Raw genomic sequence first — 56,093 nt, 5'->3', positions numbered from 1 at the left:
CTGGTGCATGACCATGCGGCCCTCTCCTTAGAACGACGCGTCGCCGACGTCCACGGCGCGCGGCCGCCGGGCCCAGGGGGACGCCGCGGCGGATCGCGCTCTTACAGGATGTCGCGCGCGCCTACGCACACGCGCCGTCACCCCGGCGCGGCGCAGGCGAGCGCGCCCACCTGGCGGAGCGCCTCGTACAGGACGATGGACACCGCGTTGGCCAGGTTGAGGGAGCGCACGGGACCCAGCGTGGGAATGCCGAAGACGTCGTCCGGCATCCGCGCGAGGAGCTCGGGGTCGAGGCCCACGCTCTCCTTGCCGAACACCAGCGCGTCGCCCGGCCGGAAGTCCGCGTCGAGGTAGCTCCGCGGAGCCACCGCGCTGAAGAGGCGGAGCCGCGCGTTCGGGTGATGGTGGCGAAAGTGGGCGATGTCGAGCTGCTGCTCGAGCGTGACCAGGTGCCAGTAGTCAAGCCCCGCGCGGCGGACGCTCCGCTCGTCGATGCGGAACCCCAGCCTCCCGAGCAGATGCAAGGGGCTCTGCGTCGCCGCGGCGAGCCGCGCGATGTTGCCTGTGTTCTGCGGGATCTCCGGCTCCACCAGCACGATCCGGAACGGCGGATCGAGCGGCGCCGCACGGAGCCGGGGGCGACCATCGTTGAGCACGCCCTCTCTTTCCGCGACGCGACCGCGCGCCGCAACCCCCGAGCGAGGGATCGCGCGCGCCGCCTGGCTCGCCAGCGCCGCCTCGACAGATAGCCGGCCCACGCGGTCGCGCGGAAAACGCGGACCGAACGGACGGAGGCCCCTCTGTTCGCTTGACGGCTGTACGAGCGGACACGTAGCCTCCCGCCTCGGAGACACGGAATGCGCGCATCGTGCTGGATCGCTTCGGCTATTGCCCTCGCAGGAGTGGCGTCGTCCTCGCTCGCGGCCGCCGACGTCATGGATCCGGCGCTCGCGCGGCTCGTGCGCGACCCGGAGCCGAGCCTCGGCGGCGCCGCCGTACCCTGCCGCATCACGGGGCCGGACGGTGGCCTCTACTACAACCCCGCTTCCCGTTATCAACGCTGCCTGACCGACGACGCCGCGTTCGCCAAGCTCATCGCGCAGTACGGCTTCGCGGTGGCGCCGTCGGCGATGCACTCGGCGCGGACCACGGGCTACGGCGGGTTCGAGATCGGCATCGAGGCCAACTACACGAAGATTGACAGCGACGCCGAGTATTGGAAGCAGGGCACGCAGGGGCCGCAGGATCCGACCAGCAAGAATTTCTCCATCGAGAACCGGAGCCCGGACTCCTTCCTGCAGCACTACTCCCTCAAGGTCCGCAAGGGTTTTCCGTTCGGGTTCGAGCTCACCGGCGCCGTCGGGTTCCTCGCCAACACCAGCCTCGTGAGCGCGGGCGCCGACGTGCGCTGGTCGCTGTTCGAGGGGTTCCGCCGAGGGCTCCCCGCGATCCTCCCTGAGCTCGCCGTCGGCGGCAGCGTCCGGAGCGTCACCGGCACCGAGGAGTTCCAGCTGACCGTGGCCGGCGCCGACGCAGTGATCTCGAAGCCCCTGCCGATCGCCGGCACGGTCGTGATCACCCCCTACGCCGGCTACCAGTGGCTCCGGATCTTCGGAGACTCGGGGCTCATCGATCTCACCCCGAACACCGACGCCGTGAACTTCTGCAACTTCCGAGGGGTGAACTCGCCTGCCAACCCGGTGCAGGGGCAGGACGGCAACCCGCTCCCGCACGACGGCCAGCCGGTGTGCGACGGCGGCTCCCAGGCCGACTTCAACAACACCGTGGTCTTCGACGCCGTGCGCATGAACCGCCACCGGCTCCATTTCGGCGCGCAGCTGCGGTTCCAGATGGTCAAGCTCGGCGCGCACTTCATCACCGACATCGTGAGCCCCGAGGACGCGAACCAGGGCGCGGCGAACGAGATCGACGGCGAGAACAAGTTCGCCGGGCTCGGGTCGCAGTGGACCCTCGGCATCGATCTCGGCGCGATGTTCTGAGACTGGCTGCGCCGGGGACGCTCGCCACGGGCCCCCGGCGCAGACCCGCTTCGAGCGGGCGCGGCTCGCTGCGCTCCTCAGCGCTTCGAGCTCAGATCGGGCAGCGCGTAGCCGAGCTCGGTGATGAGCGCACGGAATGCGCGGTCCTCGTTCCGCGCCACGGTGAGGTGCTCCATGAACTTCTTGAAGTTGCCCTGAGCCGCCGCTTCGGCGGCGCGCTCGCTGTTCGCGAGCACGAGCAGGAGGTGCGGGTGCGCCTTGGAGACGGAGCTAGGGCACTCCATCTTGCGCGCCACCAGGGCGCGCGCTTCCGCGAGCGCATGCACCACCATGACGAGCTCCTTGTCATGGGTCCGCGGCAGGAGCATGTCGCCCTCCCTGCGCGCCTCGTCGAGCAGCAGGCTCGCCCTGTCCAGGTAGCTCCCGGCCCAGGCCGGCAGCGCGACGAAGAGCGAGCAGAGCGCGATGGTGAAAGCAAGCATCAGGTGACGGATCATCGACTGGGTCCTCGGTCGTTCACGGTTTGCTCGGAGGACGCCTCGCCGGATGGCGGGCCCCCCCTGCCCTCGGGCGCACCTCGCAGGGCCTCGGCGGCTGCCCGTCCATCGGATGCGGCGGCCGCGGGCTCCGGCGCGGCGCAGGAGAGGAGCGCCGCGCGCGCGGCCGCCTGCTCCGCGAGCTTCTTCGATCGGCCCCGGCCGGTGCCGATGACCTGGCCGTCGACCTCGACGGCGACGAGGAACGCGCGGTCGTGGTCGGGCCCCTCCGTGCCCATCAGGCGGTAGCGCGGCGACGCAGCGCCGCGCGCCTGCACGCGCTCCTGCAGCTCGCTCTTCGCGTCACGCCCGAGCAGGCTGCCGCTCGCGAGCTGCGCGAGCGGGCTCGCGGCGATCTTCCGGCTCAGCGCCCGCGCGCTCTCGAAGCCGCGATCGAGGTACAGGGCCGCGACGAGCGCCTCGGTGGCGTCGGCGAGCACGTTCGTCTGGTCGCGCTCACCGGCGACCTCCGCGCCGCGCCCGACCCGGAGCGCGGCGCCGAGCTCGATCCCTCGCGCCCACGCCGCCAGCGCGTCCGTGTTGACCAGGGCCGAGCGCATCATCGAGAGCTCCCCCTCCCTCGCCCCCGGGAAGCGCTCCATGAGGAGCTCCGTCACGCACAGGCCGAGCACGGCGTCCCCCAGGAACTCGAGGCGCTGGTTGTCCACGCGCCGGCCGCCTCGCTGCTCGTTCGAGAAGCTCGGATGCGTCAGCGCCTCCTCGAGGTGCGGCAGGTCCCCCTCCAGCCCCAGATCCAGACGTTGCAGCAGCTCGCTCGGGAGCATCCCCTGCACCTTGCCCACGCGCAGCGTCAGCCCGCGCTCAAGCGGTCGGTCAGCTCGGCCAGCTCCAGGTCGAGCGCGGTCAGACCGCCAGCGTCATGCGTGGACCACGCGACCCGCACCTTGCCCCACGACAGCGCGATCTCCGGGTGATGATCGCGCCGCTCGGCCAGGAGGGCGATCTGCATCACGAAGCCTACGCCGGTCCCGTAATCCGGAAACGAGTAGCTCCGCTCGATCTGCTCGCCCGCTCGCACCCAGCCCGGGTGAGCAGCGACGAACCCGGCGATCTCATCGTCCGAGAGCCGATCACGCTTGCCCATGGGACGCAACTATGGGCTAAGCCCCGCCCCGGTGGAACCCCGGAATGCGGCCCCCGCCCCGCGCGGCGTCCGCCGCGCCGTTCGCCGTGCGCTATCCTCCCGCCTCGATGACCGGGCTTCACGCCTGCCCCTTCTGCCGGGAGATGTTCGAGGCGAAAGAGGCGTCCACGTGCCCCGCCTGCGGCCTCCGGCTGGAGGCGCTCGCGAAGCTTCCGCCCTCGTACGACGCGCTCCAGGAAGAGCCTGACGAGCCGCTCCCGCCGCACATGGAACCGCTCCCGTGGACCTACGCCGGGCGCGGCCGGGGCGCCCTGCTCGCGCTCGCGCTCCTCGGCCTCGCGGCGTTCTTCGCGCCGTGGATCCACGAGACGGCCCCCGAGCTCCGCGACCTCAGCGGCTTCGGGCTCGCGCGACGGCTCGGCTGGATGTGGGCCCCGGCGGTCGCGTTCTTCGTGATGATCCCGCTCGCGCTGACCCGGAGGTCGATCCACAAGATGCGCGGCGCCCGCGTGGCCGTCGCTTTCCTCGCCGCGGTCGCCCTCGTCACCGTCGCGATGCGCCTGACGTTCACGCCGGGCAGCACGCTGCTCCGTCCCGTCCGCTTCACGTGGGGCTACGGGCTCTACGCGACCGGGGCGATCGCGCTGCTCGCGCTGTTCACCGCCGCGTTCTTCGGAGGAAGGATCGACGACCTCCCGACGGGGCAGCGGCGGCGGGGCGACGAGGTGCTGCACTGAGGCACTGAAGAGCGCGTGGCCGGTGGCATCTCGGGTCGACAGGCTCGCCCGTGCGACGTAACCTTGATGGGAGTGGCCTTTGTCCGCTGCTCGAAGGTGCGCAATGGCCAAGCGATCTGCCAGCGTACGCCGTGAGCTCTCGCGGGACGACGAGACGTTCGATGTCCCCGCGGCGGTGCTCTGCGCGTGCTGTGGACAGCCCGACTGCGCCGGGTGCTCCGCGGCGAGCGACGAGGGCTCGGGGGTCGTCGCGATCGTCCCGTGGGAGCGCCCGATCGGCGGGGTCTGGTCGCGGCTCTGGGCCACCTCGAGGGCGACCACGCTGGGAGCCGAGACGTTCTTCGCCACGATCCCCGACGGCGCGCTCCCCGCGGCCATGCGCTTCGCCCTGCTGGCGGAGACGCTCGCGATCCTGTCGATGATCGCCGCGCTCCTGCCCCTCATCGCGCTGGCGCTGCCGAGCCTTACGCTGGAGCTGGCTCGCAACCCGGCCGCACGCGCGAGCGCCCTCCAGTGGCTCGCGATCGGCGTTCCGGTGGTCACCGTGTGGATGGTGCTCGCGCACACCTTGCACGGCGCCGCGCTCGACCTCGGGGCACGGCGCCAGGGCGCGCGGCCAGAGCGCCGGCGCGCGCTCCGCTTCGGGCTCTACGCGTGCGGCTGGGATCTCATGGCCGGCCCGCTCGGCGCGCTGGCCATGCTCATCACGGGCGGCACCAAGGGAGCCGAGCAGGTCCTCTCGGCCTCGCTCCGGGTACCGGGCAAGGCGTCCATGGCGCTGCTCCTGGGCGTCTACGCGCTCCACCCCGACGCGGCGGAGCGCGCTCGACGCGCCGGGAGCATCGCCGCGCTCGTGCTCACCATCGCCTCCGGCTTCGCCGCCATCGCGCTCGCCATCGCCTTGAGCTGACGCGCCGTTCAGCGCCCTCGGGGGTGTCGCCCTCGGCGGCGCTGCCGCCGAGGGTGGCGAGCGCCCATCCGTGCGCGCCGGCCGAGTCAGCGCATGTCGTGACGCGGCACGGGCGAGGGCGGAGGCGCGCCCGGACGCCGGCCGCTCGCGAGGGTGCCCGGGCGCCTCTTCGGCTGCAGATCCCCCGTCGAGGTGATGTCGATGAGGTCCACGAGCTCGGGGGCGTGACCGGAGACGTCCTGCGCTCGCAGGCGATCGAGGAGCTGCTTCACCTGCGCCTCCGCCTTGCCGTGCGCGAGGATCTGACGGATGGACGGCGCCTCCTGCTCGAGCGAGCGGCTCACGGGTTTCCTGCTCTGGCGCCGCCACAGCACAGCGAAGCCATCGCCCTCGGGCACGGGCTCGGCCACGAGCTCCGCGTCTTTCACCCCGGCGGCAGCCGAGAGGAGCCCCGGGTCGACCTTCAGCCCCGGCTCGGACGTGGTGCCATCGGACGCCACGAAGCCGAGATCGCCGCCGCGCATGCTCGTCGCCTTGTCGAGCGATTTCTCGCGCGCGATCTCCTTGAAACGCTGGGGTGACGGGTCCTTCTTCAGCTCGGCCAGGATCGCCTCGGCCTCCCCGCGCGTCGCGACGAGGATGCGCCAGAGCGCCACCATCGCCGGGGAGCTGAACCTGTCGCGGTGGGCCTCGTAATAGGCGCGGACCTCCTCGTCCGTCACCGGGGAGCTCGCCGCCGCCTCCGCCTGGATCCGCTGCAGCAGCGCGGAGCGCAGGACGCCGCGCACGCGATCCTGCACGTCGGCGCGCTCCGTGAGCTTCTGCGCGGCGGCCCCCTGGGCGAGGAGCAGCTCGCGCACGAGGACCTGGTTGACGAAGTTCTTCCGGATCTCTTCCGGGGTACGCCCGAAGGTCTGGAGCTGAAACGGCGGGACCTGCGCGAGCCTGCGCTCGACCTCCGACGCCGTGATCGCCGCGTCGCCGACGCGCGCCACCGGGGCGTCCGCGGCGGCCGCTGGCTGGGCCTCAGCGCGGAGCGACAGGCCGGTCGACGCCGCGCACACGACCGCCATGGCGGCCGCGCCGAGGGGGAGCTTCAGCGTTCTCGCGCGCATCGGAGCGGGTTATCCCCGCGCCGGCAGGCAAGGTCAAGCTGCCCCGCGGCGCGCTGCCTCGGCGGACGCGCCGCGCTCGTCCCCGCGCTCGCCGCCCCGCAGCACCCCGGCCTTCCGCAGCGCGTGCGCGTCGAGCCCGACGAACCGATACACGTCCGCGGAGAAACCGTAGGCGCGGTGGAGGTGCCTCAGGCCCTCCACGAGCTCGGCGGTCACCTCGACCGGGGGCGGGGGCGGGTACGCCTTACGGATCGAGGCGAGCGGCTCGCCCAGCGCCAGGAGCTCCTCGACGCGCGACAGCACGTCGATCGGCTTGAGCGCACGCTTGCCTCGCCGCGCGACGCCGTCGGCCAGCTCGGAGAGCAGGCGCCGGCGCCGGCGCTCGGTGCGGCCGTCTCCGGCGCGGCCGCCGCCGCCCAGGAGCAGCTCGTTGAACCGGCGCGCGGCCCGGCGCTTCTCGACCGCATCCGGACTTCCCCGGCGGTTCTGCGCACCGCCGCCCCGCTTGGCTGGACGTGGCGCTTTGGTGGACCCGGCCGTGCGGGCCGGCGAGCTCTTCGTCTTCACGATCCTCGGCAAGAGCACAGCGCGCTCGAGGAGCCGGTATTCCCCGGCGCATCTTCTTGCTGTCCCGGCAGTATAGACAGCTCATCCTCCCGCTTCGAAGAAAGCGGCGGGCGCACGGTCGCGCTCGCCCCGCGCGGCGCTGGACGTCAGCGCCCGCCAGCGCACCACGCGAGGGCCGTCCCGACGGCCGCGATCAGCCAGGCCGGCCACGTCGCGCGCACGAAGCCGACGAGGTCCGACAGGGCGCCGCGCCGGGCGCGCCGCACGGCCTCGGCGTGGCCCACCCGGCGCAGCTCCTCGCGCGTGATCTGCTCGTGCTCCTCGTCGTCGAGCGGATCGCTGCCCGCCAGATGGTGCAGGTGATGTGTCACCTCGTGGTCGATCGTCTCCTCGATCTCCGCGTCGATGTCGAAGCCGGGATCCTCGCGGGCCTCCGACCGGAACGTCCGATAGAAGATCCTGATCTCCGGAGGATGGGCGATCCCGAGCGCATCCGCGGGTGTCCCGGGCGTGTAGCAGCCGAGCAGCGGCTCGCCTCCGTCGTCGCAGGCCGGCACGCCTGCGTCGATGAAGAGATCGATGTTCCGCACGCCGCGGGCCTCGTAGATGCGCCCGGCCGCGGCGCGGACGCGCGCCTCGAAGCCGTCGAGATCCGGAAAGGCGCTCGAGGCGCTGGCCCGAGCCCTCGTCCCTGCCCTCGTCGCGCGGGGCTGCCCGAGCTCGTCCGCGTCCGCTCCGTCCACTCCAGCAGCGCGCAGCGGGGCGCGCGCGAGCTCCCGATCGAGCGGCACGTCGAGATCGTTGCGGGCGCCGCAGCCCTGGCAGCGGTAGACGGCGAGGAGCCGCGCGGGGTAGCGCGCCTCGTGGTAGAGGTCGACGATCGCCGCCCACGCCTCGTCGGGGGCGCTGGCGAGCGCGTCGGCGATCACCGGCGCGCGGCGCTCGCGGCCGAGCGCCGCGATCCCCATGGCCACCACCAGCGACGGCGTGACGCGGAGGACGCCGTCGTCGGGCATGCGGAGGAGCGGCATCGCCTCCTCGACGGTGCGCTCCACGAGCCGCACGGCGCGGCAGACGGCGCGACCCACGCGCAGCGCCGGGATCGGGTGCGACACGCCGAAGTCGAACGGGCGATCGAGCTCGGGATCGTCGAGCTCGCCATCGGTGAACGGCCCGATCTCCAGCAGCCCCGACGGCGCGACCTCGAACGGGGCGCTGCAGTTCTCGCAGGTGTAGGCGCCTGGCTCCTCGGGCACGATGCCGGCAGACGCGAGGAGCGCGCGCAGGACATGGGCGTCGGTGAGCGGGAGGCCGAGAGGATCCAGCGGCGCGCCGCGCGCGTCGGCCAGGACCGACGGGCCCGCGAGGACCTGCATGTCGAGCGCGCACCTGCCGATGGATGCGCGCTCGCCGCCGCCGCGGCCCGCGGGAGCGCCGAAGACGGACGAAGCGCGAGCGCGCGCGGCGGCGTCCGACAGGCGCGCCACGCCGCCGGAGGGGAGGTGGACCTGAGCGGGGAGCGGGCGTCGCGCGGGCGCAGGCATCGCGGCGGCCTATATAGCGGGTGGCTCCCCTCAGGGATCCTCGGGACGCGGCGGACCGCCAGCGCCCTCGTCGGCCGGAGCGAGCGAGCCCCACGGCTCGCGGTCTCTGTCGGTCCCGGACGGCTCGCTCGCAGCGCGGCCGACGTCGAGGCCGGCGGCGCTGGCGAGCTCGGCGGCCACCGCCGCGGAGAGCGAGCCTCCGCTGAGCGGTGACGCGCCGGCGACGGTCGAGATGGGCGACGGCTCCGAGGATGGGCGATCTCGGCGGCGACCGCGAGCGAGCACCGGCGCGCGCTCCCCGTCGCCGGCCGGATCCGGCGCGGCCGCGCCCACGCGGTGGACGGTCGCGCGCAGCTGCACGCGCCCGAGCGACAGGCTCGCCGCGCTGGCGGGCGGCACGCTCGACGAGAGCTCCGCGCCCACGGGCACGCCTGTCCCGAAATCGAGGTAGCGGGTGATCGCCAGGGCGTAGATGAGCTTGCGCACGGTCGGCTCCGGCGCGACCCCGGATCGGAGGAGCGCCGCGAGCGTGGTCGTGGAGCTCTCCAGCGCCTCGATCACCGCGAGCTCGCCCTCGCGAAAGCCGAAGCGGCCGGGCTCGAGGGCGGGGTGCAGGCGGAGGGGCACGGCCCCGATCCGCTCCAGGGTCCGCTGGAGGCGCGTCGAGCGCTCGCCGTGATCGCGCAGCCCCGCCCAGAGGAGCGCGAGGGGATCGACCTTCGCGGGATCTCCCCCCCACTCGGCCAGCGCGTCGAGGCCGTCGAAGTAGCGGTACTTCGTCTCCGGGGGCAGATCGAACAGGCGCACCATCCGCCGCACGAACTGGACCTGGGCGAGCCAGTCGATGGTCACGGCGTCGACGCACCCCGACAGCAGCAGCACGTCCCCCAGGAGGCCCCTTGTCGCGAGCGCCTCCGCCAGGATCTCGGCGGTGATCACCCCCTCTTCGAGCAGGATCTCCCCGAGCCGGGCGTACCCGTCGCTCGGACGGATCTTCACGGGGTTCCCCCGGACGATCCGCAGCGTGTGCTCGGCGCCCGTGGGCTCCACCAGGATGAGCGCGCCGGTCAGCCGATGCTCGACGGCATAGACGAAAAGATGAGCGAACGGCGTCCGCTCCAGATCTCCTTCCGCCGTCGCGAGACCGTCGGGAGACATCCTGGGCCAAGCTACCATAGCGCGCGCAAGCCGGATCCTCCTTTCTCCACGTGCGGCGGCGCGGCGCGGCGGCGCGGAAGCTGGGCAGGCGCCATGGGTCCCGCTGCCGCGCTCCGCCGGAGCGCGGGCATCGGCCGCGGCGGTTCCGCGCTACGGTGGCAGACATGCCGCGCGGACATGTGCTGGTGCTCGATGACGAGCGGGCGATCTTGACGACCCTTCAGAAGGCGCTGTCGCTCGAGGGCTACACGGTCGACGTCGCCGGCGGCGTCGGGGTTGCAGAGGAGAAGCTCGCGAAGCGGAGCTACGACATCGCGCTCTTCGACGTCTCGCTGCCCGACGGTGACGGCGTGGAGCTGCTCCAGCGGATACGCGTTGCCGGCTCGGAGCTGCCCGTCGTGATGATGAGCGGCCACGCGACGGTCGACGCCGCCGTCCGCGCGACGCGGCTCGGGGCGATCGATTTCCTGGAGAAGCCGCTCTCGACCGATCGGCTGCTGCTCGTGCTCGAGAACACCCTGCGCCTCGTCCGCGCCGAGGCCGAGGCGAAGGCGCTGCGGACGCAGACCGGCCAGGTCGGCGAGCTCATCGGAGAGAGCCGGGCGATGCTCGACCTGCGCGAGCAGATCGCGCGCGCGGCGAAGGCGACCGCGACGGTCTTCGTGACGGGCGAGCGCGGCACCGGCAAGGAGCTCGTCGCGCGCGCGATCCACGGCGCGTCGAAGCGGGCGCGCGGGCCGCTCGAGAAGATGAACTGCGCCGCGGTCCCGAGCGAGCTCATCGAGAGCGAGATGTTCGGGCACGAGGCCGGCGCGTTCACGGGCGCGACGAAGCAGCGGCGAGGCAAGTTCGAGCGCGCGAGCGGCGGGACGCTGTTCCTCGACGAGGTCGGGGACATGCCGCTCGCGATGCAGGCGAAGCTGCTCAGGGTGCTCCAGGAGCGGGAGATCGAGCGCGTGGGCGGGCACGAGACGATCAAGGTCGACGTGCGCGTGGTGGCGGCGACGAACCGCGACATCGAGGCGGCGTGCCGGGAGGGGCAGTTCCGGCCGGATCTCCACGATCGGCTGAACGTGCTGCCGCTGTCGCTGCCGCCGCTGCGCGCGCGGCGCGAGGACGTGCCGCTGCTCGCGCGGCATTTCCTCGCGCTCGCGACGCAGGCGAACGATCGGCCCGGGATGGCGTTCACGGACGGCGGGATGGGCATGCTGGTCGCCTACAGCTTTCCGGGGAACGTGCGGGAGCTGCGCAACATCATCGAGCGGCTGGTGATCCTGACGCCCGACGAGACGATCGACGAGGGCGACGTGAAGGTCTGCCTCGGAGGGCAGCAGGCCGCGATGAAGGGCGGGCTCTTCCGGCCGGGGGTGCCGTTCCGGGTGCTCGCGGAGGAGGCGGAGCGGGCCATCCTGGAGGAGGCGCTCGGCCATCACGGAGGGCAGATGGCGGCGACGGCGCGGGGGCTCGGGCTCGAGCGGAGCCACCTGTACAAGAAGTTCAAGGCGCTCGGGCTGCGGGGGGACAAGGGCGAGGCGGAGGACGAGTAGGCAAGGGAGGAGGCGGCCCTGCCGGGGGCCGCGCCGAGGGGAGGGTCTGCGCGGCGGCCGCGGGCGGGCGCTCGGCCATCCGCCGAGGCGGGAGCGCGGAGCTTGCGCTGAGAACACCGCCCGGCATGTCTCCCTTCGGGCCATGCCAGCTGGGACGTTTCGTCGCGCGCCACACAAGGCGCGCCTGAGACGTGGAGCCCGCTGGGACCTTATGGCACCTCGGTCGGTGCTCGTCGCGCCCACCCGCGGCCGCCGCGCAGACCCTCCCCTCGGCGCTACGGGAGTGGATGCAGAGCAAGCGGGCGCCGCATGGATCGCGACCGATGCAGCGCAGCGCTCGCCGCGGATGACTGTCGCTGCACGGCGCATCCGGCGGACGCGGGTGCTCGGCCACGGGGAACCTCGGCGCGTTGACGGGACGTCCACCGCGCGGTCAACTGCCGCCGTGGACTTCCTGGAGCGCCTCCGCGCTTACCTCGAAGGCGTCGCGCGCACGCCCGAAGGTCAGCCGCGCGCGCGGATCGATGTCGCTGCCCACCGGAGGCACGTCCTCACCGTCATCGATCAGCTCAGCACGGATCCGGTGCAAGCACGCAGGCTCACGGAAGAGTGGCTGCGACCGTCTTTTGCGGTGTTTGTCGAGACGCTCGCGGAGAGCATCGAGGGAGACATCCTCGCGCCGGATGCGTCCCAAGCCGAGATGGTCGCGACGATCGACATTGCGATCAGCCGTCTCCTCGGCGCGACGGCGACTACAGGGTCGCTCGCTCGTGATGCGGCGCTCGATCGAGCCGCCGAGGTGACCGCCTACGGGGCGGACTATGACTATAAATTTGGAGGTTGGGCCTGCCCGCCGCCGCGCTACGCGTTCGAGATCAGGGCGGTCCGCAAGCGCGGAGAGCGGACCACGCTGACGCCGCTGGGCGCGACCCTCCTCGATCTCCCCAGCGCCGAGGCAGTCCGCTGGCTTCTTGCCATTGAGGCAGCGCAATCGCTCGGTCCGAACGACGACTGGCGCGTCCACCCCGAGCTCGCGCGCGAGCTTCTTCAAGCGCCTGAACGCCATTTCGACCCCATCCATCACCCCGATCAACCGGCGTTCCCCTATTCCCGCATCTCGCTTGAACGGCTCGCGGACTTCGGGCTCGTCCGATACCGCCGCTTGATGGATGCGCCGTTCGACTGGAGCTACACCGTCCCAGAATCCACGCGCCCTCTCCTCGAAGAGATCGCCGAGCGACGCGCGACCCCCTTCGCCGTCTTGGCCGACGCCCTGCTCCGTGATGAGGCCTCGCTCGCCCTGGGTCGCGCGCTCCCCGAGCCAGGCCTTGCGGCGCACGAGAGCGCCGCCGCCGCCAACGCCCTGCAAGCCCGCATGGTGGTGCACGAGATCCGTAACGCGCTCGTCCCCGCCGAGGTCGCCCTTGCCCGCCTCGTCCGCGATGCAGGCGAGGCCGCCGAGGTCAGCAAGCAGCGCGCGCGCGTCGAGGCGGGCATCCGTCGGGCGCTCCGCTTCGTCGACGAGATGATGAAGGTCGCCAGCCTCGGCGCCGAGCCGCCCGCCCCCTTCGATGTCGTCTCATCGCTCCGCGAGGTCGTGGCTGGCATGGCGGACGAGCTGAATGGCCACCTCCGCTTCGCGCCGCCCACAGAAGGCATCGTCCTCGTCGGCCCCCGCGCGCGCTTCGCCCTCGCCGTCCGCAACCTGCTGAGCAACGCAGGCCGTGCGGTGGCCGGCCGGGACGGCACGGTCGAGATGACGATCGCTCCGGCAGAGGACGCCGTCACCGTCCACATCGATGACAACGGGCCCGGCGTGCCCGAAGAGCAACGCCGGGCCATCTTCGCGCCCGGGGTCGCGCTGGTCTCGGGGGGGAGCGGCCAGGGCCTCGCCCTCGTGCGTCAGGTCGTCGAGGACGAGATGGGCGGGGCGGCGGTCTGCTCGCAGAGCCCGCTCGGCGGCGCGCGGTTCACGATCACGGTTCCGGTGAAGAAGTCGAGGACACCATGAAAGGCGACGCGCGGATCCTCATCATCGACGACGACAAGGCGTTCCTCGAGCTCTACGACGAGGTCCTCTCCGCCGACGGCTATCAGGTCGAGACCGCGACGAGCCGCGCCCAGGCCCTCGATCGCCTCGACACGCCGGGCTTCAGCGTCGTCCTCATCGACCAGAAGCTCCAGGGGCCCGGCGGGCCAGACACCGGGCTCGATCTCGTCGCCGAGACGGCGCGCCGCGCGCCGGGCGCCAAGGCCATCCTCGTCACCGCGTTCGCTTCCAGGGAGGCCATCGAGCGCGCCTTCCGCGAGGGTGCCTACGACTACCTGGAGAAGAGCGCCGTCTTCGAGGCGCTCCTCCGCGTCAAGGTCCGCAACGCGGTCGAGGCCGTGCGCGAGCGACGGATGGCGTCGATGGATGACGACGAGACCGAACGATCCATCCGGAGCACCTGGGACGCGGTCCGCGCCGAGCACGACAGGAACCGGAAAGGCCTGCTGCTCGAGCACCTGACCGCGCTGCTCCTCAAGACGATCCCGGGGTTCGCGCGGCTCGGCAGCCGCCTGTCGAACGAGCTGGAAGAGCTCGATCTGCTCGTCCAGAACGCGTCGCCGGACCCGTTCTGGCAGAAGGAGTCGCCGTACTTCCTGGTCGAGTGCAAGAACTGGTCGAAGCACGTCGGCACCAAGGAGCTGCGCGACCTCTGGGGCAAGATGGACGGGCGCTACGACCGCTGCCGGCTCGCGCTCCTCGTCGCGCCCGGAGGGATCGCCGAGACGGTGCACCAGCTCCAGCTCCAGAACGCGAAGCAGAGCAAGCTGGTCGTGCTCATCGGCCCGGGCGATCTCGATTGGCTCGTCGCTGGACCGGACCGGAGCGCGATCCTGAAGGAGCTCCATCAGCGCGCGGTGAGCGCCGCGTCCTCCGGGGGCGACACGGAGAGCAGCCTCTGAGTGAGGACGTCGCGATCGCTGGCAGCGCAGGCGGCGCGCACGGCGCGGGAAGGGTGCAGACGGAGCGGACGGCGCGGGGCGAAGGGAGCCTCAGGACGGCTCAGCCGCCCTCGGGCTCCTCGGCGGCGCCGCGCTTCCTGGAAGCCTTCGACGCGACGTCCAGGAAGAAGCCGCCCACGTAGGCGCGCTGGCGCGGGAAGCGGGCGTCGAGCGAGCCCTTGAGGCTCGCGAGCGCGAGCGCCGCCTCGACGACGAGCCGCGTGCCCTCGCTCGCGAGCCGGGTGCGCGTGGCGTAGCCCTCGTCGCGCGCCTTCAGGAACTCCTCCTGCTTGTTCGCGCGCGCGGTGAGGTCCGCCTGGAGAGCCGCCCTCTCATCGAACGGGGGGAGGTCGTTCATGCGCGCGACGGCGGCGAGCACGGCAGCGGGCTCGCTCGCGATCGGCGCGCCCGTGAGGTCGTCGACCCGCTGGCCGAACGCGTGCGTCGCGTCGAGGCCCGCCTTGCCGCGGAGCGCGAGCTTGGTGCGCGCGTTCGCCGTGCGCACGCCGCGGTCGAGCACCTCGTCGCCGATCTCCACGGTGGCCTGCTGGATCTCGCCCGTGCCGAGGTCGTGCTCGTCGAGCGCGAGGTAGACCGCCTTGAGCTGGGCAGCGAGCGGATCGAGCTTCGCCTGCTCGGCGGCGAAGAACGCGCGATCCTCGTCGCTGCGCTCGATGTCGGCGGCGATGGCCGCGGTGAGGGAGCCGATGGTGTGGCTGAGCGCCCGGCGCATGGTCCGGATCGAAACCGTGGGGCCTGCGAGCATGGATACCTCCCGGTAGATGTTCGCGACCATGGGAGCGAGCGAGCTGATACGCTGTCAAGAGCAATCTCGGCTACGGAGGGCGTCAGGCACCGCCAGGTGGCCAGCGGGCGAGGATCGGGGACACGGAAAGCTCGCCGGAGGGCTGTCGGACGAGAATCGGGGGCCCGGAGGGGGCGCCGGGCGCCTGGCGGACGGAATCAGACGCCGCGGAGGGGGCGCCGGGCGCCTGGCGGACGGAATCAGACGCCGCGGAGGGGGCGCCGGGCGCCTGACGGGCGACATCGGAAGGCGCGGGTGCTCCACCGGAGGGCTGGAGAGAGAGAACCGCGCGGGGTCTGGGCAGTGCCGCCGAATGATGGGTGAAGCGTCGCCGCAGGCATGGGGAGCAACACGGATGGCCGGCGGCGATGTCCCCATGCTCCTCGGGCGTCTCCCAGGCTGGCCGAAGCCTGCGCACGACATCACACGCGAGGGCCTCGACCGGCGGCTTGTCATCGTGCCTCACGCGACGACAAGATGCGCCATGACGACGGCGCACGTGCTGGACCGGGAGCTCGAGGCCCCCTTCGCGGGTCGGGAGGACGATCTCCTCGAGAAGGAAGAGGAGCCGTCGCCGGACGAGACGCAGCCTCGGCAACCCGCCAGCTGGCCGCTCCAGATTTCCAAGGTCGAGCGCTCGATCTTCGAGCTGCACCGGAGCTGGAAGAACGGGGTGCTCCGCCTCGATCCGGACTTCCAGCGGGAGTTCGTCTGGGATTACTGGCGCAAGGTCAAGCTCGTGGAGTCCGTGCTCATGCGCCTCCCGTTGCCGGTCTTCTACCTCTCCGAGGAGAACGAGGAGGAGACGCTCGTCATCGACGGCCAGCAGCGCCTCACCACGCTCTTCAGCTTTCTCGACGGAGAGTTCCGTCTGAGCGGGCTCAAGCTGCTCCCGGAGCTCAACAAGAAGCACTTCAAGGATCTCGACGGCAAGGTGCAGCGCCGGTTCGAGAACACGCCGCTCACCTGTTTCATCATCCAGCCGGGCACGGATGAACAGGTGAAGTTCCAGATCTTTGAGCGCGTGAACGAAGGGGCCGTTGCGCTCAACGCCCAGGAGATCCGCAGCTGCCTCTACCGAGGGCCCGGCCTCGACTTCATCAAGCACCTCGCGAACGACGCATCGCCCGGTTCGTTTCGTGACGTCGCCGGCCCGAGCCGGGTTTACAGACGCATGAGGGCGGATGAGCTCGTGCTCCGCGCCATCGCCCTCCTCGATCTCGGGGTGGACCGCTACCCCGGCGAGCTCAAGAGCTTCCTGAACGACGAGCTCAAGCGGCTGAACGCCTCGACGGGAGAAGAACGCGACGCGCTGGAGCGCAGGCTGAAGGACGCGCTCGCTCACACGAAGACCGTCTTCGAGGATCACGCTTTCTGCCGCTACAAGCCATCGGATGGCTCGTGGGCGCGGCAGCTCAACGGCCCGCTCGTCGAGGTCATCGTGGCCGGCTTCGATCGCTTCTTCCCTGCAGGGAACCCCTTGCCTCCCAGAAAGATCAAGGCCATCCGGGATCGCTTCCGGGCGATCTCCGGCGAGGAGGCGTTCCGCGCCTCGATCACCTTCGCCACGCAGTCGACGAGCTCCGTTCGAACGCGGTTCGACCTCTGGATGAAGGAGCTCGCTCATGTTGCGTAGCGTGCTGCTCGAGGGCTTCCGCTCGTTCGAGCAGCCGACGGCCGTGCGCTTCGCCCCGCTGACGATCCTCGCGGGGCCCAACAACGCAGGGAAGAGCTCCGTCATCCAGGCGCTGCTCGCGCTCGTTCAGTCCGAGCAGGCGTCGAGCGCCGATTCGCTGCTGCTGAGCGGCGCCTGGTGCGATCTCGGCCGGTTCGACGAGGTGGTGAGCGCGGGCTCGCCGACCGACCAGCGCCGGTTCCGCATCGGCCTCACCGGAGCTACGCCGGAGGGTCTCGCTGTCGATGCGGTTTGGGAATTCGGACCGCGGGAGGGCGACGAGCCCACGCTCACATCGGTCTCGCTCCTCTCGCTCACCTACGCATTCGAGCGAAGAGCGGGGCGCGTCGAGCGCCGTGTGACGGGCTTCCAGTGGGAGAGCGACAATCCAGCCGATGGGTATCAGGGCCAAGCCGCTGGCCAGGCCGTGTTCGCCGATCCTGGGGCGTTCCTCATCTTGACCCTCGCGAAACCTGAGCAGGACGAGGTCGGGCGTGCGAGCCAATGGAATCGACCTGTGAGCGAGATCCGTCCGTCGCCGCTCGATGCCTCGCGCACCCAGTACGTCGGTCCCTTCCGCTCTCCGCCACAGCCGCTCTACACGCCACGCACGTCTCTGGCCGGCCCGCCGCTCGGCCGGCACGGAGAGCACACGGCCGAGCTCCTGTTCCGGCATCGCACGCAGCGGACCGACATCGCCGTCCCGGGGCAGCCGCACGACGACGCGGGCGCGCCGATCCTCTCGGCGGTCAACGCGTGGTGGTCGACCCTCTTCGGCGGCAGCTTCGCTCTCCAGATCGACGCGCCCGCGCGCCTCGGCTTCACGCTGTCCATCGACACGCCCTCCGCCGAGCGGCTCGGGCTCGGGCAGGTCGGGCTCGGACTGTCCCAGGCACTGCCGATCGTCACGGCGTGCCTCGTCTCCCGCCCCGGCGATCTGCTGCTCATCGAGACGCCCGAGGCGCACCTCCACCCCGGCGCGCAGCACCGCCTGGCGAGCTTGTTCATCGAGCTCGCCCGCAAAGGACGGCAGGTCGTCGTCGAGACCCACAGCGAGCACCTGGTCACGGCCGCGCAAATCGCCGTCAAGGAGGGGCTGCCGCCGGAAGATATCGCCGTCAGCTTCTTCAGCCAGGAGGCTGGCCGGACGGTGGTGCAGGAGATCGAGCTGAACCCGCACGGACGCGCGCTGCGCTGGCCGCCCGGCTTCTTCGACCAAGCCGCCATGGATCTCGCGGAGCTCCTCCGCTGATGCCGGTCGTGTTGTTGAACCATGACTTCGTGGAAGGGATGGCCCACCGCACCGACCTCGGGCCGGTCGCCGTCGCGCTGCAGGACGTGCAGCGACGCCTCGGGGGCGATCCGATGCATGTGCACCCGGAGCTCGCGCGGCAGGCCACTGGCGGGGGACCGTTCGTCGCGTGGGCCAACCAGCACCGCAACGACGCCGAAGCGGATCGCCGCCCGCTCATCGCGCTGCTGCTCCGGCTGCTGAGCGGCCCGTTCGTGACCGATCTCCCGCTGGAGCGAGAGGTCTCCCTGCTCTCGGACGATCCCGCGCTCCCTCCCGAGCCTCCATGGCGGCGCGAGGCGATGCGGCACCTCGCCGCGCATGCGCTCTCGCCGCCCTGCGCGGCGCCGTGGGCCCTGTCGTTCGATCCCCGTTCCGATCTCTCGCAGCCCAGGTACCGGTTCACGCAGGGCGACGCGATCGCCGAGGTCGACAACTTCAGGAGCAGCGCTGAGGCGCTCAGCCGGCTGGGCGAGCTGGCGACCCGCGGGCTCGTCGGCGCCCTCGCGGCGCTCGAGGCCGCCGCGCAGCACGAGAGCCGGCTCATCGTCCTCGATCGAGCCCGCGACGTCGCGCGGAAGTGGAACCTCGACTGCCCGGAAGCCACCCTGTTCCGCGCCTTGGTCGACCTCGCGGTCTACGCCGCGGCGCTCGACGAGGGGCTCTCTCGCGAGCTGGCCGCCGAGCGTTACCACAAGGCGAGCGGCGTCCCGATGTCCCGGGAGAGCGGTGAGGTCTCCCGCAGCCCCACCTGCAAGCGGCAGCGTACGTTCGTCGTTCCCGGCCGGGGCGAACAGTATTTCGACATGCACGCGAAGCCCGGCGCCAGCACCCGCATCCACGTCTGGACGGACGTCGTGGAAGGCCGGCACGTCGTGTACGTAGGCCATTGCGGCGAGCACCTGCTCCTGCCCGGCGGCAAGCGCTGATCGCGCACGACAGCAAGCGTTCTCTGAAGCGACGATGCGCTCGTCGTGAGGATGATTCCCGCATCCCGAGCAGCTTCATGGCCACCGCGTGGTCGCCCCACGCAAGCGCCGGAGGGGGTCTCCGCGCGGCAGGGTGCGGGTGGGCGCGGCGAGCACCGACCGAGGTGCCATAAGGTCCCAGCGGGCTCCACGTCTCAGGCGCGCCTTGTGTGGCGCGCGACGAAACGTTCCAGGAGGCAAGGCCCGAAGGGAGACATGCCGGGCGGTGTTCTCAGCGTAAGCTCCGCGCTCCCGCCTCGGCGGATGGCCGAGCGCCCACCCGCACCCTGCCGCGCGGAGACCCCCTCCGGCGCGTGCAGCCGGGATCTCCGCCCTCTCTCGCCCCGAACCGAGAGCGCCGAGCCCGGAGCCCCGAGCCTCAATAATCCGGCATCGCCCGCGGCGCAGGCGGCGACGCGCTCTTCATCGTCTTCTGGTACTCGAGCGCCTGCTTCGCGTAGTCGTCCCGCTTCATCTTCGCGTACGCCTTGGCGAGCTCCCCGTAGATCTCCGCCGCGTCCCCCTGCTTCGGCCCGGCTAGCAACGCGCTGTTCAGCTCGTAGATCGCCGACACGTGCCGCCCCGTGCGCGCCAGCGCCCGCGCATAGAGCCGGTGGATCTCCGGGTTCGCCACGTCGACGAAGATCGCTCCCTCGCCGACCTTGCGCGCCTCCTCCCACGCGCCGCGCTCCACGAGCAGCCGGAGCAGCCGCCGCCAGACACGACGATCGTGCTGATCGAGGAGCGCGAGCCGGCGCAGCGCCGAGAGCTCGCCCGCCGCGTCCTTCTGCCGGCGCGCGAGATCGTAGAGCCCCTGGAGCGGCTCGGCCTGCGTGGGATCCAGGCGCGACGCCGCCTCGAGGTTCGCCTTCATCCTCGCCGCGTCCTTCTTCAGCTCGGCAAGATCGGCGAGCTTCATTCGCACGACGTAGCCGTCGTGCCCGTCGGCGATCATCTTGCTCAAGAGCCTCGCCGCCTCGTCAGGCTTCTTCTCGGCGAAGGCCGCCCGCACCTTGAGGTAGGTCGCGTCAGGCTGCTTCGGGTCGACCCGGAGCGCCTCGGCGAGCACCGCCTCGCCCTCCTGGCGCTGCCCGTCCTCGAACAGCGCGAGCGCGAGCTCGACGAGCCGCTTCGCGTCCTTCGGAGCGCGCGCCGCCGCCTTGCGCGCCTCGTCGAGCGGCGGCGCGTGCAGATCCGGGACGTACTGCTTCTCGTAGCGCTCGAGGCGGGGCTTCAGCCACGCGCGGAAGCGCCGGTCGAGCTCCTCCGCGCTGATCCCGAGCGACTCCTTCACCACCTCCTGCGTCCGCTTGCCCGCCGCCCACCGGGGCAGCATCGAGACCACCTTCGGGAAGCCGAACTCGCCCGCCATGAAGACCACGATCTGGCTCGCCGCGAAGTAAGCCATCGTCACGTCCTCGATGTTGTCGACGTGCGTGAACGCCCGGTTGAACCCGTCGACCGCCGGGATCCTCCCGCCCTTCAGGGCGGCGAACAGCGCCGGATCCTCCTCGCGGTGCCACTCGGGCCGCCGCACGATCGTCTCGTACTCGCTGAGCCCCTCGGTGAACCAGCGCGGGACGTGGTTCTTCGAGAGCTGGATCGCGAAGACGTGCCCGAGCTCGTGCCACAGCACGTTCCCCCAGTTGAACTCCGCCGCCGCCGGGCTCAACGCCGCCAGCGTCTGGCCGAAGCAGACGCCCTGGATGCCCACGTTGGGCAGGCCGCTCGTCCTGACGCTGAAGTTCTCCGTCGACGCGTAGAGCTCGATCGAGACCGGGACCTTCGGCGTGAAGCCGTACCGCTTCACCATCGAGCCCCAGGCCTCCTCGAGCATGCGCGGCACGTACCGCTCGAGGATCGCGCGCTCCTGCTTGTGGTAGCGGACGCGGAACGTCTGCCCCTCCACGGTCACGTACTGCGTCGCGATGTCCTTCTCGTAGAGGTTCAGCGTGTTGAAGACGCGCACGTTGAAGCGGTCCTTGTCCCACGCCTTCTGGAGCGAGAGCACGCCGCCCTTCTCGTCGCCGGCGCGGATCAGGTTCAGGCCGAGCGTGGCGTGCGCCTTCGCGTCGTTCGGATCGACCTGCGTCGCCTCCCCCATCATCTTGACGATGTCGTCGTAGCGATGCTCCCACTCCGCGAACTCACCGACGATCTGGAAGAACCGCGAGAACTCAGGGTTCAGGCCGAGCACCTTCGCCTTGATGGCCTCGAAGCCGGCCGCGTCGTCGGCGAGGAAGCGGCCCGCCGCCTTGATCGAGAGCAGCGCGAGGTCGTTCGGGTTCACCTTGAGCCCGCGGTCGGCCGCGGCGTCCGCGGCGTCGATGTCCATGTCGCGGAGCGCGAGCCCGGCCCGGACGAAATACGCCTCGGCGAGGTTCGGATTCACGGAGAGCGCCTGCGCGACCTCGCTGTCGGCGCCGCCGAAGTCCATCGCGCTCTCGAGCTTGACGCGCGCCATGGCGACGCGGCAAAGCGGATCCTTCGGGGCGAGCTTGAGCGCCTCCTTCACGACCTGACCGGCGTGGCCGGGGTCGTATTTGTCGAGGAACAGCTCGGCCCGCCAGAGCAACGTCTCGATCCGCTGCTTGCCGCCGACCTTCTCGGCCGCGTTGAACGCGTCGTTCGCGTCGCGCGCGCTCCGGAGCAGGTGGGCCGCGCGCCCGACGAGCGACAGCCCCTCCGCGTCGCTCGCGGTGATCTTGTCGTCGTTGTAGTCGTCGATGATCGTCATCAGCGGCGCGCGCGCCTCGCCCCGCTTGCCCGACTCGATCAGGAGCTCGCCGAGCACGAGCCGCGCGCGGCGGGCCTCGTCCTCCCGCTCCACCTCGCGCACCGCCGCGATCGCCTCGGCCATCTTCCCGCGGCGCGCGAGCGCCTGGGCCCGGAGCGGCGCGGCGGCGATCCGCGCCTCCTTGCCGAGCGCGGCGGCGGCCTTCGCCGTCTTCGCCGCGTCGTCGTAGCGGCCCGTGAGCAGCTCGATCCGCGCCTTCGCGAGCAGCGCCGCGGCGCGCTCCTTCCCGCCCTGGAGGCCGAGGATGACCTTCTCGGCCTCCGCGTAGTCGCCCTGCGCGAGGAGCGCCTCCGCGCGCGAGAGCGAGGGAGACGGCTCGCCGGAGGCGGGCGCGGGGGCCGCGCAGGCGGCGGCGACGAGGAGAGCGGCAAGAGAGCGGCAGATCGAGTGGCTTCGCATGTCACCCCGTGCGCAACCGTGCGCGACCGTTCGTCAATCGTGCACGACCGCACGCACACGAACGCAAACCTACGCAAACGAAAACGAACGCAAACCTACGCTGAGACGCGGCGCCCGGTCGAGCCGGGTGAGGCCATCGTAACCGACGCCACCGGCGCGACCGAACGGCGAAAGGCCGAGCATGAGCGAGCGCGCCAGGGCGCGCCAGGGCGCGCGCTCCCGCGATCGTGGTATGCGGGCGTCCATGGCAAGCAAGCTCGCCGGGCGGGTCGTTCTCATCACGGGCGCGTCGTCGGGGATCGGCGAGGCCCTCGCCAGGGAGGTCGCCCGGCGCGGCGGCCGGGTCGTCCTCGCGGCGCGGCGGGCCGAGCGGCTCGAGGCGCTCGCGACGGAGATCCGGCGGTCCGGCGGCGAGGCGCTCGCGACGCCGTGCGACGTCACGCGCGACGGCGACGTGGAGCGCGCCGTCGCGCAGGCGAGCGAGGCGTTCGGGCGGCTCGACATCGCCGTCGCGAACGCCGGGTTCAGCGTGGCGGGGCGCGTCGAGGAGCTCGCGCTCGACGATTTCCGCCGGCAGTTCGAGACCAACGTGTTCGGCGCGCTGCGCACCGTGAAGGCCGCGCTGCCGGAGCTCAAGCGATCGCGCGGCGGCGTCGCGCTCGTCGGCAGCGTCCTCGGCTACCTCGCGGTCCCCGCGGTGGGCGCCTACACGATGAGCAAGTTCGCGGTGCGCGCCCTCGCCGAGACGCTGCGCGCGGAGCTCCACGCCGAGGGCGTCGCGGTCACGCACGTCGCGCCGGGGTACGTGGCGAGCGAGATCCGCCTGATCGACAACGCGGGCCACCTGCACGAGGGCGCTCAGGATCCCGTGCCGCGCTGGCTCGTCATGCCGGCAGAGACGGCGGCGCGGCAGATCATGGACGGCATCGCCGCGCGGCGCGCCGAGGTGATCGTCACCGCCCACGGGAAGCTCGCTGTGTCGCTCTCGAGGCACGCCCCGGCGCTCCTCCGCGCGACCGCGTCGAGGCTCCCGCGCAAGCGCCGCGTCAGCGAGCGCTGAGCCGGCGCGGCGCCGCCTACGGCGCGGCCTGCGCGAGCTCGCGCCGGACGAGCGCCTCCAGGGCGTCGATGAAGCGCGGCCGCGTGTTCACGGCCGGTGCCCGGGAGAGCCGCGCGAGGCCCGCCTCACGGGCGAAGACCTGCGCCTCCACGTCGAGATCGTAGAGGGTCTCGACGTGATCCGCGACGAAGCCGATCGGCGCGATCAGCGCCTCCCGCACGCCGCGCGCGGCGAGGCCGTCGAACGTCGACCGCAGATCCGGGCCGAGCCAGGCGTCGCCGGTCATGCCCTGGCTCTGGAAGGCGACGAGCACCGGGTTCCCGCGGGGGGCGATGCGGCGCTCCACCTCGGCGGCCATCGCGCGGAACTGGCGCTCGTACGGATCTCCGGCGGCGATGATCCGCTGCGGGAGGCTGTGGGCCGAGAGGATCACCGCCGTCTTCGCCCGGCTCTCCTCGGGGACGCGCGCGAGCGCCTCGTCGATCACCTCGACGAAGGCGTCGATCAGGGCCGGCTCGAGCCCCCACGCGGGCACGCACCGGACCTCCATGCCGCCCTGCTCGGCGGCCGCGTCGCGGACGACGGCGTGGTAGACGTCGACGGACTGCGGCGCGAGCGGCAGCGAGACGACGCGCCTCACGCCGCTGCGGTGGAGCGCGCCGAGCACCTCGGCCGGATACGGGTGCCAGAGGCGCCCGGCGATCGCGACGGGGAGGCCGATCCTCGCGGCGAGCGCGTCCGCCTGGGCCTGCGTGATGCGCATGAGCGGCGAGCCGCCGATCGCCTGGAAACGGCGGCGGACCTCGTCGAGCACCTCCGGCGGGGCCGGCCGGCCGCGGCGGATGTTGGTGACGAATGCGGGCAGATCATCGAGCCGCTCGACGGTGCCGTGGCAGCTGAGGAGGACGGCGGTGGTCACGGCGCTACTCTACATCGCCACCGCGCGAGCGGCGCAGCCCTACCGACGCGCGAGCAGCGCAGCCCTACCGACGCGCGCGAGCAGCGCAGCCCTACCGACGCGCGAGCGGCGCAGCCCCGCCGACGCGCGAGCGGCGCAGCCCGCCGCAGCGCGAGCGGCGCAGCCCGCCGCAGCGCGAGCAGCACAGCCCGCCGCAGCGCGAGCAGCACAGCCCTCGCCGGCGCGTAGGGGCGCCGCCGCTCGCTGGCGCTGGCTCAGTCCGCGTCCCAGGCGACGACGACGCGATCGTGGCCGATGAGGCCGTTCTTCTTGCGGGCCAGGTGCTGCGCGATGACCCGATCGCCGGCCTCATAGACGCGCACCTCCATGTACGCCAGCCCCTCGTCGGTCTCGATTCCGTCCAGGATCTCCGTCGAGTCGAGCTGGCGCTCCCAGCCCGAGATCGGATCGCGGAAGAGATCGCTCTTGAGCCGCTCCAGGATCGCCTGCCTCCCGCTGGTGACGCTGGGGTGGGCCGGCGGATCGCGGCTGCTCACCTCCTCGATCACAGCGTCCTCCGCGTAGATCCGGGAGAGGGCCTCGATGTCCTTGCCCCTCAGGGCACGGTTGATCTCTGCGAGCAGCCCACCGTTCACCCGCTGGGCCGAGGGTCGCGTCCGCGCCGAGCCTTCCATGCCTGCTTGCATGGGACGCAGCGGCACAGGCGTCGAGCCCGTGCCAGGGGCACGCCGCAACGGTGACGGGGCCCCATCGCATCCCGGCGGCGACACCGGGCCGCAGCGCGACCGTGACGGATGTGACAGACGAGCGCTGAGCTCGGTGGGCAGCGCTCCTCCACATGGCCACCCGCCGAGATCGCGCGGCTGGCGGTGAGTTGCAGCGCCCGGACGGACGTGATGGATAAGGAAGGTTATGACGCAGCGCCGCACGGTCGTGCTCGCCGATCTCCATCTCGTGCGCCAGACGCCGCGCGACGTGACCGCCGATCTCGCCCGGTTCGTGGAGGCCCACCGGGGGGCGCGCATCGTTGTCGCGGGCGATCTGTTCGATCTCTCCTCCGAGTCACCCTGGATGCCCCGGCCGCGCGCGCTGCGCGAGGCGCTGCTCGCGCACCCGACCGCGCGTGCGGCGCTCGCCGAGCACCTCGACCGCGGCGGCGAGCTCTGGCTGGCGGGCGGCAATCATGACGCCGAGGTCGGGGCGCCCGACTTCCCCGTGGCGCTGGCGGAGGCGCTCGAGGTGACCGGCGAGCCCCGGTCGCGGATCCGCACGACGCCCTGGTTCTTCCGCGAGGGGGCGATCCACCTGGAGCACGGCCACCTGTACGATCCGGACAACGCCCCGGCGCACCCGCTCGTGGTCGGCGAGCGCAGCCTCGGCGTTCACTTCGTCGAGGAGTTCATCGCGCCGACCGGCGCGCACCGCTATCTGCAGGCGAACGATCAGACGCCGCTCAGCTTGTTCCTGTCGGCGTTCACCTGGTACGGCCCTCGCGCGCCCTACGTCATCTACCGCTACTTCCACGCGGCGCTCGGCGCGATGTTGAAGAGCGGCCCGCTCTACCGCGCAGGGGGCGAGGCCACGGTGGGCGCCGCGGCCATGGATCGCTTCGCGCACGAGCTCGGGGTGCCGCGCGCGATGGCGGACGCGCTCGTCGGGCTCGGGGCCACGCCGACCCTGGAGAGCGCGGCGCGCACGTTCACGCGGCTGTACTTCGATCGGGTGATCGCGACGCTGTCGATGGGCGCCGGGATCGCGGCGCTCGGGCTCGGCGCGCGGGGGACCGGCGCCGCGGCGCTCGGGCTCGGCGCGCTGCTGATGGGCGCGAGCTGGGCGAGCGGGCACAACCGCTACGCCGGCACGGTCGCCGAGCGCCTGGCCGAGGGCGCCGGCCGCGTCGCGAGGACGACCGGCGCGAAGCTGGTCGTCTTCGGCCACACGCACCGCGAGGCGCTTGGCGACGGCTACGCGAACACCGGGAGCTTCTCGTTCCCTCGCGCCGCGCCCGGCCGGCCCTACGTGGAGATCGAGGGGCCGCCCGAAGCACCGCGCGCGATGACCCGCTTCTGGCGAGCCGTGGCGTGACGCAGCGCTCGCTCTAGCCGCCGCTAGCGTGCGCTGTGAGCGCGCCCTCGACGAGGTCGAGCGCGAGCGGGACGTCCTCTTCCGGGATCGGCGCGCCGCCGAGCATCGCCGCCAGCAGCCGCTCCCTCGGCTCCGGCCGCAGCACGACAGGTCCGCCGCCACAGGCCCGGCAGACGAGGCCGCCGCGCGCCGGATCGGCACAAGCCGACCGCGTCGTGTCGCAGGCGCGCCCGCAACGGACGCACTGCGTGAGCTCGAGGCCCCAGCCGAAGGCGACGAGCAGGCGCAGGCCGGTCTCCGCGAGCAGCGCCTGGGGAGGAGGCGTGGACACCTCGTCGAGGCGGTCGAGCAGCTGGTTCAGCTCGCTCCACGCCGCCTGCTCGGCGGTGTGCGCCGGCGCGATCTCCCGCACCCAGCGCAGCGCGCGCCCGGCCACCTCGAGGCGCCCGAGATCCCCCGCGAGGCGCAGGCGCGGGCGCTCGAGCGCCGCTTCCGTGAGCTGGGCGAGCTCCGCGCCCGGACGGATCTCCAGGGTCACGCGGAGCAGGTGCATCGGCTCGAGCGCCGGGAATCGCTTGGCCGAGCGGCGCGCGCCACGCGCCGTGGCAGAGATGAGCCCCCCCTGCTCGGTGAAGAGCCCGACAAGGAGGTCGGCTTCACCGAAAGGGACACGCCGGACCAGGAGCGCCCCGGTCCGGAGGCGCTCCGTCCGCGGGCGAACCGATCGAGGCATGGCGGGTACCGGCGGTTATGGCGCGAACCGCGCGCGAGCGCCCGGCGAAAATTTGGCCCTCAGGCCGAGAGGGAGGTACTCGCCCTCGCGAGCGTGCCGTCCGAGAGCTCCGGCGGCATGTCGTGGCCGCGGGGCCTGAGCACGATGCTGAGCGCCAGCGTGAAGAGGATGAGCAGCAACACGAACGCGATCGCGACCCCGAAGCGCCTGCTCTGGGTGCGGCGCGCGGGCGCCGCGATGGGCAGCGGTGTCACCAGCGCGATCCGGCGGCTCGCCGTGTATCGGGCCAACACCTCCTCCATCGGGAGCGAGACCGCGCGAGCGTACGCCTTCAAGAACCCCCGAACGAACACCTCGCCGGGCAGGTCGTCGAAATGATCTGCCTCGATTCGCTCGATGGAGATCACCGGGATGCGCGTGGCGCGGGCGACTTCCTCCACGCTCATGGCTCGGGCCTCACGCGTGCGTCTCAGGTAGCGTCCGATCGACTCCATCCCATTCCACCCATCGTCATTCGGTCGTCACTCTACTCACCCTGAGAACCGTTGCTCAACCCCCTAGCGCACCCCTCTGTACTTCTCGGAGAGCGGCGCGCCGAGGCCCTATTGCAACGTCTGTAACTGTGCAGCGCAGCGCTGCCCCACGGCCGTCGTCGCGTTGATCTCCCGGCACCGCTCGAGATCGGCGCGCGCGTCGTCCACGAGCCCCCTCTTCTCGGCGATGCGGGCGCGCGCGTCGAACGCGTCCTGGAGCCGCGTGCACTCCGGCTGGTCGGTCTCGACCGCCCTCGTCAGCGCCTCGCGCGCCAGATCGAGCTCGCCTCGCTTCTCGTAGGCGAGGCCGAGCCGGTACTGCCCCACGCAGAAGAGCGGCTGCGCGGCGACCGCGCGGCGTAGCGCGTCGATCGCCTCGTCGTTCCTGCCCTTGAGCAGGTACGCCCAGCCCAGGTTGCCCCACGACTTCTCCGGCGAGGCGTACAGGATGTCCTCAGTCAGCGGCTTGAGCACCGCGATCGCCTCGTCGTAGCGCCGCTGATGCACGAGGATGACGCCCAGCGCGTTCTTCGCGTCCCGCATCTCCGGGTTCGCCTCGAGGGCCCGCCGCGCCATCTTCTCGGCGCTGTCGAAGCGGCAGTCGCTGGAGTGCGCATCACCCGCGCAGAAGCCGAGCAGGATCAAGGCGCCGAGATAGGACGCCTCGGCGTTGTCCTCGTCGTGCGAGAGCGCCTGCTCGACGTGCGCCAGCGCCTCGCGCAGGCGGCCGCGCTGGAACGCGTCGCGCGCGAGATCATACTCCGCGAGCGACCGCGCGTCGCTCGTCTGCGCCGAGGGTTGCGCGCCACCGCACGACGCGAGCGCGACGGATGCAACGGACGCAACTGACGCAACTGACGCAACGGACGCAAACGACATCAGCGACCCCATCGACACGACAGCGGCCGCGCCGCGGATGCACCCCGCGCGGGTCGCTGCTGTCCTGTGTCGCTGCGAGGTCATGTGCGATCTTGAATCCGCTGCCGAACGCTGCCGCGGCGCGGCACATTGTCAGGACGGGACTTCGCCTGCCCTGCGGGGAACCCTGAGTAAACCAGGCCGCTTGTCACGTCAACCTGCGAATCTCCCTGGAAGACGCGGCGCGTTCTCAGGATCCCGATTCGGCTTCCAGCAATTGTCAGGTCGGCGTAGGATGGTGGCGCAGGCGGTTCTTGCTCGTCACTGTTCGCCGCGGATCTCGTCCTTGAGACCCAGAAGGCCGAACAACCTCCGCAGCGCTTCGATATCGGGGATCTCGAGGCGCTCGTCAGCGACGCGCAGGTACTGGCCCTCCCGGAGCTGCTGGACGGCGCGCTTCACCGTGTCGACGTCGAGGCCGACGCGGGTGGACAGCTCCATCGGCGAGATCGCGAACGAGGCGCCGTTCGAGGCGGCGCCGCCGGTGGCGCGCGACTGCTGCGCGAGCTTGAGGAGCGCGTTCACGACCTTCGATTGCGTGTCGGTGAGCATCATGATCTCGATCTGGTCCTCCGCGTCGCGGAGCCGACCGACGAGCTGCTTGATGATGCGCATCGCGACGGCCGGGTTGCGCTCGACGAGGTTCTGCAGCGTGCCCTGATCGAGCGCTAGCGCGACCCCGCGGGAGAGCGCGATCGCCGTCGACGAGCGCGCGGCGCCGCCGAGGAGCGCGGATTCGCCGAACAGATCGCCGGGCTTCAGGACCATCAGGCTGCGCTCGGCGCCGCGGACCTTCTTGATGAGCCGGACGCGCCCTTCCTCGAGGAGGTACGCCTCGGTCCCGGGCTCGCCCTCGCGGAAGATGACGTCGCCGGCCTCGAACGGGCGGCCGAACCGGGCGCGGAGCCGCTCGGGATCGGGCCCCGGCTCGGCCGACTCGACAGGGGCGGACAGGGCCGCGGGCTCGTCGCGCGGCGCGGCGGGGACGGAGGGAGAGCGAGCAGAGTCCGCTGCCGCGGCGGGCGGCGGAGCGCGCTCCGCGTCGCTGGGGCTCGAGGCCTCGCGCTCCGCGTCGGGTGCGACGCCGTCCCCTTCAGGCGAGCTGATCATCGGGGCGGAGTGTATCCCAGCTCGGCCGGCTTCGCGTCCGGCGCGCGCACATAGAGCGGCTCGAGGAGCGCCGGATCGTGCAGAGCCGCCGCTGACCCGCGCTCGCCGCCCGCGACGGCCGCCCAGAGCCGGCCGATCGCGAGGCGCCCGATCCACGTCGCGTCGGGAAAATCCAGGGCGTCGCCCCGCGCGGCGAGCGGCCGGAGCGCCTCGATCTCCTCGGCGACGGCGCCGACGACGACGATGCGGCGCCCCGCGGCGAGCTCGGCCACGACGTCGAACGCCGCGTCGCGCGGCAGGTGGCGCGGCGGGATCGAAGGCGCCGCCGCGGGCGCATCGAAGGCGGCCAGGAAGACCTCCCCCTTCTTGGCGTCGATCAGCGGGACCAGGAGATCGCCGGGGCTCGCCGCGCCAGCAGCGAAGGCGGCGGCGGCCATCGCCTCGAGCGAGGTGACGCCGGCGACCGGGACGTCCAGCGCCAGCGCGACGCCCTTGGCCGCCGCGACCGCCACCCGGACCCCGGTGAACGAGCCGGGCCCCACGTCGCAGCCGAGCGCCTGGACCGCCGCGGCCGGTAGGCCTGCCGCGGCGAGCACCTCGTCGACAGCGCCGAAGATGCGCTCCGCGTGCCCGTGCAGGTCGGCGTAGGTCGTCGCCGCGAGCAGCCGCGCGCCGGCCGCCGGCGCCGCGGCGGGGCCGGCGGTGGAGAGCGCGCTGCCGCGCGACGCCGCCGCCCCGGCGTGCAGGTCCACGTCCGCTGCTTCGAAGAGGGCGGCGCTGCCGCGCGGGGTCGAGGTCGAGAGGGCGAGGAGCTTCAAGGCGCGCTCGGGAACGTTGCAGCCGCGATGCTGTCTGGCAGAACCTCGGGCCAAGAGCAACGAGCTTCGGCGAGGCGCCGGGGCCGCTGCGCGTCCGACTGGGCCGAAGGGCGGGGTGCGAGCCGATGCGCGATCAACGAGCGATGCTGCCGGCGCTCCTCGTATCGGCGCTCGTCCATCTGGGCGCGTGGAGCTCGGCGCGGCTCGGGCCGGAGGCGCCCGCCAGCGATCCCGCCGAGCCAGCGGCGGAGCGCGAGCCGATCGATCTCTGGACCGGGCTCACGGCCGCGCTGCCGGGCAGCGGCGGCGCGGCGCGCCCGAGCGACGCTCGCAGCGGGCGCGACGAGGCCGGCGAGCGCGGCGAGCCGACGAGCATGCCAGCGGCGCGCGCTCCGGCCGATGCCAGCCGGCCCACGGCGCCGGCAGAGCGCCCTGCAGAGACCGGCGGCGAGCCGGCGCCGCCGCTCGTCCGCGCGGCCGCGCCGCGCGGCCCGGCAGCGCCTCGGCCGAAGGCGACGCCCCGGCCCAGGGCGACGCCGCGACCCGCAGAGCGACGCCGGGATCCCGCGGCGACCGGGGAAGCCGGCGCACCGGCGCGCTCTGCCGCGGCGCGGACGAGCGCTGGCGCCGGAGAGGACGGCGAGGGCGACTTCGGGGCGGCCGGCGTCAGCGCTGTGCGCAACCTCGGGCGCGCCTTCACGAGGGCCATCCCGCCCGCGTGCCAGGCGGATCCGATCTGGGCGACGCTCCCGCCCGGAAGCGCGGGGAAGGCGCGCTTCGTGATCGACATCGACGACGCCGGGCACATCGCGACGTGGCGTCCGGAGCCCGGAGGGGAAGAGCCCGCGCGACACCTGAGCAACCTGGCGAAGCGGACGATCGCGCTGCTCGGCGGCGGGACGTTCGCGGTGGCGCGGGGCGCCGTGACGGCAGGGAAGCAGACGCTGGAGGTGAGCGCCGTCGTCCGCGTCGGCGAAGGCGCGGGAGAGACAGGCGCTCCCGCCGATCTGGCGTGGCGCTTCGAAGGGGGGCGCGGCAAGGCGTCGTTCGTCCAGCCCGGCGGTCGCCTGGTGGAGGTCGTCGTCCAGGTGGTGCGCACGGAGGCCGCGCGAGGCGCGCCTCCTGGCTGAGCGGCCAGCGAGCCGCGCGTACGCGCCTCGTCCGGCCCACGGAGCAGCTCGGCCGCGGCGCGGCGCGGAGCAGCGCTTTCCAGCGGCCGGTCCTCGCGCGCTTGCGGTCGCGCCTCGAGGCTCTACGTCCGGCCCGTGGGACGGCTCCGCGCTGCCGCATGGGCGTGTGTCGGGTTCCTCGGGACCGCACCGCTCGCTGCCTGCGACGACCGGGCAGCCGCGCTCTCGCCCCCTCCACCGCCCCGCGGCCCGGCGAGCGCGCCGTGCTCGGTCCTGCGCGCGGAATCGCCGCCCGAGCCGCCAGCGGCCCGCGGCGCGATGGCCCTGCCCGCGCTGATCGAGCAGGTGCGGCCGGTGGTGGTGACCATCACCACCCTGCGCACGCCGTCGTTTCCAGACGGGCGCGCGGGCCCGGCGCTCCCGTTCGATGGCCGTGTGCAGCGGGTGGAGCGGGCGATCGGATCCGGGTTCGTGATCGCCGAAGAAGGGCTCGTGCTGACGAGCGATCACGTGATCGGCGACGCGTTCGGCATCGAGGTGCAGCTCTCGGACGAGCGCGCCTTCGAGGCGACCGTGGTCGGGCGGGATCCGACGCTCGACGTGGCGCTGTTGAAGCTGCTCGGAGCAGGGGCGCTGCGGGTCGCCTCCCTCGGATCGAGCGCGCCGGTCCGGCCTGGCGACGGCGTCATCGTGATCGGGAGCCCGTTCGGGCTCGGACCGACGGTGACCCGGGGCATCATCAGCGCGACGTCGAGGCCCATGGGCACGGGGAACCTCGACGGCTTCCTCCAGACCGACGCCGCCATCAACCCGGGAAACAGCGGCGGGCCGCTCTTCGACGCGACGGGGCAGGTGATCGGCATCGCGACGGCGATCCACGCCGATGGCCGCGGCATCAGCTTCGCCCTGCCGATCGACGAGGTGCTCGAGATCCTGCCCGAGCTGCGGGAGACGGGCCGCGTGGACCGAGGGCGCATCGGGATCAGCTTCCAGGAGGTGACCTCGCAGCTCGCGCGGGTGCTCCGGCTGCCAGGGCGGATGGGCGCGCTGATCACGGAGGTCGAGCCGGAGGGCCCCGGATCGCGGCTGGGCTTCAGGCCGGGCGACGTGATCACGTCGGTCGAGGGGCGCCGCGTCGAGCACGCGCGCGAGCTCGCGCGCATGCTCCGGCGAGCCAAGCCGGGAGACGAGGTGGAGCTCGTCTACAAGCGCGACGGCGCGGACCGGCGCGCGACGATGAAGCTCGATCCGTCGGCCTCCCACGAGCCGTCGTCGAGCTGGCGCGCGCCGGAGGATCGCGCGCCGAGGGGCGCCGAGCAGCCGCCGTTCGGCGTGCTGGCGAGCGACGCCCTGGGAGGAGCGCGCATCGAGTCGATCGCGCCCCGGAGCCCCGCGGCTGGCCGCCTCGAGGTGGGCGACGTGGTGCTCGACCTGAACGGCGCGCCGGTGCGGGGCGGCGCCGACCTGGCCGCGCGCCTGGGCGCGGCGGCACACCAGGATCTCCTGTTGCGGGTACGGCGCCACGGGGCGCCCCGCTACCTCGCGGTCCCGGCGCGCTGAGCGGGCGTCGCTCCAGCGACCTCGGTCCAGCGCGCTGAGCGCGGGCGACACACGCACCGAGCGCTGGCCGCACGCCCGCCGAGCGCGGGGCACATGCCGGAGAGCGCGGGCCCACGGCTCACCGAGCGCGGGCTACATGCCCGCAATGGACGCTGCTACGTTACGCCGCATGGGAGCTTTGGCAGGCGCGAGGTGCCCGATTTGCCGCAAACCGGCGGGGCCCCGGCCCGAGAACCCGGCCTTTCCGTTCTGCTCGCCCCAGTGCAAGCTGGTGGACCTCGGCCGCTGGCTCGACGGCGGCTACCGGGTGCCTGGCCCGCCCGTTTCATCCACAGGGGACGCCGAGACCCTGGAATCGATGGGACGAACCGACGGGCTCGACGGGAACAGCCAGGAAGAGGACGAATGATCGCTCGTCGCGCGCTTTGCTTGCTCACCGTTCTCACGTCGGCCTCCATGACGTCCGCGGCCCTGGCACAGCAGGGGCAGCCGTTCCCGGGGACCTCGCCGAGCGTCGGCGCCGGCGCCGCGGCGGCACAGCCGAACCCGTACGATCCATCGATGCAGGCCGGAGGCCTGGCGCCGCCCCCTCCGATGACCACGCCCGAGCCGGAGCCCGCCGCCCCCGACGGCACGGAGCAGCGCCTCGACGAGGCCAAGGAGCGGGACTCGGGGCGCGGCCTCGAGATCGTCTGGCTGAACGTCGAGGGAGGCTACGAGAACGTCGGCCTCCAGACGTTCAACATCGACGAGGACGACTTCACGGCCGGGTTCGTTTCGAGCGCGGCCAACGGGGGCGTCATCGGCGCGGGGGCCGGCGTCCGGCTCCTGTACTTCACGCTGGGCGCCCGTGGACGGGTCGGGTTCTTCAGCGACTGGCAGCTCTTCACCCTGGGCGGCGAGGTCGGCATGCACCTGCCGCTCGGGAAGCTCGACCCGCACGTCGATCTGGGCTTCGGCTACGCCGGCCTCGGCAGCGTCAAGAGCGCGGTGAGCGGCGCGGCCGACGCCATCGCGATCCGCGGCTTTTACGGGAGGGTCTCCGGTGGGCTCGACCTCTACCTGTCGCCGGTCTTCTCGATCGGCGCGAACGCGAGCTGGGAGCTCCTGGCGCTGACCAGGCCGGGGCTCTCCGCAGCCGCGATCGAGGGGATCAAGGGCGGAGCCGCCGCGCCCCAGCAAGCCAAGGCCGATCTGCTCGCGGCCGAGGGCTCCAGCGTGGGCTCGGCGCTCGCCCTGACCGCGGTCGCCGGGCTCCACTTCTAGCCGCAGCGAAGCCAGCTCCGCCGCCCCGCCCCTCGCGCCCATGAACGCCGCCGCAGCGCTCCTCTGGCTCGCCACCGTCGCAGCGCCGCTCGGAGGGCTGGCCGCGCTCCTCGTCTGGTCGCAGCGCCTCTATGGCAGGCGCCGGTTCGCGGTGGGGACGGCGCTGCTCGGCGCGCTCGCGTTCGTGCCGGCGCTGCTCATCGAGACGTTCCTCCAGCGCTGGCAAGGCGTCGACAAGTCCGCCAGCGCGCTCGACGCCGTCACGCTCGTCTACATCTTCGTGGTCACGGCGCCGCTGGAGCAGGGCCTCAAGGTGGCGGCCGTCGCGCCGATCGCGCGGCTGCGCGCCGTGGAGGAGCCGTTCGACGGGCTCGTGTACGCGGCCGCCGCGGCGCTCGGGTTCGTGTCGGCCCACAACGCCGTTTACCTGTGGGGCCGGCCGCTGGAGCCGCTCGACATCGCGCGGGCCCTCCTCGCCGTGCCGGCGCACCTCTTCTTCGCCTCGCTCTGGGGCTACGCGCTGGGCCGCGAGCGCACGCGGCCGCTGGGCGGCCGTCGCTTCAACGCCGCGTGGCTCGGCGCGATGGTGCTCAACGGCGCCTACGACTACATCGTCTTTGCGTGCCGCCCGGTCGCGCTCGTCATCGCGGCGCCGGTGCTCCTCGGCACCGGCCTTGTGACCTTCCTCGCCGCCCGCGACCTGCTCCGCCGAGGCGCGTCGCCGCACAGCTCGCAGCGCAGGGAGCGCCGCTTCCTCCCCCGCATCGCCCCGCCGTCGCTCGGAACGTTGCGCGAGGCGCTCAGGCGCACCGAGCGACCGGTGACGCTCACGTGGATCGCCTTCGGCGCGCTCGTCACGGTCGGGGTGATGACGACCGCGCTCGCGATCGCGATCGCGCTCGGCCATCGCTTCGGCGTCGACTTCGCGGCGGTGGACCGGGGTGACGCCTCGACCGCCGCGGCGGCGCCGCTCCTCTTGCTCGTCGCAGCGGCGATCGCCGCCTTCCCCCTGGCCGGTTATCTCGTCGCCCGGGCCTCGTCGACGGGCAGCGTCCTCGAGCCGGCCGCCTCGGCGGCGCTCGCCATCCTGGGCTCTCTGGTGCTGCTCGGCCTCGCGGCCCCGGTCGCCGTCGTGTTCGCGGCCGCGCTCGCCCCCATCGCCTTCAGCCTCGCGTGCGCGGGCGCCTGGATCGGCACGACGCGCTGAGCGCGGCGCCCCCTCGCGCCTGGCGCGAGAAATCCTGCCAGCTCGCCGGGCGTCGGCGCCGTTACGCGGTCGCCGCCTTCGCCGCCGGCTGGTGCTTGGCTACCTCGTCCTGGAAGCTGCGGAGCAGCTCCTGCGCTGCGGGCGACAGGTTCCGCGGCACCTCGACCTGGATGACCACCTGGAGCGAGCCGCGGCCGCGACCGTCGATCCGCGGCGCGCCCTTGCCCTTGACCGAGATCACCTCGCCGGGCTGCACGCCCGCCGGGACCTCGACGTCGACGACCGTGTCGTCCGGCAGGTCGATCTTGATCGTGCTGCCGAGCGCCGCGTCGGCGAAGGAGATGGGCGCCCGCGTGATGAGGTCGAGCCCGTCGCGCTCGAAGCGCTCGTCCGCGGCGAGATCGACGTCGACGTACAGATCGCCGGGCGGCGCGCCCTGGGCGCCCGGCATGCCCTGGCCCGGCACCCTGAGCCGCTGGCCGCCGTCGATGCCGGCCGGGAAATTGACGACGACCTTCCGCGTCTTCTCGACCGCCCCGAACCCCTTGCAGGTGGCGCAGGGCGTCTTGACGACCGACCCCTCGCCCGAGCATTCAGGGCAGGTCTGGGTGAACATCACGAACCCGCGCGAGGTCGAGACCTGCCCGGCGCCGCCGCACGTACCGCACGGCTTGCGTTTCGTCCCTGGCTTCGCCCCCGAGCCGGAGCAGTCGTCGCACGCCACCGGCGTCCGCAGGACGACCTCCCGCTTGCAGCCGAGCAAGGCGTCCCGCAGCGAGAGCCGCTGCTGAACCCGGATGTCCTGGCCGCGCGCGGGCCCGCGCCGCCGGCGCTGCCCGCCGCCGAAGCCGCCGAAGAACTCCGAGAAGATGTCCTGGAAGTGGGAGAAGATGTCGCCGTCGGCCGCGCCGCCGATCCCCTCGAGGCCGGCGTGCCCGAACTGGTCGTACCGACTGCGCTTCTCCTCGTCGGAGAGGACCTGGTACGCCTCGGTGGCCTCTTTGAAGCGGGCCTCCGCCGACGCATCGCCGGGGTTCCGGTCGGGGTGGTTCTTCAACGCAGCCTGACGATAGGCCTTGCGAATGTCGTCAGGCGTCGCGTCTCGCGCGAGGCCAAGAACTTCGTAGAAGTCGCGCTTTTCACTCATGAATCGTGGACCGCCGCGTCGATCCTGCCCGACAGCGGGCACAGGCGCCGGCTGACCATAAGTCGTCGTGCGCGCCTGTCAACGCGTAATACAGCGTGAACGCTCGCGGTGGCTGCGCACCGGGAGTTCTTCCGCGTGGGCTGCGGTGCTGCTACTGGCCCCGGCGCTGGAACGCGGGCGTGTCCCAGTCGGAGTCGAGCGGAGGGACGAAGCTCGCGCGGTCGCGCGGGCTGCCGCCTGCCGCCTGGACCTGCGGCGCGGGCCGGCGGGTGGTCGGATACGCGACCTCCTCGTGCCGGTGCGGCTGGCGCTGCGTCATGGGCATCGGAGGAGCGCTCGGGGCGGAGCGGCCCGACATCGGCCCGGCCGCCGCGGCCAGCGACGCTCCGATCGAGTGCGCGGTGGCGCGCGGCTGCGCGGCGCTCGCGAGCTGCTGCGGGACCTCGGCGACGAGGTGGTCGAAGCCGGTCGCGATGACCGTGACCTTGATCATCTCGCCCATGTTCTCGTCGATGGTCGCGCCGAAGATGATGTTCGCGTCCTCGTGCGCCTGCTCCTGCACGAGCGTCGCGGCCTCCTCGATCTCGCGCATCCGCATGTCGGGGCCGCCGACGATGTTGATGAGCACGCCGGTCGCGCCCTCGACCGAGATGTCGTCGAGCAGCGGCGAGCTGACGGCCATCTCGGCGGCGAGGCGAGCGCGGCCCTGCCCCTTCGCGCAGCCGGTGCCCATGAGCGCGCGGCCCATGTTCGACATCACCGTCTTCACGTCCGCGAAGTCGACGTTCACGATCCCGTTCTGCGTGATGAGATCGCTGATGCCCTTGATCGCCTGATAAAGCACCTCGTCCGCCTTGCGGAACGCCTCGACGAACGAGAGGTCCTCGTCGCCCAGCGAGAGGAGCTTCTGGTTCGGGATCGTGATGAGCGTGTCGACGTGCTCCGCGAGCATCGCGAGGCCGAGCTCGGCGCGGCGCGAGCGCTGCTTGCCCTCGAAGAAGAACGGCTTCGTCACGACGCCGACGGTGAGGCAGCCCTCCTCGCGCGCGAGCTGCGCGATGACCGGCGCGGCGCCCGTGCCCGTGCCGCCGCCCATCCCCGCGGTGACGAACACCATGTCCGCGCCCTGGAGGCACTCCTTCACCCGCGTCACGTCCTCGAGCGCCGCCTTGCGGCCCTTCTCGGGATCGGCGCCCGCGCCGAGACCGCGCGTGACGCTCGCCCCGATGTGGAGCTTGGTCGGGGCGAGGCTCGATCCGAGCGCCTGGGCGTCGGTGTTGACGACGATGAACTCCACGCCCTCGAGGCCGAAGTTGATCATCGTGTTGACTGCATTGCCGCCAGAACCGCCACAACCGATGACCTTGATCCGGGCGTCGTACCCGGTGTGCTCGTCGGCAAACTCGATGGAGAAACTCATGAACTCCTCCCGGGGAAGTACAGCTAGCCGCTCGGCCCGGCGCCGACCCCTACGGAGGTCGAGCGGCGCGGAACCCTCAGTGCGCGAGGACGTCCTCGCTCCGGACGGCATTCGGAGGGGCGCCTCTTCCCCTTCGAACACCGCGCTTCAAACCCTCTTGACTTCGCGCTCAAGAGGGATCGCCAGTGCGCTATCGGACCCTCTCAAACCCAATTCTCTAACAACTTTCTCTTGCTACGTCATGCCTAGAATGCTGCTCGAAGCCAGTTCCAGAACCTCCCGCTCGACCTCTTTTCAATCGCCATTTCTTCGACGACATCTCGACGCGACTCGCGCTCGCGGAGCTTCTCGCGACGGATCTCCGCGCGTCCGGCGTGGCCGGCGTCGAGCGTCACCGGCGTGAGCGCGCGCGCCTGCGCGAGTGCGTTGGCGCCGTACTGAACGAGGCCCACGCCCGTCGCGTACTGCGGGCCGGCCACGAGCTGCGTGATGCCTCGCACGCCGACCGGCACGCCGAGGCGCACGGGCATCCCGAGGATCTCCTCGGCGAACTCCGTCATCCCTTCCATGAGGACGCCGCCGCCGGTGACCACCGCGCCGGCCGAGAGCTGCTCGAGCATCCCGGTGTCCTCGATCCGCTTGCGGATGACAGCGAAGATCTCCTCGACGCGCGGCTCGATGATGTCCGACAGGACGCGGCGCGCCGCCTTGCGCGGCAGGTGCCCGCCGACGCCGGGGACCTCGATCTCCTCCTCGTCGCCCACCATTCGGCCCAGGGCGCAGCCGGCGTTGCGCTTCAGGCGCTCGGCCTCGCCCATCGGCGTGCGCAGCCCGGCGGCGATGTCGGCCGTCACGTTGTTGCCGCCCGCCGGGATCACGCTCGCGTGCGCGATCCCGCCGTCCACGTAGAGGAGCAGATCGGTCGTACCGCCGCCGATGTCGATGATGGCGACGCCGATCTCCTTCTCGTCCTCGGAGAGCACCGCCTCGGCGCTGGCGAGCGGCTCCAGCACCACGTCGGCCACGGTGAGGCCGCAGCGCTCCGCGCAGCGGACGACGTTCTGCACGCACGAGGTCGCGGCGGTGATCAGGTTCACCTTCACGCCGAGCCGGACGCCGCTCATCCCGACCGGGTCGCGGATGCCGTCCTGGTTGTCGACCGTGAACTCGCGCGGCAGGACGTGCAGGATCTGACGATCGGCGTCGACAGGGATGGCCCGCGCGCCCTCGAGGACGCGCTCGACGTCCAGCCGCGTGACCTCGCCGCCGGAGACCGCGGCGACGCCGTCGGACTGCTGGCAGCGGATGTGGCTGCCCGCGACGCCGGCATACACGGTGCGGATCTCGACGCCCGCCATCGTCTGGGCGGCCTCGATCGCCTCGGCGATCGAGCGCACCGTCCAGTCGATGTTGCTCACCACGCCCTTCCGCAGGCCGCGGCACGGGACGTTGCCCACCCCGAGGATGGTGATCCCATCAGCGTCGATCTCGCCAACGACCGCCGAGACCTTGGTCGTCCCGATGTCGAGTCCGACGACGATCTCAGTAGTCTCCATCCGGCTCTTCATTGCGTGCACCACCTCATGCGGGGACGAGCCCCATGCGCGTGTAAGGCGGGCACGACGCTGCCATGAGCCAGCAGCACCGGCCAAGTTTTGCTCGGCGATCGCCGGCGCGTAGAGCGGGCCCGACGGCGCTCATCTCATCCTCACCACGACGCGCTCGGGGTGCGCGTCGTTGTCGAGGAAGATCACCGACGCGTTCGCCTTTCGCTGGGCGAGCTCGGTGAGCACCCGCGACGCCTGGGCGACCTTGTCCCGGTAGGGCGGCTGCCCGAGGTGGAGCGAGATCGCCTCCTTTCCGATGGTGACGACGATCGACCCGTCCCGCTCGACGTGGAGCTCCTGGGTCGGATAGCGGCGCGCGACGCCGGCGCGCTCCAGGTCCTCGACCACGTCGAGCAGGCGCCGGACCGCGATGACGACGCCGGGGCGATCCCGCGCCACCTGTTCGCCGGTGATCCCCGTGACGATCGGGAGGTCGACGGGGTCGTCGCCGGCGAGCTCCTTGAAGAGCTCGCCGTCGCGCGTCGCGAGGTAGAGATCGCCGCCGATGGCGACCAGGGCCTGCGCCTCCCGCTCGACGACGTCGACGTGGATCGTCGAGGGGAGCCTGCGCGTGACCGTCGCCTTCTCGATCCAGGGGTCGGTGGTGATCGAGGCGCCGGCGAGCTCGAGATCGAGCGTGAAGATGTTCTTGCCCACCTCGATGCCGCCGGAGCTGGCCACCTGCTCAGCGGTCCGGCGCTGGACGCCGTCGACGAGCACCGTGCGCACGGCGAAGCGAGGGCTCGACACGATGTAGCGGCGCGCGCCCCAGGCGACGGCGGTCGAGGCGACGAGCACGACGGCGGCGCCCGCGAGCAGCTGCAGGGCGCGGAGGGGGCGCGCGATCGGCCGCCGGGGGCGCGCCGCCGGGGGCGCGCCCTCGGCCGAGCGCTCTCCGCGATCGATCGCGCGCGGCGGGCGCACGGAGACGCTCGTCGCGGGCGGGGCCGGCGACTCGTGCGACGGCGGGGTCGACGCGCGCACGCGCTCGTTCTTCGGCGGCACCGCCGCCACGGGCTCGGGCTTCGAGCCGCGCGAGGCCGCCCGGACCGGCGGCGCCGCGGGCACCGACGGCAGCGAGCGGCGGCGGTTCGGCGGGGGCGCGCTGGGACGCTCGGTCATGAGGTGCCCTCCTGCGGCGGCGACTTCGCCTCGAGCCGCGCCTTGAGCCCCCGCACGCACGCGTTCACGTCGCCCGCGCCGAGCGCGATGACCACGTCGCCGGGCCGGGCGATCTTCTCGAGGGCCTCCGGGAGCTCGGCCTTGTCGGCGATGTAGCGCGCGTCGTGGTGGCCGTGCTCCCGGATCGACTGGACGAGGCGCTCCGCGGTGACGCCGGGGATCGGCGGCTCGCCCGCGGCGTAGATGTCCGTGACGAGCAGGACGTCGGCCTGGTTGAAGGCGCGCGTGAACTCGTCGAAGAGATCGCGCGTGCGGGTGTGCCGGTGCGGCTGGAAGGCCACGACGACGCGGTGATCCTCGCCGGGGAACGCCCGGCGGGCCGCGTCGATGGTGGCGCGGATCTCGGCCGGGTGGTGGCCGTAGTCGTCGATCATCGTGACGCCGCCGACCGACCCGACGACGGTGAAGCGGCGAGCGACGCCGCCGAACGTGGCCAGCGCCTGCTTGGTGACGTCGAGCGGCACCTCGAGCTCGTCCGCGACCGCGATGGTGGCGAGGCAGTTGAGGACGTTGTGCGCGCCCGGCATCTTCACCGTGAAGCCGCCGAGCGGCTCCCCCCGGCGGTACGCGTTGAAGCTCGTCTCGAGGCCGCGGAACTGGATGCCGCGCGCCGAGTAGTCCGACTGCGGCGAGACGCCGTACGTGACGTGGCGGCGCGGGATGCGCGGGAGCAGATCCTGGACGTGCGGGTGGTCGAGGCAGAGCACGGCGAGCCCGTAGAACGGGACGCGCGCGGCGAACTCGACGAAGGCGTCCTTGATGCGCTCGTGCGTGCCGTAGTGATCGAGGTGCTCGGGGTCGATGTTGGTGACCACCGCGATCGTCGGGGTGAGCCGCAGGAACGATCCGTCGCTCTCGTCGGCCTCGGCGACGAGCAGGTCACCGGCGCCGAGCCGCGCGTTCGTGCCGAGCGCCGCCATCTTGCCGCCGACGACGACGGTGGGATCGAGGCCGGCGGCGCGCAGGACCGTGGCGACCAGGGAGGTCGTGGTGGTCTTGCCGTGCGAGCCCGCGATCGCGACGCCGTACTTCACGCGCATCAGCTCGGCGAGCATCTCCGCGCGCCCGATCACCGGGGTGCCGAGCGCGCGCGCCTCGGTGAGCTCGGGGTTCTCGGGGCGGATGGCGCTCGAGTAGACGACGACATCGACGCCGCGGACGTTCTCGGCGCGGTGGCCGATGTCGATCCGGACGCCGAGCGACGTGAGCCGCCGCGTCGTCGAGCTCTCCTTGAGATCCGAGCCGGAGACCTCGAACTCGAGCGAGCGCAGGATCTCGGCGAGGCCGCTCATCCCGACGCCCCCGATGCCGACGAAATGGACGTGGCGAACGCGACCGCGGAACATCAGCCTGCCTCCTCCCAGCCGAGGCCAGCGCCGAGCGGCGCGGCCTGGTTCGTCACGGCGCCGCGCTGCGCCTCGCCAGCGCGCGCCGCCCGCCCTCCGAGGGTGGGGAAGCGCAGCGCGCGGTGGCGCGGAGCCCGCGCGAGCTCGAGCAGATCGGCGGCGACGCGCGCCGCGGCGTCCCGCGTGGCGAAGGCCGCCGCCGCGTCCGCCATGCGGGCGCGGAGCGCCGGCGCGGCCGCGAGCCGGGCGATCTCGTCGGCGAGGCGCGTCTCGGTGGCGTCGCCCTGGGCGATCGCGACCGCGGCGGAGGCCCGCTCGAGGGATTGCGCGTTCCTCAGCTGGTGGTTGTCGGCCGCGAACGGGTACGGAATCAGGATGGAAGGGCGCCCGACGGCGCAGAGCTCGGCGAGCGTCGACGCGCCCGCGCGGGCGATCACGACGTCGGCCGCGGCGAGCGCCTCCGCCACGTCGTCGATGAACGGGACGACGCGCGCGCGCCCCGCCAGGCCGAGCTCGGCGTAGAGCGAACGGACCGCGGCCTCGCGATCCCTGCCCGTCTGGTGCACCACCTCGAGGTCGACGCTGCGCTCGCGGCCTCGCGCGATCGCGCGCGGGACGACGTCGTTCAGCGCCAGCGCGCCCTGGCTGCCGCCGAGGACCAGCAGGCGGAGCGCGCCTTCGCGCGGCGCGTACGGGGCGCGGGCGAAGGCGCGCCGGAGGGGGACGCCGAAGAGGCGCACGGTGCTCGGGCGCAGCGCGCGCGCCGTCTCCGGGAAGGCGACGTACGCGCGATCGACGATGGGCGCGAGCAGCCGGTTCGACAGTCCGAGGACGCTGTTCGGCTCCAGGATCGCGACCGGAACGCCGAGCGAGCGGGCCGCGAGCGAGACCGGTCCGCCGGCGTACCCGCCGAGCGAGAGCGCCACGCGGGCGTCGAGCCGCTCGACGAGCCGCCTCGCCTCCGGGAGGACGCTGCCCGCGCGGGCGGCGCCGCGCACGAAGCCGGAGAGGCCGCCCCCGCGGAGCGGCAGGACGTGGAGCAGCTCGAGGTCGTCGCCGCGCTCGCCCATCACGCGCACCTCGATGCCGCGCGCGGTGCCGACGTAGACGACGCGCGCTTCTTCGTCGCGCGCCGCGGCGCGGACGGCGTCGCCCACGGCGATCATCGGGAAGACATGGCCGCCGGTGCCGCCTCCGGCGATGAGCACGGTCACCATGCGCCGCCCTCCTCGGCCGACGCGGCGACCACGGCCGACGCGCTCGGCGCGTGCGAGGCGCCCGCCTCGCCGCGCTTCTCGGGGGCCACGACGGTCCGCGATCGGCTGATGCTGAGCAGGATGCCCGCGCCCGCGGCGTTCACGAGCAACGAGGAGCCGCCGTAGCTGAGGAACGGCAGCGTGAGCCCCTTCGTGGGGAGGATCGCCATCGCGACGGCGAGGTTCGTCATCGCCTGCACCCCGAAGAGCGTCGCGATGCCGAACGCCATGAAGCTGCCGTAGTCGTCCGCCGCCTCGAGGGCGATCTTCACGCCCCGCGAGACGATGACGAGGTAGGCCGCGCACAGGCCGACGATGCCGACGAAGCCGAGCTCTTCGCCGACGATCGCGGACACGAAATCGGTGTGCGCCTCCGGCAGGTAGAGCACCTGCAGCCCTCGCCCGAGGCCGAGGCCGAAGAGCCCGCCCGAGCCGAAGCTCATGACCGACTGGAACGGCTGGTAGGCGAGGTCAGCGCGGTTGTTGTCCATGTCGATCCACGCGAGGTAGCGCGCGTAGCGGTACCCGCTGAAGCGAACGAGCGCGGCGCCGGCGAACGCCAGCAGCATGGAGAACGCGGCGATGTACGGGACGCGCGCGCCCGCCACGAACAGCAGCGTGAAGGTCAGGAAGAGCAGCACGACCGCGCTGCCGAAGTCGGGCTGCTTGAGGCAGAGGAGCATCAAGAGCCCGACGACGAGGAGGTGCGGGAGGAAGCCGACCGAGAACGACTTGATGCGCTCGGCCTTCTTCGACAGCGAGTAGGCGAGCCAGAGCACGATCCCGAGCTTCGCCACCTCGGCCGGCTGCACGTGGACAGGGCCGAGCGAGATCCAGCGGTAGGCGTTGCCGGCCTTGTGGCCGAGCCCCGCCACGCAGGCGACGAGCATCCCGGTGACGGTGATGAGCACCGGGTACGTGAGGACCTTGAGCCGGCGGTGATCGATGCGGCTCGTGATCCACATCGTGGCGATCGAGAGGACCGCGTAGACGGCCTGACGCTTGAGGAAGAACTGCGCGTCCTTGTAGCGGACCGTCGCCTCGACGGCGCTGGCGCTGTAGACCATCACCACGCCGAAGCCGATGAGCGCCGTGACGACCGCCGCGAGGAGCGCGTCGACCGGGCCCGACGGGCTCGATCGCACCTTCCAGAAGGCCTCGGCGGCCGCCGCGATCCCGCCCGGCGCCGCCTTCTCCTGGTCGGGGGGACCGACGTGCCGGTTCTTGGGTGCGTCGGCGCGCGCGCCGAACGCGCTGCTCCACGACGTCACGACGCCACCTCCCCGGCGGTCCCGCCGGAAGCTCCCTGGAGCTCACGGACCGCGCGGACGAAGGCGTCGCCGCGGTCCTTGTAGTCGCGGAACATATCGAAGCTGGAGCACGCGGGGCTGAGCAGCACCGCGTCGCCCGGCCGGGCGAGGGAGCGCGCGGCGAGGACCGCCTCCGGCATCGAGCCCGCCCGCGCGATCGGCAGGACGCCGGCGGCCGCTGCGGCGATGCGGTCCGCGGCCTCGCCGAGGACGACGAGGCCGCGCCCCCGCTCGCGCAGCGCGGACACGAGCGGGGCGTAGTCGCCGAGCTTGTCGCGCCCGCCCGCGATCAGGACGGCCTTCGCCTCGATCAGGCCGGAGAGCGCGGCGACGGAGGCGCCGACGTTGGTCCCCTTCGAGTCGTCGTAATAGCGGACCCCGTCGACGTCCGCGACGAGCGCGGTCCGGTGCGCGAGCCCCTCGAAGCTCGAGAGCGCGTCGCCGATCGCCGCCGCGGGGGCGCCGAGCGCGGCGGCGAGCGCGGCGGAGGCGCAGGCGTTCGCGAGGTTGTGCGCGCCCGCGAGCCGCACGCGATCCAGCGGGTAGCGCGCGCCGGCGACGCGATCGACGATCGCGCCCCCCGCGGCGCTCACGTCCGCGCGGGCGTCGCGCGCGCTGAACGTCACGACGCGGGCGCGCCCGCGCGCCGCCTGGCGGGCGACGAGCTCGTCGCCGAAGGGGACGACCGCGACGTCGTCGGGCGTCATGCGCTCGAACGGGTTGCCCTTCGCGTCGGCGTACGCCGCGAAGCTCGCGTAGCGGTCGAGGTGATCGTCCGTGATGTTCAGCAGCGCGTGGGCGCGCGCGTGCAGCGTCGGCACGCGCTCCGCCTGGAAGCTCGAGATCTCGAGGACGAGGACGTCCCACGCCTGGTCGACGACCTCGGCGAGGGGGGTCCCGAAGTTGCCGCCGACGAACGTGCGGAGGCCGGCTCGATCGAGCATCGCGCCCGTGAGCGCCGTCGTCGTGCTCTTGCCGTTGGTCCCGCCGACGAGCACGACGGGCGCCGACACGAAGCGCGACGCGAGCTCGAGCTCGCCGATGACCTCGCGCCCGGAGCGAGCGACGGCGTCGAGCGCGGGGAACGACGGCACGCCCGGCGAGACGACCACGAGGTCGGCGCCGTCGAACAGCGCCGGATCGTGCCCTCCCGGCGCGAGGACGACGCCCTCGCCCTCGAGGGCCGCGGCCGCGGCGGAGAGCCGCTCGCGCGGCGCGCCGTCGTTCGCGATCACGCGCGCGCCGCGCGCGTTCAGGAGGCGCGCGGCCGCGACGCCGCTCCGGCCGAGACCCACGACGATCGCTGTTCGCCCGCGGACGTCCATCATGCCCTCACCGCAGCTTCATCGACGCCAGGGACACCAGCGCCAGGAGGATGGAGATGATCCAGAAGCGGACGATGATCTTGGGCTCCGCCCACCCCTTCTTCTCGTAGTGGTGGTGGATCGGCGCCATCAAGAAGACGCGCTTGCCGGTGAGCTTGAACGAGAGGACCTGCGTGATGACGCTGACCGTCTCGATGAAGAAGATCCCCCCGAGGATGATCGACAGGAGCTCGTTCTTGGTGAAGACGGCGAGCATCCCGAGCCCGCCTCCGAGGGCGAGCGACCCGACGTCCCCCATGAAGACCTGGGCGGGGTACGTGTTGTACCAGAGGAACCCGATCCCCGCGCCGATGACCGAGCCGCAGTACACCGACAGCTCGCCGGCCGACGCGATCGCCGGGATGTCGAGGTAGGTCGCGAGCGAGAAGCTCGCGATGGAGGCGCCGACGATGTACGCGAGGATGAGGTAGGTCCCCGCGTTGATGATCACCGGGCCGATCGCGAGGCCGTCGAGGCCGTCGGTGAGGTTCACGGCGTTCGACGTGGCGACCACGACGAAGACGGCGAACGGGATGTAGACGTAGAGCGGCAGCTCGATCGGGTACTTCGAGAACGCGACGAACGGGATCGCGAGCCGCGTCCTGATCTCCGCCCAGTCCGGCGGGAGCTTGGACGCGAGCAGGAACGTGTAGGCCACGGCCGCGCCGCCGATCAGCACCTGGCCGATGAGCTTGTAGCGCCCGGGCAGGCCGCCGCTGTTCCGCCGCTTGATCTTGAGGAAGTCGTCCAGGTAGCCGATGACGCCGTAGCCCGCGGTGACGGCCGTCGTCGCGAGGACGAAGGGGTTCCTGAGGTCGGCCCACAGCACGGTGGGGAGCAGCAGGGAGAGCAGGATGAGCGCGCCGCCCATCGTCGGCGTGCCCGCCTTGATCTTGTGCGTCTCCGGCCCCTCGGCGCGGACCACCTGCCCGATCTGCTTGCGCCGGAGCTCGCGGATGAACCACGGCGCGAGCACGAACGTCAGCACCATGGCGGTGATCGTCGCCATGATCGTGCGGAACGGGATGTAGCGAAGGACGTTGAGCCAGCTCAGCCAGCCGTAATGGAACTTGAGCGGGTAGAAGAGCTCGTAGATCACCCCGCACCTCCGTGCGACGGCCGCTCGCCGAGGGCGCGCGCGCGGCGCGCGGCGAGCGCGCGCCGCGCCTCGTCGCGATCGTCGAACGGCAGCGTGACGCCGCCGATGATCTGGTACGGCTCGTGGCCCTTGCCGGCGATGAGGACCACGTCCCCCGGCTCGGCGTCGAGCACCGCGCGCTCGATCGCGCGCGCCCGATCGAGCTCGACGACGACGCGCGCGCGCCCGGCGGCGAGCCCTGGCAGGATGGCGTCGGCGATCGCGCGCGGGTCCTCGCTCCGCGGGTTGTCGTTGGTGACGATGGCGACGTCGGCGCCGCGGCCGACCGCCTCGCCCATCTGCGGCCGCTTCAGCGGATCGCGGTCGCCGCCGCACCCGAAGACGCAGAGGATACGCCCGCCGCCGAGGGCGCGGACGCTCGCGAGCACGCGGGCGAGCGCGTCCGGCGTGTGCGCGTAGTCGACGAGCGCGATCACGTCGTCGGCGCCCGGGGTATCGCAGCGCTCCAGGCGGCCCGCGACCTGGATCGGAGACGAGAGCGCCGCGGCGGCGTCACCGACGGCGAACCCGAGCAGGTAGGCCACGGCGAGGGCGGCGAGCAGGTTCGACGCGTTGTGCGCGCCGAGCAGGTGGGAGCGGATGGTGACCTCGCCGGCGGGCGTGCGGGCGCGGATGAACGTGCCGCTCGCGCTGTGCGCGAGCTCGACGGGTGCGATCTCCGCGGCGTCCGGGCCCGCGCCCACCTCCGCCGAGTAGCGCGCGAGCGTCGCCGCGGTCGGGCGCGAGAGCCCGCCGGGGGCGAGCGTCTCGACGAGCTGCCGCCCGAAGGGATCGTCGACGTTGATGACCGCGGCGCCGGGGCCGAGATCCACGAACAGGCGCGCCTTCGCCGCCGCGTACGCCTCCATCGTGCCGTGGTAGTCGAGGTGGTCCTGCGTGAGGTTCGTGAAGACGGCGACCCGGAACCGGACCGCGTCGACGCGCTTCGCCGCGAGCGCGATCGACGACACCTCCATCACGAGGTGCGTCGCGCCGCGGGCGACCATCGCGGCGGCGACGCGGGCGAGCTCGTCCGCCTCGGGGCTCGTGTGCGAGGCGTGGACATCGAGATCGCCGAAGCGGTAGCCGAGCGTCCCGACGATCCCGGCCTGGCCGCCGCACCGATCGACGCAGGCCTGGACGAGGTGGGCCGTCGTCGTCTTGCCGTTCGTACCGGTGATGCCGACGACCTCGAGCGTGAAGGTCGGGTGTCCGTAGACCACGGCGGCGGCCTGGGCGAGCGCGAGCGGCACGTCGGGGACCTCGACGCGCGCGGCGCCGAGCGTGTCGGCCGCGCTCCCGCGGGCGACGATCACCGCCCGCGCGCCGCGCGCCACGGCCTCGGGGATGAAGCGCTCGCCGTGAGCGCGCGCGCCCGCGCGCGCGACGAAGATGTCCCCCTGCCCCACCTTGCGCGAGTCGAGGTGCACGCCCGTGACGACCATGTCCTCGGCGCCCGCCGGAGAGAGCGCGGCGCCCGGGATCTCGAGCAGCACGTCGCCGAGGCGGAGCGCGAGCTCGACCTCGGCCAGGCTGGCTTCCTTGTGATCGTGCTCCGTCATGTGGGGGGCTCGAAGATGAGCTTCAGGGGCGATCCCTTGGGCAGCACGGTCCCGGGCGGAGGCTCCTGGCGCGCGAGCCGCCCCGTGCCCTCGACGCTCGGATCGAGCCCGAGCGCGGCGGCGCTCTTCACGGCCTCGCGCTGCGGCAGCCCCGTCAGATCGGGGACGCGCAGCTCCCCCGCCTTGAGCGGCGCGGACGGCGTGACCACCCCCGCCGAGATCGGCGCGGCCGCGGCGCGCGCCTCGCTCAGCACCTGATACGTGCTCGCCGCGAGGTCCTCCCCGGACTGCTCGCGGATCTCCGACAGCTTCATCGGCACGCTCCCGCGCGGGGTAACGCCCAGGTAGCGCAGCGCCATCTCACCGACCCGACGGAAGACGGGCGCCGCGACCGAGCCGCCGGCGTACGTGCCGCCCATCGGCTCATCGAGCACCACCGCGATGGCGATCCGCGGCCGCTCGGCCGGGACGAACCCGACGAACGACGCCACGTAGTGGGTGTCGGTGTACTTGCCCGTCGCGGGATCGATCTTCTGCGCGGTGGCCGTCTTCCCCGCGACGCGGAACCCCGGGATCGCGGCCTCGACGCCGGTCCCGTCCCCCTCCGTCACCGCGACGAGCATCTCCGACATCATCCGCGCGATCGGCGCCGGCACCGCGTCGCGGCGCACGCGCGGCGACGGCTCCGACAGCGTGACGCCCGTGCCGTCGGTGACCCGCTTGATCAGGATCGGCTCGAGCAGCCGCCCGTGGTTGGCGATCGCCGCCGTGGCCATCGCCAGCTGGAGCGTGGTCACGCTGATCCCCTGCCCGAACGAGGCCGCCGCCGTCTCGACCTGGACCCACGGGCGGCCGCGCGGCCGCAGCACGCCCACGGACTCGCCCGGCAGCGGCACGCCGGTCAGGTCCCCGAAGCCGAACCGCCGGAAGCCCTCGTAGAGCCGCTGCTCGCCGAGCCCGAGCGCGATCTTCGCCGTGCCGATGTTGGACGACTGGGCGAGGATCTGCGGCACCGTCAGCCACTTGTGGATGTGCGTGTCGTGGATCACGACGTTGTCGATCGCCATGTTCCCCTCCTCGCAGTAGATGGTCGCGCTGGGGGAGACGCTCTTCGCCGCGATCGCGCTCGCGATGGCGAACACCTTCATCGTGGAGCCGGGCTCGAAGCGATCGACGACGCAGCGGTTGCGCCGCGACCCCGGATCGCTCTGCGAGTAGTCGTTCGGGTTGAAGCCCGGAGCGCTCGCCATGGCGAGGATCTCGCCGCTCTCCGGCTCGACGACCACGATCGAGCCGCCGAGCGCCTCGTAGGTCTTCATCGCCGCCTCGAGCTCGCGCTCGGCGGTGAACTGGATGCCCTTGTCGATCGTCAGGTGGACGTTGTGCCCGGCGAGCGCCTGCTCGTCCTCGATCCCCTCCGAGAAGATGAGCCGGCCCGAGCGATCGCGGAGCCCGCGCACCTCGGACGCGTTGCCGCGGAGCTCGTGCTCCAGGCTGAGCTCGATCCCCTCCTTGCCCTCGCCGTCGGTGGCGACGAAGCCGAGCAGCGGGCCGGCGAGCTCGCGGTTCGGGTAGAAGCGGCGCCCCTCGCCCTCGATCACGAGCCCGCGCACCGGGTAGCGCTGCGTCCTGTCCCCGAGCGCGCGGACGTTCTCGACCTCCTGCTCGGAGATGCGGCGCTTGAGCCAGGCGAAGCGGCGCCGCCGGCCGAGCTTCTCCACGACGTCCTCGAGCGGCAGCGAGAGCGCCTGCGCGATGCGCTCCGCGTACTGCTGGATCCGCATCGGGACGTACTTCTCCTCGATGCCGCGGAGCATCTCGACCGCGTCCACGGAGACGCTGGGCACCTCCACGCTCTCCGCGAGCGGCGCGCCGTTCCGGTCGTAGATGGTGCCGCGCTTCGGCGTGATGTGGAGCCGCCGCTGGCGCTGCCGCTCGGCGAGGTCGTACCACGCGTCCCCGTCCTCGACCTCGATGCGGTAGGCGCCGGACACGACGCCGCCCAGGCCGAGCGCCATGAGGCCGCAGAGCAGCCCCATGCGGATGCGGATCCACCGCGCGCGCCGGGGATCGAGGTTCTTCACGGCTGCCCTCCGCTCGGCGGCGCGCGGCCGGGCTCCTCGCCATCGGGCTCGCGCTCGCCGGGCGGCGCCGAGTAGCCCCGCACCGGGATCACGCGCTCGGGCGGGGGCGGCGTCATGCCGAGCAGCGAGCGGGCGACCATCTCCACGCGCTGCGGCGTCTCGTAGCTGGCCGCCTCGAGCGAGAGCACCCGCTTGACCTCGCGCAGCCGCGCCTGCTCGGCGCGCGCCCGCCCGAGCTTGTAGCCCAGGTCGACCGTGCGCCCTCGCAGCGCGAGGTGCACGACGAAGGCCGCCACCGTCGCGGCCACCGCGAGCGTCCACAGGATGAGGAACGGACGCTGCTGCGTCACGCGAGCGCCTCCGCCCCGCCCACGCGCCGCGCGGCGCGGAGCTTCGCGCTGCGGGCCCTCGGGTTGCCTTCGACCTCGTCGTCGCCCGCGGTCACCGGCTTCTTCGTCAGCGGCTCCCAGACCTCGGGCTCGCGCAGCGCGCGCTTGACGATGCGGTCCTCGAGCGAGTGGAACGAGATCACGGCGAGCACGCCGCCCGGCGCGATGATCCTGGGCGCCGCCTCGAGCAGCGCCTCGAGCTGATCGAGCTCACCGTTCACCGCGATGCGCAGCGCCTGGAACGTGCGCGTCGCCGGATCGACCCCGCCGATGCGCGCCGGCCCGACGGCGCGCACCACGGCGCGCCGCAGGTCGAGCGTCGTCACGAGCTCGCCGCTGTCGGCCGCCTGCTTGATGCAGCGCGCGACCCTCCGGCTGCGGCGCTCCTCGCCGTAGCGGTAGATGAGATCTGCGAGCGCCTCGTCGCTGAGCCGCTCGATGAGCTCGAGCGCCGTCTCGCCGCGGCTCGGGTCCATCCGCATGTCGAGCGGCCCCTCCGCGCGGAAGCTCATGCCGCGGCCCGGGTCGTCGAGCTGCATGGAGCTCACGCCGATGTCGGCCAGGAGGCCGTCCACCTGCGGGACGCCGAGGGCCGCGAGGTGCCGCTCGATCTCGGAGAACTCGCCGTGAACGTAGGTCACCCGATCCCCCGCGCGGGCGAGCCGGGCGCGCGCGATGGCGAGGGCGCGCTCGTCGCGATCGATCCCGATGACCCGGGCGCCAGGCGTCTCGAGGATCGTCGCGGTGTGGCCGCCGGCGCCGAGGGTAGCGTCGACGTAGACGCCCTCGCTGACCGGCGAGAGCGCGGCGAGCACCTCGCGGCCGAGGACGGAGACGTGCTGCTCGCCGCGCGGGCGCGGCGGCGGAGGAGGCAGGTGCATGGGGACTACATTGACGACGTTCATAGGCGGAACTGCTCCGCGATTGCGTTCTTGAAGCTCTGAAGCTCGACCTCGCTCATCTGCTGAGCGGCCTTCCACCGTTCCTGCGACCAGAGCTCGATCGTCTGGCCCATGCCCGCCCACAGCACGTCCTTCGTGAGGTCCGCGTGCTCGCGGAGAGACGGCGGGATGAGGATCCGGCCCTGCTTGTCAAGGTCACACTCGACGGCCGCGGACAGGTAACGGCGCCGGAAGGCGACAACGTTCGAATCAAATTGCGGAAGTGCTGCAATTTTCGCCTCCAGCTCTTCCCAGGCCTTCATCGGATACGCGTGCAGGCAGGGGTCGAAGAGGGCCGGGGTGATGACCATCCGCAGGTCGTTCGCGGCCGCGAGCACGTCGCGAAAGCGCGAAGGAAGGCTCGTGCGCCCCTTCGCGTCGATCGCGTGCTCGAAGTGACCGCGAAACATCGTGCTCATCGACCCCAGCTCCGGCTGGTCCGTCCCGCCGAGGGGTTGGCGACGCGTTGCTCCACCGGGCGCACGCCGCGTCGTGACATTCTCTGCCACTTCTTCCCACGAAGCTCCGCCACGCTACGGAGTGAGGTGCCGAGTGTCAACAGTTTGGGAGATTTCTGGACCTCATCCGCCACCTATGTAGGACATAAACCCTCAAGGTCACACCCTACAAAACAGCGGGATTTATCGACAAATGGCCCTCTGACGGGGCCGTGGGAGGAAGTGGGGAGCCGCCAGGAGGTGGGCTGGAACGCGTCGGGCGGACGCTGGCAAGACGGAAAGCAAGCAAGACGGATCGCCGCCCTGAGCACGTCGATTCGCGGCCGGGCGAACGGGTGCGTAGCCGGGTTACCGGGCGGGCTCAGCGAGCCTGCGGCTGGGGCGAAACCGGGCGGGCGAGGAGCGCGGTGGGGGAGAGTGGGGAGGCGCGCCGCGGTGGGGGAGAGTGGGGAGGCGCGCCGCGGTGGGGGAGAGTGGGGAGGCGCGCCGCGGCGGCGGTCAGCTGTGGGGGGTCACGTTGGTCTGGACCCACTCCACGATGCTCTTCAGGGTGGTCCCGGGGGTGAAGACGCCCTTCACGCCGGCGTTCTGGAGCCGCGCGATGTCCTCGTCCGGGATGATGCCCCCACCGAACACCACGATGTCCTCGGCCCCGCGGCTCCGGAGCGCTTCGATAACCGCGGGGAAGAGGGTGTTGTGCGCTCCGGACATGATCGACAGCCCCACGGCGTCGACGTCCTCCTGCACAGCGGCGGAGGCGATCATGTCGGGGGTCTGGTGCAGGCCCGTGTAGACCACCTCGAAGCCCGCATCGCGGAGTGCCCTGGCGACCACCTTGGCGCCGCGGTCGTGGCCGTCCAGGCCGGGCTTCGCCACGAGGATTCGGACTTTGCGCTCTGCCATGAGCGCGTCGATTACCGCCTGCCCGGGCAGACGTAAAGCGACGCGCCCGATCGAGCGGCCTTCGCTCCGCAGGGGTGCATCCTTGCCGAGCAGCGGGCTTACTGCGCGGCGAAGACGAACGGAATCGTCACGGGGGTGGAACCCGAGGAAGGCGGGAACCGCCAGGACTTGATCCGGGAGGCGATGCAGCTCGACAGGCCGGGGTAATCCTTCTCCGACCCGCCGGCCGAGACGGACTGGACGGCGCCCGACGCGGCGATGACCACCGAAGCGGAGACCCTGGCGGTGCTGGCCGCGTTGCTGGCGCGCGCGTCGAGGGCGGGCTGCCAGCAGTGGCGGCGGACGCTGGGGCGGTTCGACTCGACGACGCCGGAGATCTCCCCCTGGGAAAGCGGGGTCAAACTGGCGCTGGTCCCCTGGCTGCCCGGCCCTGACGAGGGGCCGGGGACCCCGGCGCCGAACCCGGACCGGTCGATCTGAGCCGAGGCCGATGGAGCGACCGGCTTGTCCGGCGGAGGGCGCTGGCTCGCGACGCCGCCCGCCTTGCCCGTCGATGCGACCTCCGGCCGGGCGGAAGCCGTCTCGGCCGGTGCAGGTGCGTCCGGCTCGACGGTCGGCGGCGGCGGCGGGGCCGCCGTGGGCAGATCGGCCGGCTGGCTCTGCGGCGGAGGGGCGGTCACGACCTGCACGGGCTGCGGCTTCGGGGAGAGCAGGACGAAAGCGGAGACGCCACCGAACGCTGCGGCCATGGCGATGAAGGCGTATGCGAGCGGGCTCATGCCCGATTTCCGCCTTGGCGCGACCGTCTCCACCAGGCTGCCAGGCGTGGCCACCAGAGGTGCGGGCTCCGCGGCGGAGAGGGCTCCTGCCGCGGCGGGCGAGCCCCCGGCGGTCAGCCTTCCGCCTGCTGGCGCCGTCCGATCGGCCGCGAAGGGATCGGCGAGCACCTCCACCGGCGCAGCGCCCGCGGCGTGGGTCCGCCCGACGCTTGCCGGCGCGCCTGGCCATGCGGCCGGCGCGCTCGCTGCTGGCGCGACCGGGGTGACGCGCGCAACGGACGTAGCTGACGCAACGGACGCAACCGACGCAACCGACGCAACGGACGTAGCCGACGCGACCGGCGCGGGCAGCGGGGCCGACACAGCGGGCGCCCCCGCCGCGGTGAAGGCGGCGACCGCCGGGGCCTGCTCGTTCAGGCCAGGAGGCTCCGGCTCACGCATCGCCGGGCGCGCGGGCGCGGCCCCCCCGAGCGCAGGGACCCTCGACGAGGCGGGCGCCTTCGCCGATGACGCCTGCGGCTGACCGACAGAGGAGCCCGTGGTGCTGATGCGGCGCGCGGGCGGGGACAGGCGGGTGGACTGAGCCTGCGTGACGATCTCGAGCAGCTCCGGGAAGTTCTTGAGGGGCTGCCACTCATCGAAGCCTTCGCGCCAGACGAGCGACTCGCCGTCCACCGCGCCGGCCAGCGCCTTGTCGCGGATGACCGAGAGCCGCACCGGGCCGAGCGGGACGCCGCCGACCCCGACGTACCAGTCCTCGCTCGACGTGGCGCGCACGGCCGGCGCCTTCCCGAGCGGGCGGTCATTGGACATCGCGCGCGTGAACGCGCCGGCGGCCCCCATCGGCGGCGTGGGCTCCGCCGCCCTGGCGGCAGGCGCAGGGGAACGAGCCGGCGCCGCGGGCGCCGGCTGGACAGCCCGGGCTGCCGGGGAGGCCTGCGGCGCGGTCGCCGGACGCGGGCTCGACGCCGGTCCGGGGACGGCGCGCGGCGCGACAGGAGGTCGAGGAGCGCCCGCCGGGCGCGGCAGGGCCTGGGATGCCGGCCGGGGCGGCGCTGGCGCGGCGCCGTGGTGGCCCAGGGGCGAAGCCAGCGGCGGCTTCAACGGGCTCGCCGCGCCCCCGTCCGCCGCCGGCGCCTCGTCGCTCGGAGGGGCGACGTGCGCCTCGTCGCCCGCCTCGCGCGGCGGCTCGACCGGGAGAGCACGCGCCACGGAGCTCTCGGTGACGCTCGCGCTGACCTGGATGAGGTGCCCGCATCGCCGGCACTGCATCCGCACCATCTTGCCGGCGACCTTCTCGTCACCGATCTGGTACTTGGCCTTGCAGTTATCGCAGATGAATTTCATCCAAGGACGCGCCTGCCGGTGGAATGGCGCAGTCTACGACAGCTTGGCCCCGGACGACATGGGGTAGGCGGTCAGAGCAGCCCGAGCAAGTGCTCCTTGATCGATTGCCGCGTCGGGTCATCCGGGGCGACGCCCAGCGCGCGCTCCCAGGTCTCGATGGCTTTGTTGCGAAACCCGGCCTTCTGATAGAGCACGGCAAGGTTCTTCAGCGCGGGGAAGTGCTTGCCGTTGATGTGCAGCGCCGTCTCCAGCTCCTGGATGGCGTCGTAGAGCTGCCCCTGCTTGCCGTAGAGCAGGCCGAGGTGGAAGTGCAGCCGGTACGCGAGCGGGTCGATGGCCGTGCCCTCGCGCAGGTGCCGCACGGCCTTGTCGAAAT

General features: G+C 72.5%; 51 protein-coding genes (2 of these 51 only partly in view). 16 read left to right on the top strand and 35 right to left on the bottom strand.

The window, feature by feature from the left end; genetic code table 11:
- Positions 1-9, bottom strand: partial view of a hypothetical protein gene (locus tag WMF44_RS09190; protein WP_437298756.1) — the start only. Its footprint begins 501 nt before the window's first position; the window shows 9 of its 510 coding nt (coding positions 1-9); it begins with the start codon at positions 7-9; its stop codon lies beyond the left edge, outside the window.
- A gap of 128 nt (positions 10-137) precedes the next feature.
- Complete coding sequence (locus WMF44_RS09185) at positions 138-656, bottom strand: tRNA (cytidine(34)-2'-O)-methyltransferase (protein ID WP_437298755.1); 519 nt, start codon at positions 654-656, stop codon at positions 138-140.
- Positions 657-902: 246 nt separating this feature from the next.
- Here WMF44_RS09185 and WMF44_RS09180 point away from each other — a divergent pair, with 246 nt between their 5' ends.
- The gene (locus WMF44_RS09180; protein ID WP_437298754.1) at positions 903-2,000 is read left to right on the top strand and encodes a hypothetical protein; all 1,098 of its coding nucleotides are present in this window, start codon (positions 903-905) and stop codon (positions 1,998-2,000) included.
- Positions 2,001-2,077: 77 nt separating this feature from the next.
- Here the strand turns inward: WMF44_RS09180 and WMF44_RS09175 are convergent, their stop codons facing one another.
- Genes WMF44_RS09175 through WMF44_RS09165 form a run of 3 tightly spaced genes read right to left on the bottom strand, consistent with a single transcriptional unit; the run spans position 2,078 to position 3,641 of the window.
- Positions 2,078-2,497: a hypothetical protein gene (locus WMF44_RS09175; RefSeq protein ID WP_437298753.1), complete on the bottom strand. Its 420-nt coding sequence runs from the start codon at positions 2,495-2,497 to the stop codon at positions 2,078-2,080.
- A complete protein-coding gene (rnc, locus tag WMF44_RS09170) occupies positions 2,494-3,321 on the bottom strand; it encodes a ribonuclease III (RefSeq protein ID WP_437298752.1) in 828 nt (275 codons plus the stop codon). The genes WMF44_RS09175 and rnc overlap by 4 nt, the downstream gene beginning before the upstream one ends.
- Before the next feature lie 26 nt (positions 3,322-3,347).
- A complete protein-coding gene (locus WMF44_RS09165; protein WP_437298751.1) occupies positions 3,348-3,641 on the bottom strand; it encodes a 4a-hydroxytetrahydrobiopterin dehydratase in 294 nt (97 codons plus the stop codon).
- A 107-nt stretch (positions 3,642-3,748) separates the two neighbouring features.
- Here WMF44_RS09165 and WMF44_RS09160 point away from each other — a divergent pair, with 107 nt between their 5' ends.
- Both WMF44_RS09160 and WMF44_RS09155 read left to right on the top strand, forming a co-directional pair.
- Positions 3,749-4,378, top strand: a complete 630-nt coding sequence (locus WMF44_RS09160; RefSeq protein WP_437298750.1) for a hypothetical protein — start codon at positions 3,749-3,751, stop codon at positions 4,376-4,378.
- Between the two features lie 103 nt (positions 4,379-4,481).
- A complete protein-coding gene (locus tag WMF44_RS09155) occupies positions 4,482-5,288 on the top strand; it encodes a hypothetical protein (protein WP_437298749.1) in 807 nt (268 codons plus the stop codon).
- Positions 5,289-5,374: 86 nt separating this feature from the next.
- Here the strand turns inward: WMF44_RS09155 and WMF44_RS09150 are convergent, their stop codons facing one another.
- The 4 genes from WMF44_RS09150 to WMF44_RS09135 form a co-directional block, all read right to left on the bottom strand.
- Positions 5,375-6,403: a peptidyl-prolyl cis-trans isomerase gene (locus tag WMF44_RS09150; RefSeq protein WP_437298748.1), complete on the bottom strand. Its 1,029-nt coding sequence runs from the start codon at positions 6,401-6,403 to the stop codon at positions 5,375-5,377.
- 33 nt (positions 6,404-6,436) lie between these two features.
- The gene (locus WMF44_RS09145) at positions 6,437-6,970 is read right to left on the bottom strand and encodes a hypothetical protein (RefSeq protein ID WP_437298747.1); all 534 of its coding nucleotides are present in this window, start codon (positions 6,968-6,970) and stop codon (positions 6,437-6,439) included.
- 146 nt (positions 6,971-7,116) lie between these two features.
- Positions 7,117-8,514, bottom strand: a complete 1,398-nt coding sequence (locus WMF44_RS09140) for a metallopeptidase family protein (RefSeq protein ID WP_437298746.1) — start codon at positions 8,512-8,514, stop codon at positions 7,117-7,119.
- 30 nt (positions 8,515-8,544) lie between these two features.
- On the bottom strand, positions 8,545-9,672 hold the full coding sequence (locus WMF44_RS09135; protein WP_437298745.1) for a hypothetical protein: 1,128 nt from the start codon (positions 9,670-9,672) through the stop codon (positions 8,545-8,547).
- Positions 9,673-9,836: 164 nt separating this feature from the next.
- Here WMF44_RS09135 and WMF44_RS09130 point away from each other — a divergent pair, with 164 nt between their 5' ends.
- The 3 genes from WMF44_RS09130 to WMF44_RS09120 all read left to right on the top strand — a co-directional run bounded on the left by WMF44_RS09130 (position 9,837) and on the right by WMF44_RS09120 (position 14,171).
- Positions 9,837-11,219, top strand: a complete 1,383-nt coding sequence (locus tag WMF44_RS09130; RefSeq protein WP_437298744.1) for a sigma-54-dependent transcriptional regulator — start codon at positions 9,837-9,839, stop codon at positions 11,217-11,219.
- 445 nt (positions 11,220-11,664) lie between these two features.
- Complete coding sequence (locus WMF44_RS09125; RefSeq protein WP_437298743.1) at positions 11,665-13,230, top strand: sensor histidine kinase; 1,566 nt, start codon at positions 11,665-11,667, stop codon at positions 13,228-13,230.
- Entirely contained in the window at positions 13,227-14,171 is a 945-nt protein-coding gene (locus WMF44_RS09120) for a response regulator (protein ID WP_437298742.1), read from the top strand. The genes WMF44_RS09125 and WMF44_RS09120 overlap by 4 nt, the downstream gene beginning before the upstream one ends.
- Before the next feature lie 100 nt (positions 14,172-14,271).
- Here WMF44_RS09120 and WMF44_RS09115 read toward each other — a convergent pair whose 3' ends face one another.
- Positions 14,272-15,006 carry a hypothetical protein gene (locus tag WMF44_RS09115; protein ID WP_437298741.1) on the bottom strand — a complete coding sequence of 245 codons (735 nt, stop codon included), beginning with the start codon at positions 15,004-15,006 and terminating at the stop codon, positions 14,272-14,274.
- 493 nt (positions 15,007-15,499) lie between these two features.
- Here WMF44_RS09115 and WMF44_RS09110 point away from each other — a divergent pair, with 493 nt between their 5' ends.
- The 3 genes from WMF44_RS09110 to WMF44_RS09100 are packed head-to-tail and all read left to right on the top strand — an operon-like array spanning position 15,500 to position 18,910.
- Complete coding sequence (locus WMF44_RS09110) at positions 15,500-16,651, top strand: DUF262 domain-containing protein (RefSeq protein WP_437298740.1); 1,152 nt, start codon at positions 15,500-15,502, stop codon at positions 16,649-16,651.
- A complete protein-coding gene (locus WMF44_RS09105) occupies positions 16,641-17,942 on the top strand; it encodes a DUF3696 domain-containing protein (protein WP_437298739.1) in 1,302 nt (433 codons plus the stop codon). Before WMF44_RS09110 ends, WMF44_RS09105 begins: the two co-directional genes overlap by 11 nt.
- Complete coding sequence (locus tag WMF44_RS09100) at positions 17,942-18,910, top strand: hypothetical protein (RefSeq protein ID WP_437298738.1); 969 nt, start codon at positions 17,942-17,944, stop codon at positions 18,908-18,910. The genes WMF44_RS09105 and WMF44_RS09100 overlap by 1 nt, the downstream gene beginning before the upstream one ends.
- Before the next feature lie 418 nt (positions 18,911-19,328).
- Here the strand turns inward: WMF44_RS09100 and WMF44_RS09095 are convergent, their stop codons facing one another.
- A complete protein-coding gene (locus tag WMF44_RS09095) occupies positions 19,329-22,145 on the bottom strand; it encodes a tetratricopeptide repeat protein (protein WP_437298737.1) in 2,817 nt (938 codons plus the stop codon).
- Between the two features lie 244 nt (positions 22,146-22,389).
- Between WMF44_RS09095 and WMF44_RS09090 the strand changes: the two genes are divergently transcribed.
- Entirely contained in the window at positions 22,390-23,205 is an 816-nt protein-coding gene (locus WMF44_RS09090; RefSeq protein WP_437298736.1) for an SDR family oxidoreductase, read from the top strand.
- Positions 23,206-23,221: 16 nt separating this feature from the next.
- Here the strand turns inward: WMF44_RS09090 and hemH are convergent, their stop codons facing one another.
- Both hemH and WMF44_RS09080 read right to left on the bottom strand, forming a co-directional pair.
- Positions 23,222-24,124 carry a ferrochelatase gene (gene hemH, locus WMF44_RS09085; protein WP_437298735.1) on the bottom strand — a complete coding sequence of 301 codons (903 nt, stop codon included), beginning with the start codon at positions 24,122-24,124 and terminating at the stop codon, positions 23,222-23,224.
- A 254-nt stretch (positions 24,125-24,378) separates the two neighbouring features.
- Positions 24,379-24,810, bottom strand: coding sequence for a hypothetical protein (locus WMF44_RS09080; RefSeq protein ID WP_437298734.1), 432 nt, complete (start codon positions 24,808-24,810; stop codon positions 24,379-24,381).
- Positions 24,811-25,036: 226 nt separating this feature from the next.
- Here WMF44_RS09080 and WMF44_RS09075 point away from each other — a divergent pair, with 226 nt between their 5' ends.
- On the top strand, positions 25,037-26,209 hold the full coding sequence (locus WMF44_RS09075) for a hypothetical protein (protein WP_437298733.1): 1,173 nt from the start codon (positions 25,037-25,039) through the stop codon (positions 26,207-26,209).
- 13 nt (positions 26,210-26,222) lie between these two features.
- Here the strand turns inward: WMF44_RS09075 and recO are convergent, their stop codons facing one another.
- The 5 genes from recO to tsaB form a co-directional block, all read right to left on the bottom strand.
- Positions 26,223-26,942 carry a DNA repair protein RecO gene (gene recO / locus WMF44_RS09070; protein ID WP_437298732.1) on the bottom strand — a complete coding sequence of 240 codons (720 nt, stop codon included), beginning with the start codon at positions 26,940-26,942 and terminating at the stop codon, positions 26,223-26,225.
- 59 nt (positions 26,943-27,001) lie between these two features.
- Entirely contained in the window at positions 27,002-27,436 is a 435-nt protein-coding gene (locus WMF44_RS09065) for a helix-turn-helix domain-containing protein (protein WP_437298731.1), read from the bottom strand.
- A 108-nt stretch (positions 27,437-27,544) separates the two neighbouring features.
- Positions 27,545-28,438 carry a tetratricopeptide repeat protein gene (locus WMF44_RS09060; protein ID WP_437298730.1) on the bottom strand — a complete coding sequence of 298 codons (894 nt, stop codon included), beginning with the start codon at positions 28,436-28,438 and terminating at the stop codon, positions 27,545-27,547.
- Between the two features lie 216 nt (positions 28,439-28,654).
- Positions 28,655-29,503, bottom strand: coding sequence for a Crp/Fnr family transcriptional regulator (locus tag WMF44_RS09055; protein WP_437298729.1), 849 nt, complete (start codon positions 29,501-29,503; stop codon positions 28,655-28,657).
- Complete coding sequence (gene tsaB / locus WMF44_RS09050) at positions 29,500-30,321, bottom strand: tRNA (adenosine(37)-N6)-threonylcarbamoyltransferase complex dimerization subunit type 1 TsaB (protein ID WP_437298728.1); 822 nt, start codon at positions 30,319-30,321, stop codon at positions 29,500-29,502. The genes WMF44_RS09055 and tsaB overlap by 4 nt, the downstream gene beginning before the upstream one ends.
- A gap of 125 nt (positions 30,322-30,446) precedes the next feature.
- On the opposite strand from tsaB, the gene WMF44_RS09045 reads away from it, so the two are divergent.
- The 5 genes from WMF44_RS09045 to WMF44_RS09025 all read left to right on the top strand — a co-directional run bounded on the left by WMF44_RS09045 (position 30,447) and on the right by WMF44_RS09025 (position 35,484).
- Positions 30,447-31,451 carry a hypothetical protein gene (locus WMF44_RS09045; RefSeq protein WP_437298727.1) on the top strand — a complete coding sequence of 335 codons (1,005 nt, stop codon included), beginning with the start codon at positions 30,447-30,449 and terminating at the stop codon, positions 31,449-31,451.
- A 135-nt stretch (positions 31,452-31,586) separates the two neighbouring features.
- Entirely contained in the window at positions 31,587-33,011 is a 1,425-nt protein-coding gene (locus tag WMF44_RS09040) for a trypsin-like peptidase domain-containing protein (RefSeq protein WP_437298726.1), read from the top strand.
- A 169-nt stretch (positions 33,012-33,180) separates the two neighbouring features.
- Complete coding sequence (locus tag WMF44_RS09035) at positions 33,181-33,420, top strand: DNA gyrase inhibitor YacG (protein ID WP_437298725.1); 240 nt, start codon at positions 33,181-33,183, stop codon at positions 33,418-33,420.
- A 47-nt stretch (positions 33,421-33,467) separates the two neighbouring features.
- On the top strand, positions 33,468-34,277 hold the full coding sequence (locus WMF44_RS09030) for a hypothetical protein (RefSeq protein WP_437298724.1): 810 nt from the start codon (positions 33,468-33,470) through the stop codon (positions 34,275-34,277).
- A gap of 40 nt (positions 34,278-34,317) precedes the next feature.
- Positions 34,318-35,484, top strand: a complete 1,167-nt coding sequence (locus WMF44_RS09025) for a PrsW family intramembrane metalloprotease (protein ID WP_437298723.1) — start codon at positions 34,318-34,320, stop codon at positions 35,482-35,484.
- A 61-nt stretch (positions 35,485-35,545) separates the two neighbouring features.
- Here WMF44_RS09025 and dnaJ read toward each other — a convergent pair whose 3' ends face one another.
- The 17 genes from dnaJ to WMF44_RS08940 form a co-directional block, all read right to left on the bottom strand.
- The gene (gene dnaJ, locus WMF44_RS09020; RefSeq protein WP_437298722.1) at positions 35,546-36,631 is read right to left on the bottom strand and encodes a molecular chaperone DnaJ; all 1,086 of its coding nucleotides are present in this window, start codon (positions 36,629-36,631) and stop codon (positions 35,546-35,548) included.
- Between the two features lie 151 nt (positions 36,632-36,782).
- Entirely contained in the window at positions 36,783-38,051 is a 1,269-nt protein-coding gene (ftsZ, locus tag WMF44_RS09015) for a cell division protein FtsZ (protein ID WP_437298721.1), read from the bottom strand.
- A 245-nt stretch (positions 38,052-38,296) separates the two neighbouring features.
- Positions 38,297-39,619 (bottom strand): cell division protein FtsA, encoded by a 1,323-nt coding sequence (gene ftsA / locus WMF44_RS09010; protein ID WP_437298720.1) that lies wholly within the window; start codon positions 39,617-39,619, stop codon positions 38,297-38,299.
- A 129-nt stretch (positions 39,620-39,748) separates the two neighbouring features.
- Positions 39,749-40,780: an FtsQ-type POTRA domain-containing protein gene (locus WMF44_RS09005; protein WP_437298719.1), complete on the bottom strand. Its 1,032-nt coding sequence runs from the start codon at positions 40,778-40,780 to the stop codon at positions 39,749-39,751.
- Positions 40,777-42,186 carry a UDP-N-acetylmuramate--L-alanine ligase gene (gene murC, locus WMF44_RS09000; protein ID WP_437298718.1) on the bottom strand — a complete coding sequence of 470 codons (1,410 nt, stop codon included), beginning with the start codon at positions 42,184-42,186 and terminating at the stop codon, positions 40,777-40,779. The genes WMF44_RS09005 and murC overlap by 4 nt, the downstream gene beginning before the upstream one ends.
- Positions 42,186-43,403, bottom strand: a complete 1,218-nt coding sequence (gene murG, locus WMF44_RS08995; RefSeq protein WP_437298717.1) for an undecaprenyldiphospho-muramoylpentapeptide beta-N-acetylglucosaminyltransferase — start codon at positions 43,401-43,403, stop codon at positions 42,186-42,188. The genes murC and murG overlap by 1 nt, the downstream gene beginning before the upstream one ends.
- On the bottom strand, positions 43,397-44,713 hold the full coding sequence (ftsW, locus tag WMF44_RS08990; RefSeq protein ID WP_437298716.1) for a putative lipid II flippase FtsW: 1,317 nt from the start codon (positions 44,711-44,713) through the stop codon (positions 43,397-43,399). Before ftsW ends, murG begins: the two co-directional genes overlap by 7 nt.
- A complete protein-coding gene (murD, locus tag WMF44_RS08985) occupies positions 44,710-46,080 on the bottom strand; it encodes a UDP-N-acetylmuramoyl-L-alanine--D-glutamate ligase (RefSeq protein ID WP_437298715.1) in 1,371 nt (456 codons plus the stop codon). Before murD ends, ftsW begins: the two co-directional genes overlap by 4 nt.
- 4 nt (positions 46,081-46,084) lie before the next feature.
- Positions 46,085-47,215 (bottom strand): phospho-N-acetylmuramoyl-pentapeptide-transferase, encoded by a 1,131-nt coding sequence (mraY, locus tag WMF44_RS08980; protein ID WP_012234296.1) that lies wholly within the window; start codon positions 47,213-47,215, stop codon positions 46,085-46,087.
- The gene (locus WMF44_RS08975; protein WP_437298714.1) at positions 47,212-48,816 is read right to left on the bottom strand and encodes a UDP-N-acetylmuramoyl-L-alanyl-D-glutamate--2,6-diaminopimelate ligase; all 1,605 of its coding nucleotides are present in this window, start codon (positions 48,814-48,816) and stop codon (positions 47,212-47,214) included. The genes mraY and WMF44_RS08975 overlap by 4 nt, the downstream gene beginning before the upstream one ends.
- The gene (locus tag WMF44_RS08970) at positions 48,813-50,900 is read right to left on the bottom strand and encodes a penicillin-binding protein (RefSeq protein WP_437298713.1); all 2,088 of its coding nucleotides are present in this window, start codon (positions 50,898-50,900) and stop codon (positions 48,813-48,815) included. The genes WMF44_RS08975 and WMF44_RS08970 overlap by 4 nt, the downstream gene beginning before the upstream one ends.
- On the bottom strand, positions 50,897-51,250 hold the full coding sequence (locus tag WMF44_RS08965; protein ID WP_437298712.1) for a hypothetical protein: 354 nt from the start codon (positions 51,248-51,250) through the stop codon (positions 50,897-50,899). The genes WMF44_RS08970 and WMF44_RS08965 overlap by 4 nt, the downstream gene beginning before the upstream one ends.
- Positions 51,247-52,194, bottom strand: coding sequence for a 16S rRNA (cytosine(1402)-N(4))-methyltransferase RsmH (gene rsmH / locus WMF44_RS08960; protein WP_437298711.1), 948 nt, complete (start codon positions 52,192-52,194; stop codon positions 51,247-51,249). Before rsmH ends, WMF44_RS08965 begins: the two co-directional genes overlap by 4 nt.
- A complete protein-coding gene (gene mraZ / locus WMF44_RS08955) occupies positions 52,191-52,649 on the bottom strand; it encodes a division/cell wall cluster transcriptional repressor MraZ (protein WP_012234291.1) in 459 nt (152 codons plus the stop codon). Before mraZ ends, rsmH begins: the two co-directional genes overlap by 4 nt.
- A 537-nt stretch (positions 52,650-53,186) precedes the next feature.
- Complete coding sequence (locus WMF44_RS08950) at positions 53,187-53,591, bottom strand: cobalamin B12-binding domain-containing protein (protein ID WP_012234290.1); 405 nt, start codon at positions 53,589-53,591, stop codon at positions 53,187-53,189.
- 98 nt (positions 53,592-53,689) lie between these two features.
- Positions 53,690-55,717: a GYF domain-containing protein gene (locus WMF44_RS08945; protein ID WP_437298710.1), complete on the bottom strand. Its 2,028-nt coding sequence runs from the start codon at positions 55,715-55,717 to the stop codon at positions 53,690-53,692.
- A gap of 71 nt (positions 55,718-55,788) precedes the next feature.
- On the bottom strand, positions 55,789-56,093 hold the end of the coding sequence (locus WMF44_RS08940) for a response regulator (RefSeq protein WP_437298709.1). 1,360 nt of this gene lie beyond the right edge of the window; 305 of the gene's 1,665 nt are visible here — the last part of the coding sequence; its start codon lies off the right edge, out of view; it ends in the stop codon at positions 55,789-55,791.

The organism is Sorangium sp. So ce426, from assembly GCF_051475585.1.
Taxonomy (GTDB): domain Bacteria; phylum Myxococcota_A; class Polyangia; order Polyangiales; family Polyangiaceae; genus Sorangium; species Sorangium cellulosum_B.
Note: the sequence above shows the minus strand (reverse complement) of the source record. Positions and strands in the feature narration are given on the sequence as shown.

What these genes read in the sequence shown, in the direction of transcription:
- WMF44_RS09175 (WP_437298753.1), bottom strand. Translation starts at nt 2,497, where the DNA reads ATGATCCGTCACCTGATGCTTGCTTTCACCATCGCGCTCTGCTCGCTC.
- rnc (WP_437298752.1), bottom strand. Translation starts at nt 3,321, where the DNA reads ATGCTCCCGAGCGAGCTGCTGCAACGTCTGGATCTGGGGCTGGAGGGG.
- WMF44_RS09165 (WP_437298751.1), bottom strand. Translation starts at nt 3,641, where the DNA reads ATGGGCAAGCGTGATCGGCTCTCGGACGATGAGATCGCCGGGTTCGTC.
- WMF44_RS09160 (WP_437298750.1), top strand. Translation starts at nt 3,749, where the DNA reads ATGACCGGGCTTCACGCCTGCCCCTTCTGCCGGGAGATGTTCGAGGCG.
- WMF44_RS09155 (WP_437298749.1), top strand. Translation starts at nt 4,482, where the DNA reads ATGGCCAAGCGATCTGCCAGCGTACGCCGTGAGCTCTCGCGGGACGAC.
- WMF44_RS09150 (WP_437298748.1), bottom strand. Translation starts at nt 6,403, where the DNA reads ATGCGCGCGAGAACGCTGAAGCTCCCCCTCGGCGCGGCCGCCATGGCG.
- WMF44_RS09140 (WP_437298746.1), bottom strand. Translation starts at nt 8,514, where the DNA reads ATGCCTGCGCCCGCGCGACGCCCGCTCCCCGCTCAGGTCCACCTCCCC.
- WMF44_RS09135 (WP_437298745.1), bottom strand. Translation starts at nt 9,672, where the DNA reads ATGTCTCCCGACGGTCTCGCGACGGCGGAAGGAGATCTGGAGCGGACG.
- WMF44_RS09130 (WP_437298744.1), top strand. Translation starts at nt 9,837, where the DNA reads ATGCCGCGCGGACATGTGCTGGTGCTCGATGACGAGCGGGCGATCTTG.
- WMF44_RS09120 (WP_437298742.1), top strand. Translation starts at nt 13,227, where the DNA reads ATGAAAGGCGACGCGCGGATCCTCATCATCGACGACGACAAGGCGTTC.
- WMF44_RS09115 (WP_437298741.1), bottom strand. Translation starts at nt 15,006, where the DNA reads ATGGTCGCGAACATCTACCGGGAGGTATCCATGCTCGCAGGCCCCACG.
- WMF44_RS09110 (WP_437298740.1), top strand. Translation starts at nt 15,500, where the DNA reads ATGACGACGGCGCACGTGCTGGACCGGGAGCTCGAGGCCCCCTTCGCG.
- WMF44_RS09105 (WP_437298739.1), top strand. Translation starts at nt 16,641, where the DNA reads ATGTTGCGTAGCGTGCTGCTCGAGGGCTTCCGCTCGTTCGAGCAGCCG.
- WMF44_RS09100 (WP_437298738.1), top strand. Translation starts at nt 17,942, where the DNA reads ATGCCGGTCGTGTTGTTGAACCATGACTTCGTGGAAGGGATGGCCCAC.
- WMF44_RS09095 (WP_437298737.1), bottom strand. Translation starts at nt 22,145, where the DNA reads ATGCGAAGCCACTCGATCTGCCGCTCTCTTGCCGCTCTCCTCGTCGCC.
- WMF44_RS09090 (WP_437298736.1), top strand. Translation starts at nt 22,390, where the DNA reads ATGGCAAGCAAGCTCGCCGGGCGGGTCGTTCTCATCACGGGCGCGTCG.
- WMF44_RS09080 (WP_437298734.1), bottom strand. Translation starts at nt 24,810, where the DNA reads ATGCAAGCAGGCATGGAAGGCTCGGCGCGGACGCGACCCTCGGCCCAG.
- WMF44_RS09075 (WP_437298733.1), top strand. Translation starts at nt 25,037, where the DNA reads ATGACGCAGCGCCGCACGGTCGTGCTCGCCGATCTCCATCTCGTGCGC.
- recO (WP_437298732.1), bottom strand. Translation starts at nt 26,942, where the DNA reads ATGCCTCGATCGGTTCGCCCGCGGACGGAGCGCCTCCGGACCGGGGCG.
- WMF44_RS09065 (WP_437298731.1), bottom strand. Translation starts at nt 27,436, where the DNA reads ATGGAGTCGATCGGACGCTACCTGAGACGCACGCGTGAGGCCCGAGCC.
- WMF44_RS09060 (WP_437298730.1), bottom strand. Translation starts at nt 28,438, where the DNA reads ATGACCTCGCAGCGACACAGGACAGCAGCGACCCGCGCGGGGTGCATC.
- WMF44_RS09055 (WP_437298729.1), bottom strand. Translation starts at nt 29,503, where the DNA reads ATGATCAGCTCGCCTGAAGGGGACGGCGTCGCACCCGACGCGGAGCGC.
- WMF44_RS09045 (WP_437298727.1), top strand. Translation starts at nt 30,447, where the DNA reads ATGCGCGATCAACGAGCGATGCTGCCGGCGCTCCTCGTATCGGCGCTC.
- WMF44_RS09035 (WP_437298725.1), top strand. Translation starts at nt 33,181, where the DNA reads ATGGGAGCTTTGGCAGGCGCGAGGTGCCCGATTTGCCGCAAACCGGCG.
- WMF44_RS09030 (WP_437298724.1), top strand. Translation starts at nt 33,468, where the DNA reads ATGACGTCCGCGGCCCTGGCACAGCAGGGGCAGCCGTTCCCGGGGACC.
- WMF44_RS09025 (WP_437298723.1), top strand. Translation starts at nt 34,318, where the DNA reads ATGAACGCCGCCGCAGCGCTCCTCTGGCTCGCCACCGTCGCAGCGCCG.
- dnaJ (WP_437298722.1), bottom strand. Translation starts at nt 36,631, where the DNA reads ATGAGTGAAAAGCGCGACTTCTACGAAGTTCTTGGCCTCGCGCGAGAC.
- ftsZ (WP_437298721.1), bottom strand. Translation starts at nt 38,051, where the DNA reads ATGAGTTTCTCCATCGAGTTTGCCGACGAGCACACCGGGTACGACGCC.
- ftsA (WP_437298720.1), bottom strand. Translation starts at nt 39,619, where the DNA reads ATGAAGAGCCGGATGGAGACTACTGAGATCGTCGTCGGACTCGACATC.
- WMF44_RS09005 (WP_437298719.1), bottom strand. Translation starts at nt 40,780, where the DNA reads ATGACCGAGCGTCCCAGCGCGCCCCCGCCGAACCGCCGCCGCTCGCTG.
- murC (WP_437298718.1), bottom strand. Translation starts at nt 42,186, where the DNA reads ATGTTCCGCGGTCGCGTTCGCCACGTCCATTTCGTCGGCATCGGGGGC.
- murG (WP_437298717.1), bottom strand. Translation starts at nt 43,403, where the DNA reads ATGGTGACCGTGCTCATCGCCGGAGGCGGCACCGGCGGCCATGTCTTC.
- murD (WP_437298715.1), bottom strand. Translation starts at nt 46,080, where the DNA reads ATGATGGACGTCCGCGGGCGAACAGCGATCGTCGTGGGTCTCGGCCGG.
- WMF44_RS08975 (WP_437298714.1), bottom strand. Translation starts at nt 48,816, where the DNA reads ATGACGGAGCACGATCACAAGGAAGCCAGCCTGGCCGAGGTCGAGCTC.
- rsmH (WP_437298711.1), bottom strand. Translation starts at nt 52,194, where the DNA reads ATGAACGTCGTCAATGTAGTCCCCATGCACCTGCCTCCTCCGCCGCCG.
- mraZ (WP_012234291.1), bottom strand. Translation starts at nt 52,649, where the DNA reads ATGAGCACGATGTTTCGCGGTCACTTCGAGCACGCGATCGACGCGAAG.
- WMF44_RS08950 (WP_012234290.1), bottom strand. Translation starts at nt 53,591, where the DNA reads ATGGCAGAGCGCAAAGTCCGAATCCTCGTGGCGAAGCCCGGCCTGGAC.
- WMF44_RS08945 (WP_437298710.1), bottom strand. Translation starts at nt 55,717, where the DNA reads ATGAAATTCATCTGCGATAACTGCAAGGCCAAGTACCAGATCGGTGAC.